General features: G+C 36.8%; 64 protein-coding genes, 1 pseudogene and 1 riboswitch (1 of these 66 cut by a window edge). Of the genes and pseudogenes, 49 read left to right on the plus strand and 16 right to left on the minus strand.

Features of this window, described 5'->3' with window-relative positions; all coding sequences use genetic code 11:
- On the plus strand, positions 1-252 hold a 252-nt coding region (locus ACUXEY_RS20740; protein ID WP_461301514.1), incomplete at its 5' end, for a transposase.
- A gap of 256 nt (positions 253-508) precedes the next feature.
- Positions 509-2,665: a SpaA isopeptide-forming pilin-related protein gene (locus tag ACUXEY_RS20745; protein WP_461301515.1), complete on the plus strand. Its 2,157-nt coding sequence runs from the start codon at positions 509-511 to the stop codon at positions 2,663-2,665.
- Between the two features lie 31 nt (positions 2,666-2,696).
- Here ACUXEY_RS20745 and ACUXEY_RS20750 read toward each other — a convergent pair whose 3' ends face one another.
- Positions 2,697-3,455, minus strand: coding sequence for a TrmB family transcriptional regulator (locus tag ACUXEY_RS20750; protein WP_166704747.1), 759 nt, complete (start codon positions 3,453-3,455; stop codon positions 2,697-2,699).
- Positions 3,456-3,790: 335 nt separating this feature from the next.
- Here ACUXEY_RS20750 and ACUXEY_RS20755 point away from each other — a divergent pair, with 335 nt between their 5' ends.
- The 4 genes from ACUXEY_RS20755 (at position 3,791) to ACUXEY_RS20770 (ending at position 7,692) form a co-directional block, all read left to right on the plus strand.
- Positions 3,791-5,791, plus strand: coding sequence for a methyl-accepting chemotaxis protein (locus ACUXEY_RS20755; protein ID WP_461301516.1), 2,001 nt, complete (start codon positions 3,791-3,793; stop codon positions 5,789-5,791).
- 77 nt (positions 5,792-5,868) lie between these two features.
- The gene (locus ACUXEY_RS20760) at positions 5,869-6,171 is read left to right on the plus strand and encodes an MTH1187 family thiamine-binding protein (RefSeq protein WP_001018860.1); all 303 of its coding nucleotides are present in this window, start codon (positions 5,869-5,871) and stop codon (positions 6,169-6,171) included.
- A 48-nt stretch (positions 6,172-6,219) separates the two neighbouring features.
- Complete coding sequence (locus ACUXEY_RS20765; RefSeq protein ID WP_001290594.1) at positions 6,220-6,465, plus strand: YusU family protein; 246 nt, start codon at positions 6,220-6,222, stop codon at positions 6,463-6,465.
- A 309-nt stretch (positions 6,466-6,774) separates the two neighbouring features.
- Positions 6,775-7,692, plus strand: a complete 918-nt coding sequence (locus ACUXEY_RS20770; RefSeq protein WP_048528283.1) for a proline dehydrogenase family protein — start codon at positions 6,775-6,777, stop codon at positions 7,690-7,692.
- 22 nt (positions 7,693-7,714) lie between these two features.
- On the opposite strand, the gene ACUXEY_RS20775 is transcribed toward ACUXEY_RS20770, so the two are convergent.
- Together ACUXEY_RS20775 and ACUXEY_RS20780 are read right to left on the minus strand one after the other, a co-directional pair.
- Positions 7,715-8,554 (minus strand): D-alanyl-D-alanine carboxypeptidase family protein, encoded by an 840-nt coding sequence (locus tag ACUXEY_RS20775; protein ID WP_429601920.1) that lies wholly within the window; start codon positions 8,552-8,554, stop codon positions 7,715-7,717.
- 97 nt (positions 8,555-8,651) lie between these two features.
- Positions 8,652-8,798: a YuzL family protein gene (locus ACUXEY_RS20780; RefSeq protein ID WP_001096344.1), complete on the minus strand. Its 147-nt coding sequence runs from the start codon at positions 8,796-8,798 to the stop codon at positions 8,652-8,654.
- A 237-nt stretch (positions 8,799-9,035) separates the two neighbouring features.
- Between ACUXEY_RS20780 and ACUXEY_RS20785 the strand changes: the two genes are divergently transcribed.
- The 10 genes from ACUXEY_RS20785 (at position 9,036) to ACUXEY_RS20830 (ending at position 19,963) form a co-directional block, all read left to right on the plus strand.
- Positions 9,036-11,417, plus strand: coding sequence for a 3-hydroxyacyl-CoA dehydrogenase/enoyl-CoA hydratase family protein (locus tag ACUXEY_RS20785; protein WP_461301517.1), 2,382 nt, complete (start codon positions 9,036-9,038; stop codon positions 11,415-11,417).
- A 21-nt stretch (positions 11,418-11,438) separates the two neighbouring features.
- On the plus strand, positions 11,439-12,611 hold the full coding sequence (locus ACUXEY_RS20790; protein ID WP_166704743.1) for an acetyl-CoA C-acetyltransferase: 1,173 nt from the start codon (positions 11,439-11,441) through the stop codon (positions 12,609-12,611).
- Between the two features lie 144 nt (positions 12,612-12,755).
- Positions 12,756-14,540, plus strand: a complete 1,785-nt coding sequence (locus tag ACUXEY_RS20795) for an acyl-CoA dehydrogenase family protein (protein ID WP_208326615.1) — start codon at positions 12,756-12,758, stop codon at positions 14,538-14,540.
- 139 nt (positions 14,541-14,679) lie between these two features.
- On the plus strand, positions 14,680-15,402 hold the full coding sequence (locus ACUXEY_RS20800; RefSeq protein ID WP_461301518.1) for an MBL fold metallo-hydrolase: 723 nt from the start codon (positions 14,680-14,682) through the stop codon (positions 15,400-15,402).
- Positions 15,403-15,405: 3 nt separating this feature from the next.
- The gene (locus ACUXEY_RS20805; RefSeq protein WP_461301519.1) at positions 15,406-15,963 is read left to right on the plus strand and encodes a TetR/AcrR family transcriptional regulator; all 558 of its coding nucleotides are present in this window, start codon (positions 15,406-15,408) and stop codon (positions 15,961-15,963) included.
- Positions 15,964-16,424: 461 nt separating this feature from the next.
- A complete protein-coding gene (locus ACUXEY_RS20810) occupies positions 16,425-17,138 on the plus strand; it encodes a CPBP family intramembrane glutamic endopeptidase (protein WP_166704739.1) in 714 nt (237 codons plus the stop codon).
- A 144-nt stretch (positions 17,139-17,282) separates the two neighbouring features.
- On the plus strand, positions 17,283-17,468 hold the full coding sequence (locus ACUXEY_RS20815; RefSeq protein ID WP_001180555.1) for a hypothetical protein: 186 nt from the start codon (positions 17,283-17,285) through the stop codon (positions 17,466-17,468).
- Positions 17,469-17,481: 13 nt separating this feature from the next.
- Positions 17,482-17,730 carry a spore coat protein gene (locus ACUXEY_RS20820; protein ID WP_001002985.1) on the plus strand — a complete coding sequence of 83 codons (249 nt, stop codon included), beginning with the start codon at positions 17,482-17,484 and terminating at the stop codon, positions 17,728-17,730.
- Positions 17,731-17,976: 246 nt separating this feature from the next.
- Positions 17,977-18,927, plus strand: coding sequence for an L-lactate dehydrogenase (locus ACUXEY_RS20825; RefSeq protein ID WP_461301520.1), 951 nt, complete (start codon positions 17,977-17,979; stop codon positions 18,925-18,927).
- A gap of 22 nt (positions 18,928-18,949) precedes the next feature.
- Entirely contained in the window at positions 18,950-19,963 is a 1,014-nt protein-coding gene (locus ACUXEY_RS20830; protein ID WP_461301521.1) for a PTS transporter subunit IIC, read from the plus strand.
- Positions 19,964-20,018: 55 nt separating this feature from the next.
- Here the strand turns inward: ACUXEY_RS20830 and ACUXEY_RS20835 are convergent, their stop codons facing one another.
- The gene (locus ACUXEY_RS20835; RefSeq protein ID WP_166704737.1) at positions 20,019-20,666 is read right to left on the minus strand and encodes a phosphatase PAP2 family protein; all 648 of its coding nucleotides are present in this window, start codon (positions 20,664-20,666) and stop codon (positions 20,019-20,021) included.
- Between the two features lie 143 nt (positions 20,667-20,809).
- On the opposite strand from ACUXEY_RS20835, the gene ACUXEY_RS20840 reads away from it, so the two are divergent.
- From ACUXEY_RS20840 to yunB, 19 genes are all read left to right on the plus strand, one after another.
- Positions 20,810-21,337, plus strand: coding sequence for a hypothetical protein (locus ACUXEY_RS20840; RefSeq protein WP_461301522.1), 528 nt, complete (start codon positions 20,810-20,812; stop codon positions 21,335-21,337).
- 241 nt (positions 21,338-21,578) lie between these two features.
- The gene (locus ACUXEY_RS20845; protein WP_461301523.1) at positions 21,579-21,821 is read left to right on the plus strand and encodes a DUF3937 family protein; all 243 of its coding nucleotides are present in this window, start codon (positions 21,579-21,581) and stop codon (positions 21,819-21,821) included.
- Positions 21,822-22,349: 528 nt separating this feature from the next.
- Complete coding sequence (locus tag ACUXEY_RS20850) at positions 22,350-22,715, plus strand: arsenate reductase family protein (RefSeq protein WP_000218968.1); 366 nt, start codon at positions 22,350-22,352, stop codon at positions 22,713-22,715.
- Positions 22,716-22,756: 41 nt separating this feature from the next.
- Entirely contained in the window at positions 22,757-23,140 is a 384-nt protein-coding gene (gene gcvH, locus ACUXEY_RS20855) for a glycine cleavage system protein GcvH (RefSeq protein WP_000026896.1), read from the plus strand.
- A 344-nt stretch (positions 23,141-23,484) separates the two neighbouring features.
- Complete coding sequence (locus tag ACUXEY_RS20860) at positions 23,485-23,829, plus strand: toprim domain-containing protein (protein ID WP_000640869.1); 345 nt, start codon at positions 23,485-23,487, stop codon at positions 23,827-23,829.
- 3 nt (positions 23,830-23,832) lie between these two features.
- Positions 23,833-24,141, plus strand: coding sequence for a thioredoxin family protein (locus ACUXEY_RS20865; RefSeq protein WP_002008881.1), 309 nt, complete (start codon positions 23,833-23,835; stop codon positions 24,139-24,141).
- A gap of 154 nt (positions 24,142-24,295) precedes the next feature.
- Positions 24,296-24,640, plus strand: coding sequence for a hypothetical protein (locus ACUXEY_RS20870; protein ID WP_000781217.1), 345 nt, complete (start codon positions 24,296-24,298; stop codon positions 24,638-24,640).
- Positions 24,641-24,765: 125 nt separating this feature from the next.
- Positions 24,766-24,873, plus strand: a riboswitch (SAM riboswitch).
- 300 nt (positions 24,874-25,173) lie between these two features.
- Positions 25,174-26,199: a methionine ABC transporter ATP-binding protein gene (locus tag ACUXEY_RS20875; protein WP_461301524.1), complete on the plus strand. Its 1,026-nt coding sequence runs from the start codon at positions 25,174-25,176 to the stop codon at positions 26,197-26,199.
- Positions 26,192-26,857 (plus strand): methionine ABC transporter permease, encoded by a 666-nt coding sequence (locus tag ACUXEY_RS20880; RefSeq protein ID WP_144615265.1) that lies wholly within the window; start codon positions 26,192-26,194, stop codon positions 26,855-26,857. Before ACUXEY_RS20875 ends, ACUXEY_RS20880 begins: the two co-directional genes overlap by 8 nt.
- A 23-nt stretch (positions 26,858-26,880) precedes the next feature.
- On the plus strand, positions 26,881-27,693 hold the full coding sequence (gene metQ / locus ACUXEY_RS20885; RefSeq protein WP_461301525.1) for a methionine ABC transporter substrate-binding lipoprotein MetQ: 813 nt from the start codon (positions 26,881-26,883) through the stop codon (positions 27,691-27,693).
- Between the two features lie 72 nt (positions 27,694-27,765).
- Positions 27,766-28,572, plus strand: a complete 807-nt coding sequence (metQ, locus tag ACUXEY_RS20890) for a methionine ABC transporter substrate-binding lipoprotein MetQ (protein WP_429601902.1) — start codon at positions 27,766-27,768, stop codon at positions 28,570-28,572.
- A gap of 238 nt (positions 28,573-28,810) precedes the next feature.
- Positions 28,811-29,596 carry a Fe-S cluster assembly ATPase SufC gene (gene sufC / locus ACUXEY_RS20895; RefSeq protein WP_000929163.1) on the plus strand — a complete coding sequence of 262 codons (786 nt, stop codon included), beginning with the start codon at positions 28,811-28,813 and terminating at the stop codon, positions 29,594-29,596.
- Between the two features lie 15 nt (positions 29,597-29,611).
- Positions 29,612-30,904, plus strand: a complete 1,293-nt coding sequence (gene sufD, locus ACUXEY_RS20900; protein ID WP_098655981.1) for a Fe-S cluster assembly protein SufD — start codon at positions 29,612-29,614, stop codon at positions 30,902-30,904.
- Entirely contained in the window at positions 30,904-32,124 is a 1,221-nt protein-coding gene (gene sufS, locus ACUXEY_RS20905; protein ID WP_001020769.1) for a cysteine desulfurase SufS, read from the plus strand. The genes sufD and sufS overlap by 1 nt, the downstream gene beginning before the upstream one ends.
- Positions 32,114-32,545: a Fe-S cluster assembly sulfur transfer protein SufU gene (gene sufU / locus ACUXEY_RS20910; RefSeq protein WP_000009525.1), complete on the plus strand. Its 432-nt coding sequence runs from the start codon at positions 32,114-32,116 to the stop codon at positions 32,543-32,545. The genes sufS and sufU overlap by 11 nt, the downstream gene beginning before the upstream one ends.
- A gap of 48 nt (positions 32,546-32,593) precedes the next feature.
- Positions 32,594-33,991, plus strand: coding sequence for a Fe-S cluster assembly protein SufB (sufB, locus tag ACUXEY_RS20915; RefSeq protein ID WP_001118827.1), 1,398 nt, complete (start codon positions 32,594-32,596; stop codon positions 33,989-33,991).
- A 642-nt stretch (positions 33,992-34,633) separates the two neighbouring features.
- Positions 34,634-36,025, plus strand: coding sequence for a bifunctional metallophosphatase/5'-nucleotidase (locus tag ACUXEY_RS20920; protein ID WP_461301548.1), 1,392 nt, complete (start codon positions 34,634-34,636; stop codon positions 36,023-36,025).
- Between the two features lie 65 nt (positions 36,026-36,090).
- Positions 36,091-36,393, plus strand: coding sequence for a YunC family protein (locus ACUXEY_RS20925; RefSeq protein ID WP_000248463.1), 303 nt, complete (start codon positions 36,091-36,093; stop codon positions 36,391-36,393).
- A 54-nt stretch (positions 36,394-36,447) separates the two neighbouring features.
- Entirely contained in the window at positions 36,448-37,179 is a 732-nt protein-coding gene (gene yunB / locus ACUXEY_RS20930) for a sporulation protein YunB (RefSeq protein WP_461301526.1), read from the plus strand.
- Positions 37,180-37,215: 36 nt separating this feature from the next.
- Here the strand turns inward: yunB and ACUXEY_RS20935 are convergent, their stop codons facing one another.
- Positions 37,216-38,199 (minus strand): M23 family metallopeptidase, encoded by a 984-nt coding sequence (locus ACUXEY_RS20935; RefSeq protein ID WP_461301527.1) that lies wholly within the window; start codon positions 38,197-38,199, stop codon positions 37,216-37,218.
- Positions 38,200-38,388: 189 nt separating this feature from the next.
- Between ACUXEY_RS20935 and lipA the strand changes: the two genes are divergently transcribed.
- Positions 38,389-39,285, plus strand: coding sequence for a lipoyl synthase (lipA, locus tag ACUXEY_RS20940; RefSeq protein WP_000166375.1), 897 nt, complete (start codon positions 38,389-38,391; stop codon positions 39,283-39,285).
- 20 nt (positions 39,286-39,305) lie between these two features.
- Here lipA and ACUXEY_RS20945 read toward each other — a convergent pair whose 3' ends face one another.
- Both ACUXEY_RS20945 and ACUXEY_RS20950 read right to left on the minus strand, forming a co-directional pair.
- Entirely contained in the window at positions 39,306-39,785 is a 480-nt protein-coding gene (locus tag ACUXEY_RS20945; protein WP_461301528.1) for a YbaK/EbsC family protein, read from the minus strand.
- 74 nt (positions 39,786-39,859) lie between these two features.
- On the minus strand, positions 39,860-40,414 hold the full coding sequence (locus ACUXEY_RS20950) for a histidine phosphatase family protein (protein ID WP_461301529.1): 555 nt from the start codon (positions 40,412-40,414) through the stop codon (positions 39,860-39,862).
- A gap of 133 nt (positions 40,415-40,547) precedes the next feature.
- Here ACUXEY_RS20950 and ACUXEY_RS20955 point away from each other — a divergent pair.
- A pseudogene (locus ACUXEY_RS20955) lies at positions 40,548-40,969 on the plus strand (hypothetical protein).
- A gap of 43 nt (positions 40,970-41,012) precedes the next feature.
- Here the strand turns inward: ACUXEY_RS20955 and ACUXEY_RS20960 are convergent.
- Positions 41,013-41,828 (minus strand): YhfC family intramembrane metalloprotease, encoded by an 816-nt coding sequence (locus ACUXEY_RS20960; protein WP_461301549.1) that lies wholly within the window; start codon positions 41,826-41,828, stop codon positions 41,013-41,015.
- A gap of 99 nt (positions 41,829-41,927) precedes the next feature.
- Between ACUXEY_RS20960 and ACUXEY_RS20965 the strand changes: the two genes are divergently transcribed.
- Entirely contained in the window at positions 41,928-42,659 is a 732-nt protein-coding gene (locus ACUXEY_RS20965) for a MerR family transcriptional regulator (protein WP_461301530.1), read from the plus strand.
- A 37-nt stretch (positions 42,660-42,696) separates the two neighbouring features.
- Here ACUXEY_RS20965 and ACUXEY_RS20970 read toward each other — a convergent pair whose 3' ends face one another.
- Complete coding sequence (locus ACUXEY_RS20970; RefSeq protein ID WP_461301531.1) at positions 42,697-43,275, minus strand: YhcN/YlaJ family sporulation lipoprotein; 579 nt, start codon at positions 43,273-43,275, stop codon at positions 42,697-42,699.
- A gap of 115 nt (positions 43,276-43,390) precedes the next feature.
- Between ACUXEY_RS20970 and ACUXEY_RS20975 the strand changes: the two genes are divergently transcribed.
- Positions 43,391-43,702, plus strand: coding sequence for a YutD family protein (locus ACUXEY_RS20975; RefSeq protein ID WP_002003766.1), 312 nt, complete (start codon positions 43,391-43,393; stop codon positions 43,700-43,702).
- Between the two features lie 297 nt (positions 43,703-43,999).
- On the opposite strand, the gene ACUXEY_RS20980 is transcribed toward ACUXEY_RS20975, so the two are convergent.
- From ACUXEY_RS20980 to glpX, 3 genes are all read right to left on the minus strand, one after another.
- Complete coding sequence (locus ACUXEY_RS20980) at positions 44,000-45,079, minus strand: RNA-guided endonuclease InsQ/TnpB family protein (protein ID WP_461301532.1); 1,080 nt, start codon at positions 45,077-45,079, stop codon at positions 44,000-44,002.
- A gap of 242 nt (positions 45,080-45,321) precedes the next feature.
- Complete coding sequence (locus tag ACUXEY_RS20985; RefSeq protein ID WP_000392615.1) at positions 45,322-45,588, minus strand: DUF3055 domain-containing protein; 267 nt, start codon at positions 45,586-45,588, stop codon at positions 45,322-45,324.
- 16 nt (positions 45,589-45,604) lie between these two features.
- Positions 45,605-46,576: a class II fructose-bisphosphatase gene (gene glpX / locus ACUXEY_RS20990; RefSeq protein ID WP_000439090.1), complete on the minus strand. Its 972-nt coding sequence runs from the start codon at positions 46,574-46,576 to the stop codon at positions 45,605-45,607.
- Between the two features lie 147 nt (positions 46,577-46,723).
- On the opposite strand from glpX, the gene ACUXEY_RS20995 reads away from it, so the two are divergent.
- From ACUXEY_RS20995 to ACUXEY_RS21010, 4 genes are all read left to right on the plus strand, one after another.
- Positions 46,724-47,164: a DUF86 domain-containing protein gene (locus ACUXEY_RS20995; RefSeq protein ID WP_000274007.1), complete on the plus strand. Its 441-nt coding sequence runs from the start codon at positions 46,724-46,726 to the stop codon at positions 47,162-47,164.
- A 79-nt stretch (positions 47,165-47,243) separates the two neighbouring features.
- A complete protein-coding gene (locus ACUXEY_RS21000; protein WP_461301533.1) occupies positions 47,244-47,876 on the plus strand; it encodes a helix-turn-helix transcriptional regulator in 633 nt (210 codons plus the stop codon).
- Between the two features lie 109 nt (positions 47,877-47,985).
- Positions 47,986-48,750, plus strand: coding sequence for a TIGR01457 family HAD-type hydrolase (locus ACUXEY_RS21005; protein ID WP_461301534.1), 765 nt, complete (start codon positions 47,986-47,988; stop codon positions 48,748-48,750).
- Between the two features lie 111 nt (positions 48,751-48,861).
- Positions 48,862-49,392: an iron ABC transporter substrate-binding protein gene (locus ACUXEY_RS21010; protein WP_128975259.1), complete on the plus strand. Its 531-nt coding sequence runs from the start codon at positions 48,862-48,864 to the stop codon at positions 49,390-49,392.
- 31 nt (positions 49,393-49,423) lie between these two features.
- Here the strand turns inward: ACUXEY_RS21010 and ACUXEY_RS21015 are convergent, their stop codons facing one another.
- A complete protein-coding gene (locus ACUXEY_RS21015) occupies positions 49,424-50,005 on the minus strand; it encodes an NAD(P)H-dependent oxidoreductase (RefSeq protein WP_048553513.1) in 582 nt (193 codons plus the stop codon).
- Between the two features lie 619 nt (positions 50,006-50,624).
- Between ACUXEY_RS21015 and ACUXEY_RS21020 the strand changes: the two genes are divergently transcribed.
- Entirely contained in the window at positions 50,625-51,104 is a 480-nt protein-coding gene (locus ACUXEY_RS21020; protein WP_461301535.1) for a GNAT family N-acetyltransferase, read from the plus strand.
- A gap of 23 nt (positions 51,105-51,127) precedes the next feature.
- Here ACUXEY_RS21020 and ACUXEY_RS21025 read toward each other — a convergent pair whose 3' ends face one another.
- The gene (locus ACUXEY_RS21025; protein ID WP_166704720.1) at positions 51,128-51,619 is read right to left on the minus strand and encodes a phosphatidylglycerophosphatase A family protein; all 492 of its coding nucleotides are present in this window, start codon (positions 51,617-51,619) and stop codon (positions 51,128-51,130) included.
- Between the two features lie 120 nt (positions 51,620-51,739).
- Between ACUXEY_RS21025 and yutH the strand changes: the two genes are divergently transcribed.
- Complete coding sequence (yutH, locus tag ACUXEY_RS21030) at positions 51,740-52,741, plus strand: spore coat putative kinase YutH (RefSeq protein ID WP_048528362.1); 1,002 nt, start codon at positions 51,740-51,742, stop codon at positions 52,739-52,741.
- Positions 52,742-52,802: 61 nt separating this feature from the next.
- Here yutH and ACUXEY_RS21035 read toward each other — a convergent pair whose 3' ends face one another.
- On the minus strand, positions 52,803-53,018 hold the full coding sequence (locus ACUXEY_RS21035; RefSeq protein ID WP_001125488.1) for a hypothetical protein: 216 nt from the start codon (positions 53,016-53,018) through the stop codon (positions 52,803-52,805).
- A gap of 311 nt (positions 53,019-53,329) precedes the next feature.
- On the minus strand, positions 53,330-53,566 hold the full coding sequence (locus ACUXEY_RS21040; RefSeq protein WP_000431159.1) for a NifU family protein: 237 nt from the start codon (positions 53,564-53,566) through the stop codon (positions 53,330-53,332).
- Between the two features lie 206 nt (positions 53,567-53,772).
- Between ACUXEY_RS21040 and ACUXEY_RS21045 the strand changes: the two genes are divergently transcribed.
- The 4 genes from ACUXEY_RS21045 to ACUXEY_RS21060 all read left to right on the plus strand — a co-directional run.
- On the plus strand, positions 53,773-54,081 hold the full coding sequence (locus ACUXEY_RS21045) for a YuzD family protein (protein ID WP_000248590.1): 309 nt from the start codon (positions 53,773-53,775) through the stop codon (positions 54,079-54,081).
- Between the two features lie 53 nt (positions 54,082-54,134).
- A complete protein-coding gene (locus tag ACUXEY_RS21050) occupies positions 54,135-54,929 on the plus strand; it encodes a nucleotidyltransferase domain-containing protein (protein WP_461301536.1) in 795 nt (264 codons plus the stop codon).
- A gap of 97 nt (positions 54,930-55,026) precedes the next feature.
- Positions 55,027-55,704 (plus strand): lysostaphin resistance A-like protein, encoded by a 678-nt coding sequence (locus ACUXEY_RS21055; RefSeq protein ID WP_461301537.1) that lies wholly within the window; start codon positions 55,027-55,029, stop codon positions 55,702-55,704.
- A 296-nt stretch (positions 55,705-56,000) separates the two neighbouring features.
- Positions 56,001-56,572, plus strand: the 5' portion of a protein-coding gene (locus ACUXEY_RS21060) for a DUF2628 domain-containing protein (RefSeq protein WP_461301538.1). 223 nt of this gene lie beyond the right edge of the window; the window shows 572 of its 795 coding nt (coding positions 1-572); the start codon lies at positions 56,001-56,003; its stop codon lies off the right edge, out of view.

Genomic DNA, 56,572 nt, shown 5'->3' on the forward strand with positions numbered 1-56,572 from the left:
GTACGTTGTTCAACTATAGAGCGAAGCTTTGCGGATGCCAAAGAGCTACATGGCTACCGCTATGCCCGGTTTCGAGGGCTGAAGTCTGTTCAAATGCAAGCTTACCTCACCGCTGCTTGTCAAAACATGAAAAAAATAGCCCTCCATCTAACCAAAAAGGGGTTAGTGGCGGGCTATTTTTATAAAGTTTATGATTTTATATGGTTTTCTTTCATTAAAATCATAAATATTCCAGAGTGTTGGGAACCCTAAAGGGTTTCCCAACACTCTGTAAAAAAGGCACTTATAAAGTGCCTTTTTATTATTTTTAAAAATTTTAAATATGTGACATTCATTTGTCAATAGCAGCAGGAGAACAAACAATTTTAATGTTGCTTATTACTTTGAAACTTTCTCAACAATTCGACAAGATAATACAAAAAAACCACCTATTCTCTTTTTTTCACTATAAGTACAATGAAACAGTAAGATTGCTTCATGTAGAAATTTATATATGGTGGTGGAGAGAATGAAACGAAAGATGGTAGGGAAATGGTTTAGTTTTTTAAGTGCTCTTATTATTTTATTAGGAATTGCAATGCCACAAGTAAAGGCAGAAGTAATGAACAGAGAAACATATAAAATGGATTGGAGTTATAGTAATTCGAAACATCGTGAAATAAAGACAGAAATAATTAAAACGGCTTCGGGGAGTATTGCGTATTGTTTAACGCCTGATTTGCGTTCTCCAAATGGAGAGGATTTGCCTGAAATGGGGAAAACATCTGATGCCGTATATCGTGTTTTATTAAATGGATATCCTCAAAAAAGCCCATCTGAATTAGGGGTAGCGACAGTAGAAGAAGCGCATTATGCTACACAATTAGCGGTATGGATTGCAGCAAATGAATTAACGGTAGAAGATTTAGTTGCAAAAAATGAACGAGTACATAATCTTATGAAGCGTTTAGTAGAGGCTTCAAAAAAAGAAACTGGATCACAAGATGTATTCTTTAAAGTTAATCCTGTAGACACACAAACTGCTACACAAAAAGGAGAGTATTTAGAAACAGGATTTTATGCGATTCAAACGAATTCAGTTTCTGGCTCTTATACAATTCTTCCTGAAGGTGCTCCTAAAGGGATACGAATTGTAAATGAACAAGGGGAAGAGAAAACTACATTATCAATTAACGAAAAATTCAAAATCTTAATCCCGAAAGATACGAGTAGTGGTAATTTTAAAATGAAAGTGAAGTCTACTTTAACAAATTTACAAGCAATAGCTTTTAAAGGATCGGAAAAAGTTCAAAATACAACAGTATTGTTACAAAGAAATAGTGAGAAAATCAGTACAGATTTAGTTGTAAATTGGGAATCAGTAGGCTCTTTAAAGATTGTGAAATTAGGAGAAAAAAAGCAATTATTAAAAGGAGCGGTGTTTGAAGTTTCTAATGAAAACTTTAAACAAAATGTCACGACTACTGATAAGGGGATTGCGGAGCTAGGGAATCTTCCAATCGGTATATATAGCGTCAAAGAAATTCAAGCGCCAGCTGGATATGTGTTAGACGGAAGTATTAAAAAAATTGAAGTGAAAACTGGTGAAACTGCTGTATTAGAGTTGAAAAATGAAAATATAAAAGGTGAGTTAGAAATAACGAAAGTAGATATAGCGGATGGGAATACGAAACTACCAAATGCAGAGTTTACAATCTACAACGAACAAGGGAAAGAAGTAGTAAAAGGGAAAACGGATGAAAAAGGTGTAGCGAAATTTAAACTACCATACGGAAAGTACACGTATAAAGAAATAATAGCGCCGAATGGCTATGTAATAAATGAAGAGACATTCGCATTTGAAATAAAAGAGGATGGAGAAATTATTAAACATATCGTTCAAGATAAGAAAGTAGAAGGTGAATTAGAAATAACGAAAGTAGATATAGCGGATGGAAATACGAAACTACCAAATGCAGAGTTTACAATCTACAACGAACAAGGGAAAGAAGTAGTAAAAGGGAAAACGGATGAAAAAGGTATAGCGAAATTCAAACTACCATACGGAAAGTACACGTATAAAGAAACAATAGCGCCGAATGGCTATGTAATAAATGAAGAGACATTCGCATTTGAAATAAAAGAGAATGGAGAAATTATTAAACATATCGTTCAAGATAAGAAAGTAGAAGGTGAATTAGAAATAACGAAAGTAGATATAGCGGATGGGAATACGAAACTGCCAAATGCAGAGTTTACAATCTACAACGAACAAGGGAAAGAAGTAGTAAAAGGGAAAACAGATGAAAAAGGTGTAGCGAAATTTAAATTATCATACGGAAAGTATACGTATAAAGAAACAATAGCGCCGAATGGCTATGTAATAAATGAAGAGACATTCGCGTTTGAAATCAAAGAGGATGGAGAAATTATTAAACATATTGTGAAAAATAAGAAAGAAGAAAAGACATCACTTCCTTCTAAGCCAAATAAGCCAACACCGAGTGGAGAAGTGAACCCCTCCGCTGATGTGAAGCCAATGCAACAACCTAATACTCATAATGAAGTGCGTTTACCAGCTACTGGCGGCGTTGGCAATGAATTTACGGTTTTATTCGTTTTAGGAATTGGTTTTATTATTGCTGGTGCTTATGTGTTAAGGATGAAAAATAGAAAAGAAATGTAGAAAAAAACGCCTTGTAATAGAGGCGTTTTTTTTAGTATCTCAACTTCCTCAACAAACTCTTAATTTCCTCATCTTGCATAAAGAGATCCAGATGCTTCTCTGTAATTTTTGCAAGTGCAACGTCGTGATAGAAAAATTCTGTAAAGAACTTTACGAAAGGTTGCGACATTGTTTTCATTGCTTGCCATGAATCTTGCTCTACACCAGCAAATAAAATTTCACGGTCGTCAACGATGAGCAACAAGTAGCGCTCTAATGCATTAGGTTCTTCTGTTGGGATTAGAAAATGCATGTTGTCTAACTCTGTTTCTACTTTTCCAACTATAAGCGATTCAAGTTTGACGCCTTGTTTCGCCTTTTCTTCTAATGAAGGAAGATATTCTAAAAGAGTATCGTTCCAAGCTGAAATGCGAATCGATTCTTTTGCACTTTCGATAAGTTCTTTACTTTGAACGCGAATAGAAGATTGCATTTTTAAGCTCCATACACGGTCATCTGTAAATGATTTTTGCGATATAGTTGTCTCTAATTCTTTAATATTGGATTGAAATTCTGTCGTTAATTTTTCAATTGCTAGCTTGAGTGGTAATGCTGTATACAGCTTTTTCTTTTCTGAAACAGAATCCATTACCATTCCTTTATCGATCAGGCGTGCTAGCACTTCATATATTTTTGCTTTTGGAACACCAGAGTGCTTCACAATTGTTGTAGCATCTAGTGGTTCGTTGCTTGATACGACAACTTCATAAGCTTGGCTTTCATATTGTGAGAAACCGAATTTTTGTAACATAGTTCCCTCCGAACGAATGAGATTATCCCACATTAACGGGCAGTAAGACTCCCGCCTCAAAATTTGGCTGGAGCAAAGGGGTTAGGTGGGAGGCGGGCTGCCCGTAAATGTCCGATTGGTGAAGGCTAACAATCAGTGGGAAGAACAAAACCCCACTGATTAAAGTTTCACTTTATATAGCTTAAGGATAATGAACTATTTGTTTTTACACAAGTAGTAGGTTTTCTAATGAGATTGAGTTGAGAATTAATTTCAATTTTTTAATTTTATCCATTATACTTAATATAGTGATTAATACGATTACAATACAACGAGAAGGGGATGCTTGGGGGAAGATGTTGAGAAGTTTACGTTTAAAAATTGCGGTAGTATTTTCGGTGCTTATTTCTATGATGTTCGTAATATTAGGTACAGCTATGTATCAATTACAGAAAGAGAAGGAAGTGCGCTCCTTAGACCAGTATTCTCAAAATACGATGGATCTTGTGACAGAGCAGTTAACTGCATTTATGCAGCGAATTGAAGAAGATATGGGGCATTATGGAAGTCATGATGATATTCAAAATATGCTACAAGATGGAGTTACTCTAGAAGAAGAGAGCTTTATTTTAAAAGAGTTTTCAAGATTTAAAAAGAACCATCCTGATATTTTAGATGTATACATTGGAACGAAAGATAAAAAAACGTTGAGTGCAAATCTTGCTGACGGAGGAAAAGTACCAGAAGGGTATGATCCAACGAGTCGTCAGTGGTATAAAGCATCAGAATCTGATACAAAATCGATTATTTGGGGGCAACCACAATATGAAATCGCGACAGGTAAGTTAAGTATTGGGGTTTCAAAAGCTATTGTCGGACAGGATGGTTCAGTATTAGGGGTAGTAGCAATGGATGTATCATTAGGAACAATTCAAAAGCTACTCCATAATATTCAATATAATAATGGCGGAGAAATGTTTATCGTAAATGATAAAAATATTGCCATTGTATATCCAAAGCAAGTAGGAAAAGATGTTTCAAAAGAATCACTTGTAAAAAGTTTAAATAAAGATGAAACAAAATTTGCGGTGACGACATTAGGCGGGAACGATGTAGTAGCCTATAGTCAACTGTTTGATAAGATGAAATGGAAAATTGGGATTGTTTATCCGAAGGACACGATTGATGGGCTATTAAATAGTACGAGAAATACAGTCCTTATAATGGCATGTATTAGCTTATTAGTTGGAATCGTAGCTTCATACTTGTTCTCAAGAAGATTAGCAAGACCACTGCAACTATTAACGAATCACGTTCAAAAAGTAGCAGAAGGTGATTTAACGTTGCAAATGAAAGTGACAAGTAAGGATGAAGTTGGAGAACTGACGAACCATTTTAATCATATGGTTGAGCAAATGAATGAAATGGTAAGCAAAATTAAAAATAGTGTATCAACCGTGCAACAATCAACGAATAATCTACATTATTTAACGAATGAAACTGTAGCAGCTAGTAGAGAAGTGTCAGGCGCAATGGATGATGTGAGCGGAGGAGCGTCTACTCTTGCTAATAGTGTCGATGAAGTTTCAGAGCAGCTCGAGAATATGGCAGAGTCAGTGGAACAAATGAATAACTCTGTTGGGGAAATAAAAGGTGTGGCTGGCAAAGCTGAAGAGGCATCTAAGCAAGGGTTAAATACGATGCGCAATTTAGTTCGTACGAGGAGCCAATCCTCTTCGATTGTTGTTCATACAGAGGAAGCATCCGGAAAGTTAGAGCAAAGAGTTGGGTCGATTCAAAATGTTGTAGAGCTTATAAAAGGTATTTCGGATCAAACGAATTTACTTGCTTTAAATGCTTCAATCGAGGCGGCACGTGCGGGTGAACAAGGTAAAGGCTTTGCTGTTGTTGCGGAAGAAGTTCGGAAATTAGCGGAACAATCAAAAGAAGCAACAGTAGAAATTGCGACGATGATTGGTGATGTACAAGTAGAGGTAAGAAGAGTTGTAGAAGTTGTAAGTAAATTGAAAGACATTGCGGATATACAAAATAAAGTTACGACAGAGGCAGAAACGGAATTCCGCACAATTATGTCAGTTGTAAATACGATTAGTACGTCAGTGGAACAAATTGTAGCAGAGGTACATAACATCGGTCACGAGCAAGGAGAAATTACAGCGGTAATGCATACAATTGCTGGTACGAGTCAAGAAAGCGCAGCTGTTTCGGAAGAGGTAAATGCTGCAACTGAATCTCAAGTGAATCATCTAGAGAAGGTAGCTCATACGATGGAAAGTTTGACGGAGCATATGAGAGACTTAGAAAGATTAGTTGAGCAGTTTAAAATAGAGGAATAACAAATTAGTAAAATGATGAGTATTTCGGTAAAATAGACAATGGATATATAAGAAGCAATTATAGGAGGAAGACTACTATGGCAATTGTTGATGTATCGATTATTCCAGTTGGAACGGGTAATCCAAGTGTTAGTGAATATGTAGCAGAAGTACAAAAGGTGTTAGAGAAAAATGCAGATCGCGTGAAATATCAATTAACACCAATGAATACAATTATTGAAGGAGATCTTCCTGTCATTCTAGAAGTAATTCAACAAATGCATGAAGTTCCATATACGAAAGGTGCGCAGCGCGTTGCGACAACAATTCGTATCGATGATCGTCGTGATAAAGTAAGCACAATGGAGAAGAAATTAAACTCTGTTCGATCAAAATTATAAAGAAAAGCAGCGATTTTCGCTGCTTTTTTCATATAGGAGGTAGATAAGATGAGTGAAAAGTTTAACGAACAATTTGACGGGTTGTTAGAGAAATACACGGAACTATTACTTGGAGAGAGCAATGAAGAGAGAAAAGAACAGGTGCAGAAGTGGGCACTGTATTCTTACATAGCCAAGACAATGCCGGCTTTAGTGAAGCATTGGAATGAAACATATCCTGATGCGAAAGAAGAGATGGTACAGTTAATTACAGATATTAAAAGGCTGAATGAAGAGAAGAGAAATGAGCAATAAAAAAATCGAGGTAAATATAATCTCAAGTTTTCTGTATTAATATCCTTATATAATTTACATGGAATATAAAGGGTTTTATAAGCATGTCGAATATTTTCGACATGCTTATTTTGTGCCTAGTAAACTCCATTTTTCTAAATGTCGAAAAATATTTCAGGCATATTTATAAGCGAGAATATAGGGTTTTAAATGTTTTTATAGTATTTTATAAATTATCTAAATAATTATTTGTATCCAATAATTTTAAACAATGATATAATTTTGAAGAGGGGTAAAAAACAGATAAATTAAGTCATAGGGGTGAATTACATGGAACAATTAATGCGAAATTCGTTTCTTTTCTTATCTAAAAATAAAGCGCTAACAAAACTGGCTAAAAAGTACGGTTTACGCTTTGGTGCAGGTCGCTTTGTCGCAGGGGAGACGATTGAATTAGCGACAGCAGCTATTAAACAATTGAACAAGCAAGGACTTTGTGTAACAATCGATTATTTAGGGGAATTCGTTGATAATGAAGCGGAAGCAAATGAAATGGCTAACCAATCGATTGAAGCGATCCGTGCTATTGGAAGAGAAGGTCTTGATTCGCAACTTTCTTTAAAAATGACTTCTATGGGATTAGATATCTCTGATGAAATCGTAATGAACAATATGCGCCGTATTTTGGAAGCTGCAAAAGAAAATGGTGTGTTTGTTACTATTGATATGGAAGACTATACACGCTGCGGAAAGACAATTGATATCTTTAAACAGTTAAAATCTGAGTATGATAATATTGGTACAGTTATTCAAGCTTACCTATATCGTACAGAAAAAGATATGGAAGAATTAAATGCTTATAGTCCTAATTTACGTCTTGTAAAAGGAGCTTATAAAGAGCCTGAAGAGGTAGCGTTCCCTGATAAGAAAGATGTAGATGATAACTATAAAAAAATTATTAAAATGCACTTATTAAATGGAAATTATACTGCAATTGCTTCACATGACGAAGCGATTATTGAATATACGAAAAAACTTGCCGAAGAACACAACATTCCAAGAGACCAATTTGAATTCCAGATGTTATATGGTATTCGTAATGAGCGTCAACTTGAGCTAGTAAAAGAAGGTTACAAAATGCGTGTTTATGTACCTTATGGAAACGACTGGTATGGCTACTTCATGCGTCGTCTAGCAGAGCGTCCAGCAAACGTTGCGTTCGTATTAAAAGGTATGGTTAAAAAATAACCAAGGAGACAATACTCCTTGGTTATTTTAATTGCTGAAATGCGTAATGTGCCATTTTCTTCGTATCAGGATATAGCTGGGTGCGAGTAGAAGATAATACAACATTAATGACGCGTTTACCGTCTTTCTCATCCACTGTTACGACCGTATATTTTCCGAGTGCTGACAGACCGCTTTTACTTCCAATTGCATATGGATCGTCATATAGTTCTTCTCGTCCATAGTTTGCGATGTTTGGAGATCGTTCTGAAGTATGTAGAGTTGTACGTGTTGAATTCATATATTCTAAAACAACTGGGTACTTTAATGCTTCTTTCGTAATCATAGCAATGTCATATGGTGATACTTTATTTCCGAGTGCATCAGCACCACTTGCGTTTTTAAAAGTTGCATGCTTTGTACCAAGTTCCTTCGCTCTAGCATTCATCATTTTTACAAATTCATTTTTTGATCCTGCAATATGTTCTGCGATAGATTCAGCTATTGGGTCTGCACTAATGATAAGCATAAGTTTTAATGCCTCATCACGCTTTAACTTTTCCCCAACACGAAGTTTAATTTTCTTACTTTGACTTTCTGTTTTAATTGCATTCGCTGTAACTGTAATTTCTTCATCTTCTTTTACATTCTCTAGTAAAAGAAGGGTTGTCATCATTTTGGCTATACTAGCCGGATAAGAGCGTTCGTCTTCTCGTTTTCCATACAAAATTTCACCTGTGTCTGCATCGATTGTAATGGCGTATTGCCCAGTGATACTAGGTTGATCGGCTCTTACAGTTTGCTGTCTTTGTGCGTAAGAGAAGAAAATCATCCCTGTAAATAGTGTAGCAATCATTACAATCATAACTATCGTTCGTTTCATCATCGTTCCCTCTTTTGTTTTCCATATGTACAAATAAATTGGGCAGAAAAAGCAGCCATTACCCATTATGCCACGTTTTCTGCCCAAAAATATACCGTTATTTTTCGCCCATATTATGCTTCTTATATTGTTGGTTATTACCTTGACGGCCCTTTTCCACACCGTGATTATGCGGACCTGCATTTCCAGTTACGCTTGCTGCACTAATTCCAGCCTTTGAAGGGTTCTTCTTAAGTTTTGCCATATTTATTCCTCCAGTTTCGTCAGATTATAAAAAGGAAAAGTGTATTTGAGTGAAGAAAATACATACATATAGCATGGGCAAATAAAAGAAATATATTTATTTCAGAAAATTTTATCAATAAATATATTGCGAAAATTCAAACTGTATCATATATTTATTAGTAGAGGCTCACTCATTGATTGCGACTTATGTCGAAAAATTGAATGAGCATTCATTCAAGAATAGGGGGAGAATTGGATGTTCCAAATTAAAAAGGCTGCTGTTCTAGGTTCAGGCGTAATGGGTTCAGGGATTGCGGCACACTTAGCTAATATTGGTATTCCGACATTATTGCTTGATATTGTACCACCTGCGCTAACAAAAGAAGAGGAAGCGAAGGGACTTACATTAGAACATAAAAGTGTGAGAAATCGTTTTAGTAATACGGCACTGCAAAAACTATTAAAGCAAAAACCAGCTCCTCTGACAGTGAAAGGAAACCTAGCACTGATTGAAGCAGGTAACTTAGAAGATGATCTTGAGCGTCTAGCTGATGTAGATTGGATTATTGAAGTAGTAGTTGAAAACTTAGATATTAAAAAGAAACTATTTGAAAAAGTAGATGCTGTTCGTAAACCGGGTTCTATTGTAAGCTCGAATACGTCAGGCATTTCAGTTGAAAAAATGGCAGAAGGTCGTTCAGACGACTTCCAGAAACACTTCTTAGGCACACACTTTTTTAACCCACCACGATATTTAAAACTTCTAGAGGTAATACCGACGAAAGAAACAGATCCACAAGTATTAAGCTTCATGAAACTATTTGGCGAAGACGTTCTTGGAAAAGGCGTTGTTATCGCAAAAGACACACCAAACTTTATTGGAAACCGCATCGGTACGTACGGTTTATTAGTAACTCTTCAAGAGATGATAAAACGCGGTTATAGCATTGGGGAAGTTGATTCTGTAACAGGCCCGCTTATTGGTCGTCCGAAGAGCGCAACGTTCCGTACATTAGATGTTGTTGGTTTAGATACATTTGTACACGTTGCAAATAACGTATATGAAAACGTACAAGAAGAAGAGCGTGATGTATTTAAAGTACCAGCTTTCATGCATGACATGCTTGATAAAAAATGGCTTGGAAGCAAAACAGGTCAAGGCTTCTTCTTAAAACAAGGAAAAGAAATTTTAGAACTAAATCCTGAAACGATGGAATACGAAGCTCGTAAAAAATTAAAAGCTGCATCTATCGAGTTAAGTAAACAAGAAAAAGGTTTATCGAATAAATTGAAAGCGCTTGTATATGCGAAAGACCGCGCAGGAGAGTTGTTATGGAACATCATCACACCGACTCTTTTATACTCTGCAAAGCTTCATAAAGAAATTGCTGACGATATCGTTGCAATTGACCAAGCGATGAAGTGGGGCTTCGGCTGGGAGCAAGGACCATTTGAAGTTTGGGATGCAATCGGCGTTGAAAAATCCGTTCAAAAGATGGAAGAAAACGGCGTAGTTGTTCCGACTTGGGTGAAAGAAATGTTAGAGAAAGGTTTCACTACTTTCTACAAACATGATAACGGAGATAGCTACTATTACGATAATGGCGAATATAAGCTAATTGAGCGTAATAAAAAGGCGATTTCTCTTAAACAATTAAAAGCAAAAAATGGTGTATTAAAGAAAAATAGCGGAGCGAGCTTAATCGATTTAGGCGACGGTATCCTTTGCTTAGAATTCCATTCGAAGAGCAATGCAATCGGTATGGATATTACGCAAATGATTAACTACGCTGTTGATGAAGTAGAAAAGAATTATAAAGGTCTTGTTATCGGTAACCAATCGAAGAACTTCTGCGTTGGTGCAAACCTAGCAATGATCTTAATGGAAGCGCAAGATGACAACTACTTTGAAATTGAGTTGGTTGTGAAAAACTTCCAAGATGCAATGACGAAAATTAAGTACTCTTCTAAGCCAGTTGTAGCAGCACCATACGGTATGACGCTTGGCGGAGGTACAGAAGTTTGCTTACCAGCAGCTAGCATTCAAGCTTCTAGTGAAACGTATATGGGCTTAGTAGAAGTTGGTGTTGGCTTAATCCCTGGCGGAGGCGGTAATAAAGAGCTATACATTAAACACTTAAATAAAATGCCAAACGGTGTAGAGTTTGATCTGCAAAAAGTTGCGAATAAAGTATTCGAATCTGTAGCGATGGCGAAAGTTTCTACATCAGCACAAGAAGCTGTATCGAACAACTTCTTAGGCGATAAAGACGGTATTAGTGTGAATGGTGATCACTTACTATATGATGCGAAACAGAAAGCACTTGCTTTATATGAAGCTGGCTATAAAGCGCCAATCCGTAAAAAGATACCAGTTGTTGGTGAAACAGGATATGCAACTCTTGTACTTGGTGCAGAAGCAATGCATTTATCAGGTTACATTTCTGAACATGATCTTCACATTGCGAAGAAACTTGCATATGTCATCGCAGGCGGAAAAGTGCCGTACGGAACAGAAGTTGATGAGCAGTATTTATTAGATGTAGAACGTGAAGCATTTATTAGCTTAGTAAGTGAGATGAAATCACAAGCAAGAATGCAGCACATGCTTGTAAAAGGAAAGCCATTACGTAACTAATAACGAGGGGAGATATCGTTCATGAGAGAAGCTGTCATTGTTGCGGGAGCAAGAACACCAATTGGAAAAGCAAAGAGGGGTTCATTAAAAACAGTTCGTCCTGACGATCTAGGGGCGTTAGTAGTAAAGGAAACGTTAAAGCGTGCGAATTATGAAGGACCAATCGATGATTTAATTTTCGGTTGTGCGATGCCAGAAGCAGAGCAAGGTTTAAATATGGCTCGTAATATCGGCGGATTAGCAGGACTTTCTTATGATGTTCCAGCTATTACAATTAACCGTTACTGTTCTTCAGGGTTACAAAGTATCGCTTACGGAGCAGAGCGTATTATGCTTGGTCATTCGGAAGCTGTATTATCAGGCGGAGCGGAATCAATGAGTTTAGTTCCGATGATGGGACACGTTGTTCGTCCGAATAGTCGCCTTGTAGAAGCGGCTCCAGAATATTATATGGGTATGGGACATACAGCAGAGCAAGTTGCTGTGAAATATGGAATTTCTCGTGAAGAGCAAGATGCATTTGCAGTAAGAAGTCATCAACGCGCTGCGAAAGCATTAGCTGCAGGTAACTTCGCTGATGAAACAGTATCTGTAGATGTAACGTTACGTACTGTTGGATCAAACAATAAACTGCAAGAAGAAACAATCATTTTCGCACAAGACGAAGGTGTAAGAGCAGAAACGACGCTAGACATTTTAGGTAAACTACGTCCAGCATTTAACGTTCGCGGTTCTGTAACAGCTGGTAACTCTTCACAAATGAGTGACGGTGCAGCATCTGTACTATTAATGGATCGTGAAAAAGCAGTGAGCGATGGCATGAAACCACTTGCGAAATTCCGTTCATTTGCAGTAGCTGGCGTACCACCAGAAGTAATGGGAATCGGACCAATCGCAGCAATTCCAAAGGCGTTAAAATTAGCTGGTTTAGAGCTATCGGATATTGGCCTATTCGAACTAAATGAAGCATTCGCTTCTCAATCGATTCAAGTTATTCGTGAACTTGGTTTAGATGAAGAAAGAGTAAACGTAAACGGCGGTGCAATCGCACTTGGACACCCACTTGGCTGTACAGGAGCAAAACTAACACTATCTCTTATTCACGAAATGAAACGCCGCAACGAACAATTCGGTATCGTAACAATGTGTATCGGCGGCGGAATGGGAGCAGCAGGAGTGTTTGAATTACTATAAAAAAAGTGGAGGCGGCTCGCTCAGAATGAGACGTCACCAATGCAAAGAATGGAAGCAACCAAGGTTTATAAAAAATAAAATTGAGAGCCAGCTTCTTTCAAAACGGAAGAAGCGGCTCATGAAAATATGAAGGAGGAAATTTTCATGGAAAAAACAGTAGGAAGTGCGGTTAAAGGCGGTAGCTTTTTAGTTGATGAGATTACGATTGATCAAGTGTTTACGCCAGAAGATTTTTCATCTGAGCATAAAATGATTGCAAAAACGACAGAGGACTTTATCGTAAATGAAGTTCTTCCAGAGCTTGAATATTTAGAGCAACATGAGTTTGATCGTTCTGTTCGTCTTTTAAAAGAAGCTGGGGAACTTGGTTTATTAGGCGCTGACGTACCAGAAGAGTACGGTGGAATTGGTCTTGATAAAGTAAGTTCAGCGTTAATCGCAGAGAAATTCTCGCGCGCTGGTGGTTTTGCAATTACTCACGGTGCTCACGTAGGTATTGGATCTTTACCAATCGTGTTATTCGGTAACGAAGAGCAAAAGAAAAAGTATTTACCACTACTTGCAACTGGTGAGAAATTAGCTGCATACGCATTAACTGAGCCAGGTTCAGGGTCTGACGCATTAGGTGCAAAAACAACTGCACGTTTAAATGCAGAAGGTACACATTACGTATTAAATGGTGAAAAACAATGGATTACAAACTCTGCATTTGCTGACGTATTTATCGTGTACGCAAAAATTGATGGAGAGCACTTCTCAGCATTTATCGTAGAGAAAGAATATGCTGGCGTATCTACAAGCCCAGAAGAGAAGAAAATGGGTATTAAATGTTCTTCAACTCGTACGTTAATTTTAGAAGATGCATTAGTACCGAAAGAAAACTTACTTGGTGAAATCGGTAAAGGCCATATTATCGCGTTCAACATTTTAAATATCGGCCGTTATAAATTAGGTGTTGGTACAGTTGGATCTGCGAAACGTGCAGTAGAAATTTCAGCACAATATGCAAACCAACGTCAACAGTTCAAACAACCAATCGCTCGCTTCCCATTAATTCAAGAGAAACTTGCGAATATGGCAGCGAAAACATATGCAGCTGAAAGCTCTGTATATCGTACAGTAGGTTTATTCGAAAGCCGCATGAGCACATTATCTGAAGAAGAAGTGAAGGATGGTAAAGCAGTAGCAGCTTCTATCGCTGAATATGCAATCGAGTGCTCTTTAAACAAAGTATTCGGTTCTGAAGTACTAGATTACACAGTAGATGAAGGTGTTCAAATTCACGGTGGTTACGGATTTATGGCAGAGTACGAGATTGAAAGAATGTACCGTGATTCTCGTATTAACCGTATTTTCGAAGGAACGAACGAAATTAACCGCCTAATCGTACCAGGTACGTTCTTACGTAAAGCGATGAAAGGTGAATTACCACTTCTTCAAAAGGCACAAAAATTACAAGAAGAGTTAATGATGATGATGCCAGAAGAAGTAGGCGATGAGCCATTAGCACTTCAAAAATATTTAGTAAGTAACGCGAAGAAAATCGGCTTAATGGTAGCTGGATTAGCTGCTCAAAAATACGGTAAAGCATTAGATAAAGAGCAGGAAATTCTTGTGAATATCGCTGATATCGTAAGCAACTTATACGCAATGGAGTCAGCTGTTCTTCGTACAGAGAAAGCGATTAAAACAACTGGTCTTGAAAAGAATAAACAAAAAGTGTTATACACTGAAGTATTCTGCCAAGAAGCATTCAACGAAATCGAAGCAGATGCGAAAGAAACACTTATCGCAGTTGAAAACGGCGACATGCTGCGCATGATGTTATCATCATTACGTAAATTAACTCGCCACACACCAATTAACGTAATTCCGAAGAAACGTGAAATTGCTGCGAAAATTTTAGAAGATGAGCGTTACACAGTTTAATATTTTTAAATAACAGTAGTCGTTTATACGACTACTGTTATTTTTTTCTGAAAAAAATAAATTTTTAGTGACATAAAACTAATACCATTAGTATAATAAAACTAATGGTATTAGTTTTCGTGAAAAGGGAGATGGAAATATGAGAATGATACATGAAAAAACGGTATATCAATTGTCATTTTTGCCAAGAGTGTTTCCAGTGAATTGTTACTTTGTGGAGGAAGAAGATGGTTTAACTTTAATTGATGCGGCTTTGCCGTATAGCGCAAAAGGTATTTTACAGGCGGCTGAGAAAATAGGGAAACCAATTACTAACATTGTATTAACACATGCGCATGATGATCACATCGGTGCATTAGACGCATTAAAGGAAGTACTCCCTAATGTTCCAGTCTATATTTCTAAGCGGGACGCAAAGCTGTTAGAAGGAGATACGACGTTACAAAAGGATGAACCGAATATACCGATAAAAGGCGGTGTACCTAAAAAGGTAAAAACGGTACCTGATGTTTTATTAGAAGATGGCGACCGAGTTGGATCGCTTCTTGCAATTATGACACCTGGACATACACCAGGCTCCATGTCATTTCTTGATGTGCGAAATAAAGCTCTTATTGTCGGGGATGCATTTCAAACAAGAGGCGGTATGGCTGTTTCGGGACAAATGAAATTTTGGTTTCCGTTTCCTGCGATGGCAACGTGGAGCAAAGAAATATCATTACAAAGTGCAGAGAAGCTAAGCGAATATGAGCCTTCCTTGCTTGCGGCAGGACATGGGAAAATGATAAAGAATCCAGACACTGTCATAAAACTTGCTATTAAGGAAGCTAAGCGGAATATAGAAAGTAGAAAAGAGGATTAATTTATGTCACCAAGAATCGGACTTACATTACAGAAAATTGTAGAAACAGCGGCAGAAATTGCAGATACAAATGGAATACAAGAAGTAACGTTAGCTTCATTAGCGCAAACATTAGGGGTACGTTCACCCTCGCTATACAATCATGTGAAAGGTTTACAAGATGTACGGAAAAATCTTGGTATTCACGGAATAAAACAGCTGCATAACAGATTGGAAGAAGCTGCTGAGGGTAAATGTATGGATGAAGCAATTCACGCTTTAGGAGAAGCGTATGTAGCATTCGTACGTAAACATCCTGGACTGTATGAAGCAACTTTTTTACGAGATGAAGAAGTAAGAAAAGCAGGTGACGGGATTGTAAAGCTTTGTCTGCAGGTGTTACAACAGTACGGCTTAGAAGGGGAAAATGCACTTCACGCGACACGTGGATTCAGAAGTATTTGTCATGGATTTGCGTCTATTGAACAGCAAGGTGGATTTGGTCTACCATTAGATTTAGATACAAGTTTACATGTATTATTAAAAACGTTTATTAAAGGATTACATGTGATGCGAAAGTGAATAGGAAGCGAGACAACCAAAAACCTTAGAAGCAATTCTAAGGTTTTTTTGTGCATATGATTCGAAAAGAATGGTAGGCTTTTTCTCATGAAATGATATCATTTTACAGGTTTGAAAAATGTATATATCGCTAAGAAAAAGCAAACGAAACTGAATACGATGGGATCTTGATAGGGACTAGGTTCAGAGCCCTTCTGGATTTCTGTAAGGAAGTCGTGGGTTTTCATGTTTATTGCTCCTTTAACTAATAATTTTTATAGGATGTGAGGGTTACGGTGGATAGGAATTGTTTTTTGAAATTTCATATAATAATTATTGCATAGCAATCCTATTCCTAAAACTATAAAATTTTCATAATATGTAAAATTGCATATTATTCTTTTTGAAATTTTTGTTATATTATCTTTATATTTAAATTAAAGGATTTTATTGAGATAAATGAGAATAACTGGAGGGATACTGTGAGTAAAACAGTGTTAGAAGCGTATAGTGCGGAAAGAAAAATAGAGAATATAACATATAAAAATCTATTTGTAATGATAGCAATGATTATAGGGATTTCACTCCTAGGAGGATTATTCCTTGGTTTAGCCTTTGAGATTTATGGAGAAGAAGCATTAAGTACTAAATTAGAAGGATATTATTTGCTCTTATTCGATGCATCTGTTGTTGCGATCGTTTTATTAGCTTATAAACCGGTTTTTCATTTTATTAAATCTATTTGGGATTTATCCGTTTTGAAGAGTGGGCAGACATATTTATATCTATTAATTGGTTTTATTGTCATTGCAGTATCACAATATTTAATGTTACATGTGTTTAGTTTTGAAAGTGCAGCAGAACAAAAGGAACAATTAGGGAGTTTAGGGCTTCAAAATAGCATACAAAGTATTATATATGTGTTAAGTGTTGCTATCATTACACCGGTTAAAGAAGAAATTTTATTTCGAGGTATTTTATATCGATTTTTAGAAAAGAGATATAATTTTTTAGTTAGTATCATTATTTCTTCCTTCATTTTTGGAATTCTTCATGAAGGTCTTCTAATTACGGCAACGATTATGGGAATGGTATTTGCAATGTTATACAAAAAGACGCAATCTATTATACCTAGTATTATGTTACACATTGTATGGAACTTACTTGTGAGTATAAGTATGATTGTATCTCTATAAAAATAAATACATACAAAATAAAAGATGAATGGCTCAGCTATTCATCTTTTATTTTGTATGCACGTGAAAAAATTAATTCATGTATACAATCAAAAAATAGCTAAATACTAACAGTGAACGAATAAAGAAAGGTAGGAGTATTCTATGCAAAATTTAACAGAGCTTGAAGTAGAAAATTTACGTCATTTAATTGGTGGACACGCAACAATTATTAACAAGTTGGAGCAGTATGCACAGACGTGTACGGATCCACAACTGAAACAAATGCTACAAAAAGATGCGCAAGATGCGCGAAATACGAAACAGCAATTAATGACTTTCCTAGGATAGGAGGAAGCGGAACATGAATGAAAAAGATATGGTAAATGATTATTTAGCAGGATTAAATGCAAGTTTAACAAGTTATGCAAATTATATTGCTCAGTCTGATAATGAACAGTTACATCAAACGTTAATTCAAATTCGTAATCAAGATGAGATGCGTCAACGTAATATGTATGAGTACGCAAAGCAAAAGAGTTATTACAAACCGGCAGCACCTGCTAACCCAATGATTGTACAGCAATTAAAAGGCCAATTAAGTGCAGAATAATGGGATGAAAAAACGGGCGAATGAAGTCGCTCGTTTTTTTCTTTTGTGTATGTCAATAAATATATAATAAATATTTTTCCAGTTGTAACAAATATGACGAAAATGGAATATAACAATTCACAAAAAGGACAAAAACTTTGTTCAATATTTCACAAAGTATCCATGGTTTCTATCGTGGGAACCTCTATAATTAGGAGTGTAAAGAACAAAAGAAATAGATTATATGATCAATTAGGAGAGATTGCCATGAAACGAAATACAAGAAAAATTGCAATTATCGGTACTGGATTAGTTGGATCAAGTTGTGCATATTCCATTGTAAATCAAGGCATTTGCGAAGAACTATTATTAATTGATATAAATCATGAACGTGCAGTTGGGGAAGCAATGGATTTATCACACTGCATTAACTTTACAAATACAAGAACAAAAGTATATGCAGGAAGCTATGAAGACTGTAAAGATATGGACATCGTTATTATTACAGCAGGACCAGCACCAAAGCCTGGGCAAAGTCGCTTAGATACTTTAGGAGCGAGTGCGAAAATTATGGAAAGTGTTGTTGGCGGTGTAATGGAAAGTGGATTTGACGGTATTTTCTTACTTGCATCGAACCCAGTTGATATTATTACATATGAAGTGTGGAAATTATCTGGATTACCTAGGAATCGTGTAATCGGTACTGGTACATCACTAGATTCTTCTCGCTTACGAACAATTTTATCTGAAATGTTACATGTAGATCCTCGTAGTATCCATGGGTATTCATTAGGAGAACATGGTGATTCTCAAATGGTTGCTTGGTCTCACGTAACTGTTGGTGGAAAGCCAATTCTACAAATTTTAGAAGAGAAAAAAGACAAATTTGGTGAAATAGATTTAGATGAAATTGTTGAGAAGACTGCAAAAGCTGGATGGGAAATTTATAAGCGTAAAGGAACTACTTATTACGGAATTGGAAACTCTCTAGCATATATTGCGAGTTCAATCTTTAACGATGATCACCGTGTCATTGCTGTATCAGCTATTTTAGATGGTGAGTACGGTGAATATGATATTTGCACAGGAGTACCAGCTATTATTACTAGAGATGGTATAAGAGAAATTGTAGAACTAAATTTAACAGAGGATGAAGAATCTCGATTCGCAAAATCAAACGATATTTTACGTGATTATATGAAAACAATTGGTTACTAACTTATAGGAGAAGGTGAAACAAATGAAGGAATATATAATGTCTCGTGTATTTAAAGCATCAGCTGGAATCGCACAAGGTATTTTCGTATCCCTTGGAATTGGTTTACTAATCGAAAATATAGGAAGAATTGTTGATATTCCGTTGCTTATTACAATCGGAGTTGTTGCAAAATCACTTATGGCACCAGCCATTGGTGCCGGAATTGCTTTTATGCTCGGTGCAAATGGACTTGTAATCTTCTCGGCTATGGTAGCTGGAGCGATTGGTGCCGGATCCATTTCAATTACTGAAGCAGGTCTAATTATTAAAACAGGTGAGCCAATCGGTGCATTATTAACAGCGACTTTAGCTGTATATATTGGTAAACGTTTAAGTGGAAAAACTGCGTTAGATATGATGCTCGTTCCATTTGCGGCAATATTAGGTTCTGGTTTAGTAGGTATTTGGTTATCTCATAATATTACTCCTGTTTTAAATACAGTTGGAGCGTTTATTAAAGATAGCTCAGCTGGTAGCCCGTTCATCGCATCTATCGTCATTGCAGTCGTTTGGGGACTATTACTTATCTCTCCAGCTTCATCAGCTGCGTTAGCGATCGCACTTAGCTTAGACGGTGTTGCAGGTGGTGCTGCTCTTGCCGGATGCGTCGCTCAGTTTATCGGATTCTCTGTTATCTCAGCGAAAGAAAACAATTTAGGTGGCATATTAGCTCAAGCACTTTGTACTCCGAAAGTACAGTTGCCAAATATCACTAAAAATCCAATGATTCTCGTTCCAACTGTCGTCGCCAGTGCTATAGTCGGTCCAGTATCCGCATTAATTTTCCAACTGGAAGCAGGAAAGGAAATTGCAGGTCTTGGATTAAGTTCTCTTATCGCACCAATTAATTTAATTTCCAGCCAAGGATGGGAAGTTCTCCCGGCGATGGTAATTACTTATATCGTCATTCCAGTAGCTGTTGCTTATATACTTTACATTGTTCTTAAAAAAGCAGGTCGTATTCATTCTGGTGATATGACTGTACCGCAATCTTAAATTGAAAATCTCCTTTTATATAGAGAAAAGCAGACTGGAAGCCACAGTCTGCTTTTTACATTTTGTGATTTTGTTTTACTGGAACACGTACTGTTTCTTTTGCTAGTAACAGCTGAACGCCGAAGTACAGTATGCTTGCAAGCGTCATTCCAGAAATGGCGTCTACAAATGCATGTTGCTTCGTAAATAGCGTTGATAAAATAATAAGCGTACCGAAGAAGGTAAGAATGTAATATTCAAAAGCATGTTGTTCTCTACGTCTAAAGGCAGCTAACATAATGATAAAGGTAGTAAGAACGTGAATGCTAGGGAAACAGTTTACCGGTTGATCGATACTATAAATATAGCGGACTAGTTCGGAAAATACGTCTGATCCAACGACTGTTGGACGTGGTACAGTTGTCTGCCAAAAATAATAAATAGAAAAACAAGCAAGTTTTCCAAGAATGATACTACTTAAAGTGACATAATATTGTTTTCGATCCGCAAAGCAGTAATAAATAAGTGCGCCGTATAAGTAAGGAAACCAAAGTAAATAAGGAATAATAAATGCTTTCACAAATGGAATCCAATCATCTACTACAGTTGTGACATCTACTGCGTGTACAGTAGATTTATTTAATACATCGTAAAGGGGACTTACGAGTACGAGTAGAAGTATATAACTTAACGGAAGAAAAGATGAAAGTTTAAATTTCTTCATGATAATCTCCTATGTTTAGTAATGTAAGTAAATTCAATTGATTATAATATAGAAACGTAATTTGGGCTATCGATTTTACTTACATTTTCTTGAATTAACCTTACGTTTTTGTCACTTGACTGAAAAGAAGGGGAGGGTGCTATATGAAGCGTTTATCGTATTTCTTATTTTTTATATTGATATGCCTAGTGGGTGCTGGGTGTGCAAAGGATAAAGAAGGAGATAAATTAGAATATAACGGAAGAGCACTCGTAATTGGAGTTGTTGGAGAAAAACCGAAAGATACGTTTAGGAATATAAAGTTTGAGGAAATGAAGTTAGAGGACCTGGAAAAGAAATCTAAGGAAGTGGATGGTTTTCTTGTCATGAAAAATCACTTTCAAGAAGCCTCAACAGAGCAGTATAAAGATGTATTTTCATCGCTAAAGAAACCAGTGTTTTTTATCGGTTTACAAGATAAATCATATTCAACGTTTATTACAAAAGGGATAGAGTATAACAGTGCCCGAAAAGATGTAAATGCTATGTATACGCAAGGGTTTGCAAATATCGGAAGTGGTGAAGGACAACAATGGGCAGTTGGTTTATCGAATGGTGGAAATACTGAAGAAAGTATTCATAATATGTATATCGTCGTATTTCAAACAATTGCAGATTATTTGAATAGATGAGGAAGGAGCCTGTATAAGAGGCTTTCCTTTATTTCGCATGCAGGAATCGGTTACATAGTGGGTTCAACTGATGCCATTGTTTATGAGGTTACTAATCGAAATTATGGAATACTGTAAATACAATATGCAAAAATGCATATTGTATTTATTTGGATATTACGTATGTTAAAATTAAATATAGAGATTTTTATATGTAATGAACTGAAATCAGAAATATCCAATGAATTTTGAGAGGTGTTACATGTTTACAAACAAGAAATTAATTCGATTTGGTCTAACATTACTTGTATGTTTATTTGTAATTGATTTTACAATCAGTTATTTTCAAGCATATCTTGAATCAGCGGCAGGTATTAAATGGGTAATATCAGAAACTTGGAGAACTATTTTGTTAGATGCCCCTGAAAGTATATTAGTTATTTTAGGCGCAATTGCTTTATATGATTTCACAAAAGAAACATCTCCAAAAGACGCATCCATTTAAATGCGTCTTTTTTCTTTGCAGTAATTTCTTCAACATCACGGAATACTCTCATTCTTACGGCCAAAATCGTTAGTTCCTTTTATATGTACGTCTTTGTCATTTAAAGTGTTTCCGGGTTTTGTGACTATAGGCTGAAATGGTTAAATAAACGTTTGTTTAAGATGTATGTTCGGTAGGAATAAATTGATGCAGCTCAAGGGTTAACAAAGAAAAATGAGGAGTTAATCAAACGTTTGTTTAAGATGTATGTTCGGTAGGAAGAAGTCGATGCAGATCAAGGGCTAATGAAGAAAAATAGGGATTTAATCAAACGTTTGTTTAAGATATATGTTCGGCGAGTGATAAGAGAAGAATCTAAAAAAATTATATATTTATTTTTTCTTAACAAATGGCGGAAAAATAAGAAAAATCAGCAGGATTATTAAAAATTATCACGAAATAAGTAAAAGTTTAGCGAATAATCGTTTGAAATAATAAAACGTTTTCTATATGATAAAGGTAAAGGTTAGTAAAAAAGTAGGTGAATTTATGACAGTAACATTTTATTCATATCCAAAGTGTGGCACATGTCAAAAAGCAAAGAAATGGTTTGAGGCAAACGATGTAGCATATGAGATGATTCATATTGTTGAAAATCCACCATCAAAAGAAGATTTACGTAATTTACATGAAAAAAGTGAATTACCATTAAAAAAATTCTTTAATACAAGTGGAATGCGTTACCGTGAACTTGGTCTGAAAGATAAGTTAAAGGATGCAAGTGAAGACGAAATGTACGAGCTTTTAGCATCTGATGGCATGTTGATTAAACGTCCAATTGTAACAGATGGAACGAATGTAACACTTGGTTTTAACGAAGAGCAGTTTGAAAGTGTGTGGAAAAAGTACCAATAAGGTATTTTTACATAATTAATACATTCACTGGAGGTACAGTCATGAGCATTCCAAATAATTTACGTTACTCTGAAGAACACGAATGGGTAAAAACTGAAGGTAATGAAGTTGTTATCGGTATTACTCACTTTGCACAAGGTGAGCTAGGCGATATCGTATTCGTTGAACTTCCTGAAGTAGGTGCAACAATCGAAGCTGACGAGCCATTCGGAAGCGTAGAATCTGTTAAAACGGTTTCTGAGTTATACGCACCTGTAAGTGGTAAAGTTGTAGCAGTAAACGAAGAATTAAGTGACCAACCAGAACTTGTTAACGAATCTCCATACGAGGGTGCATGGATGGTTAAAGTTGAACTTTCTGATGCAAGCCAAGTTGAGAAGTTATTAACTGCAGAAAAATATGCAGAAATGACAAACCAAGACTAATTATAGTCGACTAAAGGACAGCCTTTGTGCTGTCCTTTTTTATTTTGTGAAAAATAATGAACGTGGAATCATATACTAATTATCGTGTAGGAGAACGTTTTTTGGGAAAACTTTTTTGTTTAAGTTTTTATGATCTAGCTCCAGCGGCTAGAACAGTCGGTCATTTCACTCCTTCACTTGAGGCAAAAGGCGCCTCTAGTTCAGGGGTTCGGGTGCCCTCCTGTTCTGAACGAGCCGCCTCCGCTTTTCTTTTGCAAAAATAAACAGGAAACAACATGAAAATAACGAATATACTATATACTAAGTTAAAGGTTGTATAGTATATGGTGATCGGGTGATGACATATGATTTATGTGGAAAAAGTCATTATTGTAGAAGGTACATCAGATAGAAGAAAGATTGAATCTATTATTCGTGAACCGGTGGAAATTGTTTGTACAAATGGTACAATTGGTTTGTCGAAAATGGATGAGCTCGTTGATCAGTTTTTTGATAAGGAAGTGTATGTGCTAGTGGATGCTGATGATGCTGGAGAAAAGTTAAGGAAACAATTTCGAAAAGAATTTCCGCAAGCAGAGCATATTTATATTGATCGCTCGTACCGAGAAGTGGCAACTGCGCCATCTTCACACTTAGCAAATGTATTATGGGGAGCTGACATTGACGTTTATACAGAATATTTACGGTAAGGAATGATAGAAGTGATTGACTGGACAGGAGCCGAAGCAACAGCCCTAATAGAGAACGAAGAAAAAACAGTGTTATATGTATATACTCCAATGTGTGGAACATGCCAATTAGCAAAAAAGATGTTAACTGTCGTTGAGATGACAATTGAAGATTTGAAAATTGGAATGTTAGATTTAAATTATGCTCCGCATTTAGCGAAAGAGTATGGAATCGAAAGTGTACCGTGTTTACTTGTTTTTGAAAATGGGACACTCATGAAGAAGATATATGCATTTCATTCGGTTGAATATTTATATACGGAATTAAAGTAGGCGGCAAAGTTTTTGCCGCCTCGACATATTTCTCGGGAAATATGTCGAGATGCAGGGTGGTTACAGTATTTGTCGAGCGAAAATAACAGGATTGCTCTTTAGTGAGAGGGAATGGTATGTGTAATAGAAAGTGATATGAAGGATGTGATTTAGGGTGAAATTATATTCTTTGCTGCAATCATTTGTAAATTACGCTAATGGTCAATATCATTTAGAGCCGCTTTTAAGACAAGGAGAAAAAACTGTTAATTTCCGCTTTGGAGATGAGAGTTGTTCGTTACAAATTTCAAGAGATTATATAGAGTTGCTACATGAAGAAAGAGGAACGGAGCAAATCGTTTGTGTAGATGAAGAAGATGTAAAACAATTGGTGAACGGCAATGTAAGGTTGCAAATGTTAATGAACGATGGACGTGTACAATATTCGGGAACTTATCGAACGATGCTATTAGTTGAATCGATGTTTCACATATGTAAACCGATGTCAGTAGGTGCTTAAAATTCTGAAGTTTCATTTTTTGCTAAAATTTCTGTTGACATGGTGTGTGTATGTTGATACAATTCAATTCATAAAATATAGACAATTTCATAAATTACAAATCAGACGAAAATGTAATCTGATTTCTCTTATCAAGAGAGGTGGAGGGACTGTGCCCTGTGAAGCCCGGCAACCGTCAACTTATGTTGAAATGGTGCCAATTCCTGCAAAGCAAATGCTTTGAGAGATGAGAGAGAGGGATAATGTTGTTATATACGCACATAAACCTTTCTGCTTCTCTAAAGCAGAAAGGTTTTTTTATTGTTTGAATGTGGAGGACATTCAAATAATAAAAGTAGTGATAACGGTGGACTACACGCATTAAACATAAAAAATTGCGGAGTCGATCCAAAAATCTAGCTTAAGCGGCTAGAACAGTCGGTCGTTTCATCCCTTCCTATGAGGCAAAAAGCGCCTCTACGTCAGGGATTCGGGCGTCCTCTTGTTCTAAACGAGCCGCTTACGCTTTTTAAACAAAAAAGGGGTGATACACCATGATTCTATTAGAGAATGTAAAGAAAATATATAAAGCAAAAAGCGGTGATGTCACTGCTGTAGATAACGCCAATTTAAAAATAGACAAAGGTGAAATCTTTGGTGTTATCGGATATAGTGGCGCTGGGAAAAGTTCTTTAATCAGATTGTTCAATCAATTAGAGAAACCAACTTCTGGCCAAATTACAATTGCAAATCGCGTGATTTCAGCAATTACAGGAAGTGAACTTCGTAAGGCAAGGCAAGAAATCGGAATGATTTTTCAACACTTCAACTTACTTTGGTCACGAACTGTACGCGAAAATATCGAGTTCCCACTTGAGATTGCAGGTGTTGATAAGGCGAAGAGAAGAAAACGTGTGGATAAGTTAATTCATCTTGTTGGATTAGAGGGAAGAGGAGACGCGTATCCATCTCAGCTGAGCGGAGGACAAAAGCAACGCGTCGGTATTGCAAGAGCATTAGCTAACAATCCACAAGTGCTTTTATGTGATGAAGCAACATCAGCTCTTGATCCAGAAACGACAGATCAAATTTTAGATTTATTATTAGATATTAATAAGCGTCTCGGTTTAACAATTGTACTTATTACACATGAGATGCATGTGATTCGAAAGATTTGTAATCGAGTAGCGGTAATGGAGAAAGGAAAGATTGTAGAAACGGGTCCAGTACTTGATGTATTCCGTAATCCGCAGAAAGACATTACGAAACGATTTGTACAGCAGTTAACGGATTCTGAAGATACAAATGAAACGATTGAAAGTTTAATTGAAAAATATCCAGATGGTAAAGTAGTTCGTTTGCAGTTTATCGGTGAGGCTGTAGAAAGACCAGTACTTCAAAGGTTGATGCAACGCAGTGATATAGAAGTTAGCATTTTGCAAGGGAATATCGCACAAACGAATAACGGTTCTTACGGTAGTTTAGTTGTTCATTTAAATGGTGAGGAAACAGCGATTCAGCAAGCAATAGAGGGAATACATCAAGATCAAGTAGAGCTGGAGGTGATTGCACATGGATAAGTTACTCACAAATGTTGATTGGAATCAAATGTTAGAAGCAACTGGTGAAACGTTATATATGACGGCAATCGCAGCTCTTGCCACATTTGTTTTAGGACTAATTTTAGGATTGTTACTTTTCATGACGGCGAAAGATAATTTATGGGAAAACAAAACGGTTAATACAGCGATTGGAGCGTTCGTAAACATTTTCCGTTCGATACCGTTCATCATTTTAATTATTTTATTAATCCCATTCACAAAGATCTTGCTTGGAACAATTCTTGGAGCAAGTGCAGCGTTGCCAGCTCTAATTATTGGAGCGGCACCATTTTACGCAAGAATGGTTGAAATTGCACTTCGTGAAATTGATAAAGGTGTAATCGAAGCTTCAAAAGCGATGGGAGCAAAAACAAGCACAATTATTTTGAAAGTGTTAATTCCAGAATCATTACCAGCGTTAGTATCTGGTATTACGGTTACGACAATTGCTTTAGTAGGCTATACAGCGATGGCGGGAGTTGTTGGTGCTGGTGGCCTTGGAACACTTGCTTATTTAGAAGGATTCCAACGAGGAAATAACGATGTAACAATCGTCGCGACAATTTGTGTATTACTAGTTGTATTTTTCATTCAGTGGATTGGTGATAGTTTAACGACTCGAATAGATAAACGATAATAAAAAACGGGAGGATGCTTCAAATGAAAAAATTATTACTTACAGCACTTATTTCAACTTCAATTTTTGGGTTAGCTGCTTGTGGCGGGAAAGATAAAGATGAAAAGAAACTTGTTGTTGGTGCTTCTAACGTACCGCACGCTGAAATTTTAGAAAAGGCAAAACCGTTACTTGAGAAAAAAGGAATTGAATTAGAAGTGAAAAAGTTCCAAGATTACGTGTTGCCAAATAAATCGTTAGCGGATAAGGATTTGGATGCAAACTACTTCCAGCACATTCCGTATTTAGAAAAAGAAATGAAAGATAAAAAATATGACTTTGAAATAGCAGGGAAAATTCATTTAGAACCAATTGGTGTATACTCTCAAAAATATAAGACTTTAAAAGAACTTCCGGACGGAGCGACAATTATTATGAGTAATTCCGTTACTGACCATGGACGTGGTTTAGCAATTTTACAAAAAGAAGGAATTTTAAAAATTAAAGACGGAGTAGATCCAGTTAGTGCAACTCCAAAAGATATTGCAGATAATCCAAAAAACTTAAAATTCAAAACAGATATCGAGCCAGGTCTATTGCCACAAGTGTATAACAATAAAGAAGGCGATGCTGTTTTAATTAACTCTAACTATGCAATTGATGCGAAATTAAACCCAGAAAAAGATGCAATTGCAATTGAAGGCGATGATTCTCCATACGCAAACGTAGTAGCTGTTCGTAAAGGTGATAAAGATAAAAAAGCGATTAAAGAGCTTGTAGAAGTATTGCACTCTAAAGAAATCGAAGACTTTATTAATAAAGAATATAAAGGAGCGGTTGTTCCTGTAAAAGAATAATTGCTGAAAAGGGCTGGTGTATGCCGGCCCTTTTTTCTAACTACATAACTTTAAGGGAGAAGGGGACATCATATGAAAAAGATTCTATTGTCAGTTGTTACAGCGCTGTCTGTATTTACATTAGCGGCTTGTGGTGGGAAAGAAGAGAATAAGCTTGTTGTGGGAGCTTCTAACGTGCCGCACGCTGTTATTTTAGAGAAGGCACAGCCGATATTAGAGAAAAAGGGTATTAAATTAGAAATTAAAAAGTTCCAAGATTATGTGCTGCCGAATAAAGCATTGGCGGATAAGGAAATTGATGCAAACTACTTCCAACACATTCCTTACTTAGATAAAGAAATTCAAGAAAAAGGATATAAAATTGTAAACGCAGGAAAAATCCATTTAGAGCCAATGGGCATTTATTCTAAGAAATACAAAAGCTTAAAAGACTTGCCAGATGGCGGGACAGTTATTATGAGTAACAACGTAGCAGAGCGTGGACGTATGCTAGCACTTTTACAAAAAGGTGGCGTTATTAAATTAAAAGACGGTGTAGATGTTGTTAAGGCAACAGTAAAAGATGTTGTAGAAAACCCGAAAAACTTAAAGTTTAAAACAGATGTTGAACCTGGATTGTCACCGAAGTTATATGAAAATAATGAAGGTGACGCTTTATTCATTAATTCAAACTATGCAATTGATGCGAATTTAAATCCAACAAAGGATGCAATTGCAATTGAAGGATCAGACTCTCCATACGCAAATATTATTGCAGTTCGTAAAGGTGACGAGAAGAAAAAAGAAATTAAAGAATTAGTAGAAGTATTGCATTCAAAAGAAATTCAAGAATTTATTAATAAAGAATATAAAGGTGCTGTACTTCCGGTAAGTGAATAAACACAAGGAAAGGATTGGAAAATTACCAGTCCTTTTTTCTTTATATAAATAAGAAGAAAGGTGTATCATATAAGGATGCAAGGGAAATACTTATATACATTTGTGAAAAAATTGTTACTTTTTTTCGTCGTTTGCGATATCATTTTATTTGATATAAGATTAGAATGAGAATAAAATGAGAATATGAACGTTTTAGGAATTTTTAAAATGTATATATAGGATTAATGGAGGTATTGAGATGGCTGGTTCTACATTAACGGTTAAAGACTTACACGTATCAATTGATGGCAAAGAAATTTTAAAAGGTGTAAACCTTGAAGTAAAAGGTGGAGAAATCCACGCAATTATGGGACCTAACGGAACAGGTAAATCAACTTTATCTTCTGCAATTATGGGTCACCCAAAATATGAAGTAACAGAAGGTAGCATCATCATCGACGGTGAAGATGTATTAGAAATGGAAGTAGATGAGCGCGCACAAGCAGGTCTATTCCTAGCAATGCAATATCCAAGTGAAATTAGCGGAGTAACAAACGCTGACTTCTTACGTTCTGCAATTAATGCACGTCGTGAAGAGGGCGATGAAATTTCTCTTATGAAATTTATCCGTACATTAGATAAAAACATGGAATTCCTAGAAATGGATCCAGAAATGGCACAACGTTACTTAAACGAAGGTTTCTCTGGTGGAGAGAAAAAACGTAACGAAATTCTTCAATTAATGATGATTGAGCCAAAAATCGCAATCTTAGACGAAATCGACTCAGGTCTTGATATCGATGCATTAAAAGTTGTATCTAAAGGTATTAACCAAATGCGCGGCGAAGAGTTCGGTTGCCTAATGATTACGCATTACCAACGTTTATTAAACTACATCACTCCAGACTTCGTTCACGTTATGATGAACGGTCGTATCGTTAAATCTGGTGGCCCTGAGCTTGCACAACGTCTAGAAGCTGAAGGTTATGACTGGATTAAAAAAGAATTAGGTATTGAAGACGAAACAACAGAGCAAGAAGCGTAAGAGAGGAGCATAAACATGACAATCGGTACATTACCTTTCGATCAAGAAACAATCCGTCAACGCGCAAGCGAAGTAAACGAAGCTGCTTGGTTGACTGAGTTCCGCTTACAAGCTCTTGCACAAGCAACTGAACTTCCAATGCCAACGCCTGATAAAACGAAAATTGAAAAATGGGACTTTATCGGAAAAGGCGACGCTGCTAAGCAAGAGCCTGTAAGTTCTTTAACAGAGCTTCCAGAAGCAGTGAAAAACTTAATCGATGAAAACAACAGCGTATTAGTACAACGTACTGGTACAACAGCGTTCGTTTCTTTAGCAGAAGAAGCAAAAGAAAAAGGTGTTATTTTTACAGACATCGTAACAGCTGCAACTGAGCACGCTGAGCTAGTACAAAAGTATTTAATGAAAGACGGCGTGAAGGTAGACGAGCATCGTTTAACTGCACTTCATGCTGCATTAATCAACGGCGGTGCATTCGTATATGTTCCGAAAAACGTTGTTCTTGAAACTCCACTTCAAGCTGTATTCTTAGTAGACGGCGAAGAAGCTAACGTATATAACCACGTATTATTCGTAGCTGATGCGAACAGTACTGCAACTTATGTAGAAAACTACGTTGCAAATGAAAATGCTAAAGGTATTGCAAATATCGTAGCAGAAGTAATCGTGGAACAAGGCGCACAAGTGAAATTCGGTGCGGTTGATCTATTAGCAAAAGACGTAACAACTTACGTTAACCGCCGCGGCACAGTAGGACGCGACGGCCGCATTGATTGGGCTCTAGGCCTTATGAATGACGGAAACACAATTTCAGAGAACGTTACAAACTTAATGGGCGACGGTTCATATGCTGATACGAAAACAGTAACAATTGGCCGTGGTAACCAAACGCAAAACTTTACAACTAAAGTTGTTCACTTCGGTAAACACTCTGAAGGTTGGATTTTAAAACACGGTGTACAAAAAGATAGTGCAACATCTATCTTTAACGGAATTGGTAAGATTGAACACGGTGCATCTAAATCGAATGCACAACAATCTTCTCGCGTTCTTATGTTAGATGAAAAAGCACGCGGTGATGCAAACCCAATTCTTTTAATCGACGAAGATGATGTAATGGCAGGTCACGCAGCTTCAGTAGGCCGCGTAGATCCGTACCAATTATACTACTTGATGAGCCGTGGTATTCCAAAACGCGAAGCAGAACGTTTAGTCATCCATGGATTCTTAGCACCTGTAGTTAATGAGCTTCCAATTGAAGGAGTAAAGGCACAGCTTGTTGAGGTAATTGAAAGGAAAGTTCGCTAATGAATATTCATGAAATACGCAAACAGTTTCCAATTCTTGATCAAAAAGTGAACGGCAAACAACTTGTTTATTTCGATAGTGCAGCAACTTCTCAAAAACCAATTCAAGTCATTGAAACGTTAGAACGTTACTATAAAGAATATAATTCTAACGTGCATCGCGGTGTTCATACGCTCGGTACGAAAGCTACCGACGCGTATGAAGGTGCACGCGAGAAAGTTCGTAAGTTTATTAATGCGAAATCAATGGAAGAGATTATTTTCACACGCGGAACGACAACTGCATTAAATACAGTAGCGGCTAGCTATGGTCTTGAAAATGTAAAAGAAGGCGATGAAATCGTTATTTCTTACATGGAGCACCATAGTAACATCATTCCGTGGCAACAAGTTGCGAAGAAAACTGGTGCAACTTTAAAATACCTTCCGCTTCAACCAGACGGTACAATTTCTTTAGAAGATGTTCGTCAAACAGTTACACCGAATACAAAAATCGTTTCTATTATGCAAGTTTCAAACGTGCTTGGAACGATTAACCCTGTAAAAGAAATCGGAGCAATCGCACACGAAAATGGCGCAATTATGGTCGTTGACGGTGCACAAAGTACACCTCATATGAAAGTGGATGTACAAGATTTGAATTGTGATTTCTACGCATTATCTGCTCATAAGATGTGCGGACCTACAGGTATCGGGGTATTATATGGTAAAAAAGAATTGCTAAACAATATGGAGCCAATTGAATTTGGCGGTGAAATGATTGATTTCGTAGATTTACAAGAATCTACGTGGAAAGAGCTTCCGTGGAAGTTCGAAGCAGGTACACCGATTATCGGTAATGCAATCGGACTTGGTGCGGCAATTGATTTCCTAGAAGAAATCGGTCTTCATAATATTGAAAAGCATGAACATGAATTAGCGCAATACGCTTTAGAAAGACTATCAGAAGTAGATGGCGTTACAATTTATGGTCCAAAGCATCGCGCTGGTCTTGTTACATTTAATATTGAAGACGTACATCCTCACGATGTAGCGACAGTATTAGATGTAGAAGGCATTGCGGTTCGCGCAGGACACCACTGTGCACAACCGCTTATGAAGTGGCTGAAAGCTTCTTCAACAGCACGTGCGAGCTTCTATTTATATAATACAAAAGAAGAAATTGATACATTTGTTGAATCGCTAATCAAGACAAAGGAGTATTTCACAAATGTCATTTAATAATTTAGATACGTTATATCGTCAAGTTATTATGGATCATTATAAGAATCCTCGTAACAATGGCGTGTTAGAAGATAGTGTTACCGTTAACTTGAACAACCCAACTTGCGGCGATCGTATTCAACTTACGATGAAAGTAGAAGAGGGTATTGTGCAAGAGGCGAAGTTTGAAGGAGAAGGATGTTCTATCTCAATGTCTTCAGCTTCAATGATGACACAAGCAGTAAAAGGTAAGAAAATTGAAGAGGCACTTCAGCTGTCTAAAATTTTCTCTGACATGATGCTAGGAAAAGAGTACGATGACAGCATCGATTTAGGAGATATTGAAGCATTACAAGGCGTATGCAAGTTCCCGGCACGTATTAAATGTGCAACATTAGCGTGGAAAGCGTTAGAAAAGGGCTTAAACGAAGATAAGTAATGTTAAAGGTTCCTAAAAACGAGGTTATCTAAGGAGGGACACACCAACATGGCGAAGCAACTGCCAGATATCGGCGATTATAAATATGGTTTCAAAGACAAAGACGTTTCGATTTTCCGTGCTGGACGCGGTTTAACAAAAGAGATCGTTGAAGAGATTTCACGTATGAAAGAAGAACCACAGTGGATGTTAGACTTCCGTTTAAAATCACTGGATAAGTTCTATGAAATGCCAATGCCACAATGGGGCGGCGACTTAAACGACTTAGATTTCGATGAAATTACGTACTACGTAAAACCATCTGAGAAATCTGAGAAGTCTTGGGATGAAGTACCTGATGAAATTAAAGCAACATTTGATAAATTAGGTATTCCAGAAGCTGAGCAAAAATATTTAGCTGGTGTATCTGCACAGTACGAATCTGAAGTTGTATACCACAACATGAAAGAAGACCTAGAAGCTCTAGGAATCGTCTTCAAAGATACAGATAGCGCATTAAAAGAGAACGAAGATATTTTCCGTGAGCATTTCGGAAAAGTAATCCCACCAACAGACAACAAATTCTCTGCATTAAACTCTGCAGTTTGGTCTGGTGGATCATTCATCTACGTTCCAAAAGGTGTAAAAGTTGATACACCACTTCAAGCGTATTTCCGTATTAACTCTGAAAATATGGGACAATTCGAGCGTACGCTTATCATCGTAGACGAAGGCGCACACGTACACTACGTAGAAGGTTGTACAGCACCTGTTTACACTACTAACTCACTTCACAGTGCGGTAGTAGAAATCATCATTAAAAAAGATGCATATTGCCGTTATACAACAATCCAAAACTGGGCGAACAACGTATACAACCTAGTTACAAAACGTGCGGTTTGTGAAGAAAACGCAACGATGGAATGGATTGACGGTAACATCGGATCTAAATTAACGATGAAATACCCAGCAGTTATCTTAAAAGGCGAAGGCGCTCGTGGTTTAACATTATCTATCGCGATTGCTGGTAAAGGCCAACACCAAGATGCTGGTGCGAAAATGATTCACTTAGCACCAAACACGTCTTCAACAATCGTTTCTAAATCGATTGCGAAGCATGGTGGTAAAGTAACTTACCGTGGTATCGTACACTTCGGACCAAAAGCGAAAAACTCTCGCTCTAACATCGAGTGTGACACGTTAATCATGGATAACCAATCTACATCTGATACAATTCCTTATAACGAAATCAAAAACGATTACGTTTCACTTGAGCATGAAGCGAAAGTATCGAAAGTATCAGAAGAACAATTATTCTACCTAATGAGCCGCGGTATTTCTGAGCAAGAAGCTACAGAAATGATCGTAATGGGCTTCATCGAGCCATTCACTCGCGAACTTCCAATGGAATACGCAGTTGAAATGAACCGCCTAATCAAGTTTGAGATGGAAGGTTCTATCGGTTAAATAGAAATGCGGAGCCGACTGTTCAGACCCGTTGGCTAAGGTTCTTAGACATGAGGGTCTAGGAGGCGAAGCTGGACAATATATAAAGTGGAAGCGCCCTGCTATGCAGGGCGTTTTTTTATGTTGTGTGAGCTGGGCTTGGAGTTAGCTGAGATACCCAGGTAGGTTTCAAACTAAATATATCAGCGATTTTTCAAATATATCGACCACAACTCGGAATATATCAGCGATTATTTCAATATATCGACTTATCAACAAATTACGACAAAAGAAATTCTTCATATACCCCTCACCCTTTTATATGAAAAGAGACCGACTGGAAGTAAGGCAAAGATACTGACAAATCCACTGGTGAATCCAATTGAAAAACGACCTACGAGCCTTTTGTTAAAGTTTTTGACAAATCTAACACTACCTGAATCCCACACAAAACCATCTAAAATCCTTTCACACCAACTAGAAAAAACAAAAGTTTTTCATATTAAAAAGGGCAATCTTTTGCTTTTTCTCTCAATGCGAGTACAATGTAAAATAGCAAGAAAAGACGAAAAGTATTTACAGGATTATTGCGTACGTGTAGCGTAAATGGCAGTAAGGAACTGAGAGGAGGTTTTTTCTCTGAATATAAATAAAGAAACAATCATCCACCTTTATCATACAAACGATATACATAGTCATTTTGAAAATTGGCCGCAAATTTCTCGGTTTGTACAAGGAGAGAAAAAGCGAAGACAAGAAGCGGGAGAGACCGTTTTGACGGTTGATATCGGCGATCATGTGGATCGTTTTCATAGTATTTCGGAAGCGACGAATGGACTTGGTAATACGAAGCTTTTGAATGAGGCGTTATATGATTATGTAACGATCGGAAATAATGAAGGAATTACGTTAGCGAAGGAGCATTTGAATCGTCTATATGATGATGCTGGATTTGAGGTGCTCGTCGCGAATTTATTTGAAAAAGAAGGTGTACGTCCAGCATGGGCAAAGCCTTATAAATTACATACAACGACAGAGGGGATTACAATTGCTTTTATCGGGTTAACGGTAGCTTATCCAGAGTTTTATCATATGCTCGATTGGCATATTGAAGATCCGCTTATCCATTTAGAGTCTATTTTAGAAGAAATGCGAGATGAGGCTCATATTACAGTTGTCCTTTCTCACCTTGGAAAAAGCATGGATGAGTATATGGCGGAGCATTATGATATAGATGTTATTTTAGGTGCACATACGCACCATTTATTTGAGCGTGGCGTTCTTATGAATAATACTTTACTTTGTTGTTGTGAAAAGTGGGGACGTTACGTTGGGCACGTCCAGCTTACTGTGGATAAAAAGACGAAGAAGCTGTTGAAAAAGGACGGTAGAGCGATTAAGACAGAACGTTTAGGTGCTTATAGCAAACCGTTATCCACAATTGAATTGCTGCAAGAAGAAAGTAAACAGATTATGGAAGATCCTGTCGTTCATTTAAAGGAATCATTACCAGTTGATTGGTTTCATGAGACAGCATTTTCGCACATGTTAGCAAATGCGCTGAAAACGTGGTGTGGTGCAGAGATTGGCATGGTGAACGCTGGTGTACTCCTTGAAGGATTAGATGAAGGTGTTGTGACGCGCGGAGATATTCACAGAATTTGTCCACATCCAATTAATCCATGTTTATTAAAGGTGCCGGGGAAAACGCTAAGAGAAGTTATTTTAAAAGCGCGTCGCCCGAATATGGAGAACCTTGAGGTAAAAGGATTCGGATTTCGCGGGAAAGTGATGGGGAAAATGATTTACGCTGGTGTCGACGTCATTCCAGATACGATTCCTGGAAATAAAATTTTACTAGAAGATGTATTGATTAACGGGGAATCGCTGGAATTAGATCGTATATATACAGTAGGAACGATTGATATGTTTACATTCGGCTACTTATACCCAGAGCTATCCACACTTTCTGACAAACAATATTATATGCCAGAACTACTTAGAGATGTGTTAACAGACATGTTAATAACTCATACATCTTCCGTCAAACTATAGGCTAGTTAACTTGTAACACTCATTTTTCTCTCGTCATACAGATAAGAAAGAGAGGAGTGTGAACTATGGTTAATGTGGAGCCAATTATAATCGATAATTATACGTTTATTGCGGTTAGCGTCAAACTTCCAAAGACAAATTTGCTAGCGGTAATGAGCGATAAAGGATATATTATGTGTGGTGCATTAGATGTAGGTCTTTTAAATGAGAAGTTAGGGGATCGAGGAATTATTGCTGGCCGCGCGGTTGGTGTAAGAACGATTGAACAACTTCTTGAAGCGCCGCTAGAATCAGTAACGATTGAAGCCGAAGCGTTAGGTATTACGGCTGGTACAATCGGAAAAGAAGCATTATTAAAAATGAGATAAGCATATATCGTCCCTCCTTCTTGCATAGAAATGATATAAGAAGGAGGGTTTTTTATGAGTATATTTCGTTCGAAAAATTCGCGGTTTGGAAGGGGACCTATTTCCTTTCGGCACATACTGCTTATGTCGTTTATTCTTTTTATCATATTACTCGTGCAAGGATTATGGATTGTAAATAGTAGCATTCAGCCGACATTAATTAAATATGGAGAAGTAGAGACGCATAAAATGGCGACAGCGGTTATGACAAAGGCGGTAAAAGATAGAATTAATGAAGGGTTCGATGTCGATTCATTAATGAAAGTACAAAATGATAAAAACGGGAAAGTATCCACAATTAATTTAAATACGAAGCAAGTAAATGAAATCGTAACTTCAACGACCATGTACATAGAAAAATATTTACAGCAAGTAGAACAAGGTGATTTGAAAGAGTTAGGTATTTCTGAAAAAAATGGAGCAACGATGGCAGTTCCTTTTGGTCGCGTAACGGATAATGCGCTTCTTGGAAATATAGGACCCGACATTCCAATTGATTTCACGACGATTGGTCATGTAAATACAGATATTAAACAAAAAATTGAACCGCACGGAATTAATACGACAGCGATTCAAATTATTATGGAGATGGAAGTCACGTTGCAAGTGATTATTCCATTTCATACGAAAGAAATAAAAGTGAAGCAAGACGTTCCGATTGCAACGCGCATTGTTCAAGGAGAAGTGCCTACGTATTATGGAAGCGGAAGTGTTGTTGTACCTGATAAAAAGAAAACGGATAGTTAGTCGAATATAAAAAATAACCGTAGCAATGTGCTACGGTTATCGTTTTGTATTCGCTCGTTCTTTTCGCTCCCAAAGACTTAAATGCATGTATGGATCGAAAGCCCATTCTGTATAACCATTGTCTTTATACATGCCGAAATGTAAGTGGGGCGGGAATTTTCCAGCTGTGCCGGGAGGGCCGTAACCGGTGCTACCAACAAATCCGATTACTTTTCCAGGCTCAACAATTTGTCCGAGCTGTATTTCTTTTGAGAATCCGCCTAAATGAGCGTAATAATGGTAATTATTATGAAGGTCGCGAATACCGATGCGCCATCCGCCAAGACGGTTCCAACCTTTTGTTTCAATAATGCCATAGCAAGTAGACCTTACTGGTACGCCATAGCCTGCAAAAATATCTGTTCCTTCATGAACTCTTCTTCCCCCAAAACTTCTTCCAGCGCCAAAAGTACTACGGTAGCTATGGTCGCTACGAATCGGAAGAGGGAAAGCATTTCCTTCTAAATTAATACGTCCATAATGTTTATAAATTTGGGCGTATTCGGTAATTAATTCAACTGTTTTCGCACGTCTATAATATTCCCAAAGCATAATGTGAATACGGTCTTCGGACAATCCTTGTTTCTTTAAAATCGTTGCTGCTGTATGCAAAAGATCACGATCGTTATTTGCATTTGCAAATCCATCTTTGTCACCGTCTAAACCCATCCCGCCAAATAGAGAAATTGTATGGGGGAGAGTGTCGTTACCATTAACGGGTCCGGCCCATACTTCTCGTTTGAAATAAAGGGAAATGATGGCATCTGGTTTTTTCGGAATATCTTTTCTTACGCTCCGTATATTTCTTTCATATTGATCCATTGCAGCTAAGTAATACCACGGAATGCCTGAAGATTGCTCGGTTTCTTTATATAGTGCCATGCGCTTTTCGTATATGCTTTGCTGATTATCTTCACCGTAAGCGATGTTTTGGTGGAGAAGAAAGCAAATCGAAAGCAAAAGAGAAATTTTTCGAAGCATGAAATAGACTCCTTTCACAACATCACTCTTTTTAGTGTGGGATATACGGAGTATTTCATTATAGGGAACGATTGGAAAAAATCTTAGAATCTTCATTTGAGCAAATCGCTTTCATACGTTAGAATAGATATGTTACATTGAAAGAAGCGAACACGGTAAACTATTTCATATTGTGCGGAGTTGATAACCATGACAAAACAAACAGAATATAAGCGCAAGCCCGAATGGTTGAAAATTAAGTTAAACACGAATGAAAACTATACAGGCTTAAAGAAAATGATGCGTTCTAAGAATCTTCATACAGTTTGTGAAGAAGCAAAATGTCCGAATATTCATGAATGCTGGGCTGTAAGAAAAACAGCAACATTCATGATTTTAGGTGCAGTATGTACACGTGCTTGTCGTTTCTGTGCGGTTAAAACAGGCTTACCAACTGAGCTTGATTTACAAGAGCCAGAACGCGTAGCAGATTCTGTAGTACAAATGGGCTTAAAGCACGTTGTTATAACAGCGGTTGCACGTGATGATTTAAAAGACGGCGGAGCAGCTGTTTTTGCTGAAACAGTACGCGCTGTACGTCGTAAAAATCCATTTACGTCAATCGAAGTATTACCATCTGATATGGGTGGAGTAGAAGAAAACTTAAAAATGTTAATGGATGCAAAACCAGATATTTTAAACCATAACATTGAAACAGTACGTCGATTATCTAACCGAGTTCGCGCTAGAGCAAAATATGACCGTTCATTAGAGTTTTTACGTCGAGCGAAAGAAATGCAGCCTGATATTCCAACTAAATCGAGCATTATGGTGGGGTTAGGTGAAACGAGAGAAGATTTAATTGAAGCAATGGATGACTTACGTGCAAACAATGTGGATATTTTAACTCTTGGACAATACCTACAACCATCTAAGAAGCATTTACCAGTTCTTAAATATTACCCACCAGCAGAATTTGCAGAGCTTAAAGAAATTGCACTTAGCAAAGGATTTAGCCACTGTGAAGCTGGTCCACTTGTGCGTTCTTCTTACCATGCGGACGAGCAAGTTCGTTCTGCAAAAGAAAAAACAGCAGAAGCAAAATAATGAAAGAAGAGAGCTAACAATTAGCTCTCTTTTTGTTCGTACTCTAAAACGGTATTTGGACATGTTAATAAAATCTTTTTTAATTCCTCTGTGGATAATTCAATTGTAAATTCAGGTACACCAGGTGTAATTAAAATTTTGTCGTAAGTATAAATCGTACAATCCACAATAATTGTTACATCTTGTGAATAACCGAAAGGAGCGACACATCCTGGCGTACAACCAGTTTTGTCTCGCAGTTCATCAGGAGAACAGAGAGATAAGCGTTCTCCTGTTATTTCTTTCATCTCTCCTCGGTTGAGTCTTGTGCCCTCTAACGTGAAAAATACGTAATAATCTCCAGACTTTGATTTTAAAAATAAGCTTTTACTTGGAGTACCTTGTAAGCCAAGCCTTTCACGTACGATACGATCTGTTTCATAATCGAGTACGGGTTCGTGCTCAAACTTTTCGTAAGAAGCATTTGTTTTATGTAGTAAAGCAAGTACATCTTCGTACATATGGAGTGATACCCCTTTCTATTGTTCGTACAGTTTCTTCTCGTGGCGTCAACTGAATGTGTTGGAAAGAGATATTACTTGGACGATGCTTCCCATAGTCGTTTTATAGTACATTGTTCATCGATTATAATTTCATAAACATCAGGATTCGTTAAAGCTCTCCATTCATTAAAGCCGATCGTGTGATCAAAGTGCTTTAAAATGAGCGTAAGTAAGTTTCCATGTGTAACGAGTAGTGTTGTAGTATGGTTTAATTTTAAAACGTCTTGGATAAGCGATATAGCACGGTCCGTTGCTTGTTTTGTCGACTCTCCGCCTGAAAAGGCAATTTCTATATTTGTAAAAGTAGATTCTAGTTTTTGCAACCAATCGTCCATTGGAACGTCGTTTAATATGCGTTCAGCTAATCGTTCATCTTCCTGGATAGACAAATTAGCTTGGAGCGCATAGGGCCGAATAGAATTGATAGCTCGCACAAATGGGCTTGAGATAATATGATCTATTTGTGGTTGGGTTTCTAAGAGGAATGTAGCAAGAGTGTTTGCTTCATTTTTTCCTGCAATCGTTAATTCGGCATCACGTTCTTGGCCATTTGCTGAACAATGTCGTATTACAATCAATTTCTTCATAATTCATCCCCATCTTTCAAGTTGACGCTATATACTTCGACAAATGTGAAAAAAATTCCTTTTTATTGGAAACGGCATATTGATTGAAATGTGTGGAAAAGTAATGTGGATAACGAATATTTGAGGTGCACTTATGAAAAAAATGATATGTATTATATTCAGTCTTTGTTTTTTTCTGTACTTGTCCACAACATATGCAGAATCGAATACAAAATTTAATTATCCAAGCAACCGAAATAAATCGTTTGTGAGTGAAGATATGTTTTATGAACAGTTAGATGAAAAGGTGTATAAAGAATATAAAAATGCAGCATATAGCGTTCGAAAAAAAATCTCATTTAAAGAAGTGCCTGATGAAGAATTTTCTTTCCTAAAAAAACAGCTGCGGGTTGTCGGAGTAGTGTGGTGTTTCAAGATTCTTTTATTCATCCTGATCGCCAAGTTTATTTTTTCGCTTCCTTTTCTCAAAATGAAGTAGAAGAGCTTCATAAGTATATTGTTATAGATGCAGAAACGAAGAGGGAGTTGCAAGAGGGAAAAAGCTATCGTCATTAGGATAATCTATATAAAAAATAACCCACCAATAGGTGGGTTATTTTTACTCCGGTACACTCATTAATTTCTCTTTCATTTTACGAATAAGAATGACAGCACCAATTGTGAAGAGAAGGGTAATTCCTTCTGCAACAAAGATGTTGATTGTTTTTGTTTGGTAAAGTGCGGCGAAAAAGTCTACAAATGCATGGAATAATATAGCGTAAACAAGGAAGATATATTTCTTCTGTTTTACTGCGTATAAGACAAGCATCGTAAAGGCAATTTGCAACACAAGAGCCATAATTCTTTCCAAGCTGCCAAGGAAGTATAAATAAGCAGGCTGCTCTATTAACATATCCTTTACAACATTTAATTGTGGTAGTTTTTCTGCCATTTGTGCGAAGCTACCGTTGTTAATAGCATTTGCGAATATAAGTGTCTGCAATGCAGAGAATCCACCAACTAAAATGGATTCAATCCCGCCGTGACCTATTCCGTAAGCAAAACCATCTTTATATTCTTGATATTTTTTTAGTAGGAAGAAGAAGGCAACGAAACGTCCTAATTCTTCAAAAATACCAGCGGTTAGTCCGCCATAAAGTGCAAAGACAAATGGATTTTCTAAAATTGGAGCGATTGCCGGATTTCCGCGCATAAATAGGTGGAATGGTGTCTCAAGAATTTGAGTAAACCCAATAAAAATAAGAGCACCAACGCCCACTACTTTCCAATTAATATGGTATTTTTTACGAAAATAAACAAACGCAATAATAGGTACCAGAATCGAAAGCACAAGTTGAATTGTGATACTGGCAATTACCGTACTTGAAATCATACTTTCACCGCTTTCTAATATATGTACATATCTATTATGCATGAAATATAGTGGAGATGAAACTTTTAACAAAAAATGAATTTACTTATTGACTCTAACGTTGCGTCATACTTTATCGTATGTATTAAGGGGGAGATACACATGACAATGAGGGTAAAAGAAGTAGCTAATTTAGTTGGAATTAGTGTGCGCACACTGCATCATTATGATGAAATTGGGTTGTTAACCCCAGACGAGACGACAGAGTCTGGATATCGTCTGTATTCCAATGAAAATTTAGAGACATTGCAGCAAATTTTATTTTTTAAAGAGCTAGGCTTCCCTTTGAAGAAAATTAAAGAAATTATCATGAGTCCATCATTTGACCGGGAAGAAGCATTACAGCTTCATAAGAAAATGCTTCTTGAAAAGCGTGCTAGGTTAGATAAGGTGATTGCGACGATTGATAAAACCATTCAGCATACAAAAGGAGAGATTGAAATGACGAACAAAGAGAAATTTGAAGGCTTCGATTTCAGCCATAATCCGTACGAAGAAGAAGCGCGTGAACGATGGGGAGACGCAGCTGTAGACAAAGCGAATGAATATGCGAAAGGTATGTCAAAAGACAATCAAGAAGAGTTCAATACGATTTATAGAAATTTAGCAGCGCTTAGACACGGTGCACCAGATTCTAAAGAGGCACAGGAAGCAATTGGAGTATGGTACGATTACTTGCAAAACTTCGGTGAATATTCACTAGATGCTTTTAAAGGGCTCGGTCAAATGTACGTCGCTGATGAGCGCTTCATGAAAAATATCGATAAGTTTGGCGAAGGATTAGCGCAGTTTATGTGTGATGCGATGGAGGTTTATGCGGATCGTAAGAAATAGTTAAAAATAAAGAAGGTGGAGGTTTTCTCCACCTTCTTTATTTTTTTATCATATGATTTAAAGACTGATCTCCCGTATTGTTCAAATGAGGATTTTTACTCATTTCACGCTTTAACATATCAAGGCTTTGCGTATATTCTGTATCATTTAAAGCACCAGATTGTAGCCCTTGAATTTGAGAAATCAACTTTTGGTCTGTTGAGACATATGCTTTATAATAGCGAGGGACGATGGACAAAGCAGCTCTATATACTTGATCCGTTACGAGTTTTGGATTTGTTGTGTTTGCACGGTATACAACAAATACTTCATCATCGGTAACGAGCGTAGCAGCGTTTGTAACGTCAGGAAGTTTGACTGTCATGCTTGTAATCATTTCAGCGACTTTCTCACGGTTAATGGCCCCTACTTGTTTGTTAGACACTTCATCCTTTTGTTTAGATGAATAACCGACTCTCGTTAATCGTGTATTTGTATTTTCCGTATGATACATGTCGTTTTTGTTGGAAACAAGAACACGGCTTCCTTCTTCACGTTCCATTTCGGCTTTATTTGCTGGCTGGCAGCCTGCAAATAAGGAAAGAGTGAGGAGAGAGAGCATAATTTGTTTTTTCACGATGTATCACCTCCTTCTCCATAGCATGCACTAATTTTCAATTTTTTGTATTTGAAATTGTTGGTTGGTATGCTTTGTGATACGATAAAAAGAAGAATGCTTAGAGAGGAAGTTAATGATGGAGCAAAAGCAAGAGCAAGAGATGCATGCTACGGTGAGCATTAATAATGTTCAGTACGAAGTAATTAAAAACTTTCGTGATGGTTTTAGTGAAGAAGCATTTAAAGAGCGTTATGCAGAAATTTTAAATAAATATGATTACATCGTTGGAGACTGGGGTTATGAGCAACTTAGATTGCGCGGTTTCTTTGATGATAGTAATCAACGTTCGACATATGATACGAAAATTAGTACGTTATCAGAGTATTTATACGAGTACTGTAACTTCGGTTGTGCACACTTCGTATTACGAAAAGTGAAGAAATAAAAAAATCCTCTTACGATTGTAAGAGGATTTTTTTACTTGCTCACAAACATATTGAAATTGAATCGCCTTCAGAAAGTATTGTATTGGGTTTCATTTGTTGTTCGGAAAACATCATCATACTACAGATGCGTTACGCTCCTTTTTGAGATTCCCAGGATTAAAGTCGTAAGCCTGAACCCTTGCAGAATGAAGGATGGGATTCTTGAATGACTAAACGTTCGCAGTCCATTTCTGTTTTGAACAGTCTTCAAGATGAGGGCATCTCATTGCCCCTCCTAAACCAGACCATATAGGTGTTTAGGCTGATTGACTGTTACCATCAATCACAGTTGCGTAGCGAATGTTCATCGCCCCAACGATATCACGATGTGTCTCAAACCCACATTGACACTTGTATTTTCTATCTCGCGCTTTGTTCTTTTCAGCACATTGCGGACAACTTTGACTTGTATAAACTGGATTCACATATTCAATCTGAATACCAGCTAACATTGCTTTATACGCAATAAATCGTGATAAACGATAGAATGACCAAGTGTGTAGGTTTTTTTCGTTTTTACGGCTTGTTCTTGCCGTCTGTCTTATACTCGTTAGTTTTTCTAATCGAATGACAGAAATATGATTATCAACCGCAAAATTAATAATTTTACGACTTATTTTATGATCTTTGTCCTGCATCCATCTTTGCTCTTTATTATCTAATCGCTGAATGGCATTCAATTTTTTGTCTTTTCCTAACTTCTTACGAACACTACGAAACTGACGCTTCTTATATTTGTTTTGTCTACCATTCCCAAAGAAACGAACCTTATCATCATCTGTGATTGCTACCGCAGGGACCTTGAGGCCTAGGTCTATCCCTAAAATTTTCGTTCCTACTCTTTCACTTGTAGGAAGTGTGACAGATATTTGGGCTATCCACTTATTCGATTTCTTTGTGATACGAAGTGTGCCTAACTTATGTTTTAACGAATTTAAATTGCGATTGTTTTTATCGACTAATAAAGCGCGTACCTTTAAACGAGTTGACTTTCCATTTATCATTAACGGGATAGAAATATGATTGTAATCGAAGGAATAATTTTGATTGTTCCATACGCAAATAGGCTTCTTTAGAATCGGAATAGTTTTATAATTGCTCTTCTTTACTTTTGTAGCAAACAAACTTTTCGCATCTTTAATCGCTTGATTCTTCACCGCACTTGGGATATTCGCTTTAATATCTTTTGTGCTTTTCTTTGTACTTCTCTTTGCTTCAACCATTTCTGATACAAGTGTATTTATAACTTTGATATATTCATGGCTACTTTGTTCCAATAAACGAATTTGTACTTTTGTTGGAATCAATTTCACTTTCACTGTTAGGGTCTGTGACATACGTTTTATCCCCTTGTTTTTGGATTTCCGGCATCGGTTATTTGATAAGTTTTTAGCAACATGTTGAAATGTTCTTCTATCAATTACTTATTTACGGAAAACTACAACAGGAAAAAGACCGAAGAAACTACCTACACTTTGGAGTTCCTTCTATTTATTTTTAATTATAATACGGGAGATTGAAAATTAAAAATATTTATATTGAAAAAACACCAGCTAAAATAGCTGGTGCATACGATAAATTATATAAGTTCAAATAAAAATGAGCGTAGTTCTTCTGCAATTTCTTCAGTCATAGAAAATGCATGCTCTAAGTAGCCTGGTTCGTTTAAATCGTCAGGACCGATGATTGCAAATTTATTGCGCTGCATATCAAGGACAATTGTTTTACCGTAATGACGATCGGAGTATAAAAGCGCTAAATCATGACGCTCATTTTCTCCCATAAAGCTAACGAAACGAGTTCTTGTAGCGACTGTATCGTCGTACAGAAAGAAACGTTCTTCCATACACATGGCTCCTTTATTAAATATCTAAGTTTAAGTGTGGTTTATGATCTAAATGGTGATGCGTTTTAATGAATCGTACCGTTCTTGTTTTGTAGCGCATAACGATAGAATATGTTTCAGCTAAATCTCCGCCAAGGAATTTCACGCCGTCTAATAACTCACCAGCAGATACACCAGTTGCTGAGAAGATTGCATCATCCCCAGATACTAAGTCATCTAACATAAGAAGTTGACGAGGATCTTCTAATCCCATTTCACGACAACGAGCTTCTTCTTCTTCGTTCATTGGAACTAAGCGAGCTTGCATTTCACCTTCAAGGCATTTTAATGCTGCTGCAGAAATAACGCCTTCTGGAGCTCCGCCAATACCTACGAATAAGTCAATACCTGTTCCAGGTAGTGCTGTTGCGATTGACGCACCAACATCACCATCACCAAATAATTTTACGCGTGCACCTTTTGCACGAACACGGTCAATAATATCTTGATGACGTTCACGTTCTTGAACGATAACTGTTAGATCGCGAATCTTTTTATTGTTAGCTTCTGCTACAATTTCAATTGTTTTTTCAATTGGATCATCTAAGCTAATTTTACCAGCTGCTTTTGGACCAACCGCGATTTTTTCCATGTACATATCAGGAGCATGAAGAAGGTTTCCTTTATCTGCGATTGCGATAACTGCCATTGCATTTGCAAGACCTTTTGCAACAATGTTCGTACCTTCTAATGGGTCAACGGCGATGTCTACTTCTGGACCGTTACCTGTTCCTAGTTCTTCACCAATATATAACATTGGTGCTTCATCAAGTTCTCCTTCACCAATTACAACTGTACCTGCCATGTTTACTGAATCAAACATATCACGCATTGCTGTAGTTGCTGCATCATCTGCTTCGTTCTTCTTTCCGCGGCCCATCCACTGTGCGGATGCTAATGCTGCTGCTTCTGTTACACGGACAATTTCTAGTGCGAGTTCACGTTCCAAGATTTCATTCCTCCAATTTCAAAAATCATACAAATATAACTATAACAAATAACGGAGAAAAGGTGAATTCGAAAAATTGTCGATTTTTTCAGAAGAAAGCGTTACAATTAAAATGTAAATGCTTTAATTTCCAGGTAGGTGACATTCATGTATTTTGTAGACAGAAAGAAAATAGAACAAATGCTAGTATGTTTAGAACGAGCAACAAGTACATTTCAAGAGAAAAAGATATATGAAACCGAGTTTGAATTTTACGCATTAGAACGCATAGCGCATCTAATTATTGATTCTGTATTAGATGTAGGGAATGCGATGATTGATGGATTTATTATGCGCGATCCAGGAAGCTATGAAGATATTATTGATATTTTAATGGACGAGCGAGTGATAAGTGCAGAAGATGGACAAGGGATGAAAGAAATTATCCTTCTTCGAAAAATGCTTACGCAAGATTATATTCAAATGAATCATGATGAATTATATAAGACGATTCAAAAACATATTGCAGTGGTAGAGAAATACCCAGCAAATATTCGCAGTTATTTAGAGAAGGAATTAGGACCTGTATCTGCATTTGTACCAGAATAATTATGCTTATAAGATCCCCAAGGTACCTTTTTGGGGATCTTATATTGTATGTGAGAAAGAAAAGGGAGAAGGTTGAAACATGGGGGAAGCACGTACGACGAAAGATGAAATTGTACAATTGTTGAAAGTAAAGGGAGAGCACACGGTAGCAGAACTAGCTGACGTTTTAGAGATTACAGAAATGGCGATCCGAAGACATTTAAGTAATCTTGAGAAAGACGGTTTCATTTATTCCAAGATGGTAAGGCAACATATCGGAAGACCAACTTATTTGTATGGATTAAGTGAAAAGGGAGAAGATACATTCCCGAAGGAGTATAAGCAATTTGCGATTGATATGCTAGAAGATTTAGCTCGAATGGGTGATGAAAAAATACTTCGTTACGTTTTAAAAGAGAGAACGAAGCGAATGGAAGAACAGTTGCAAAAGCGAGTGAGTAATCAAAAGAATTTAGCATATAAAGTGCAAGAGATAGCGGCTATGCAAGAGAAAAATGGTTATATGGTTCAAATAAAGAGAGATGGAGAAAACTCTTTCGTAATTGAAAAACAAAACTGTCCGTTAAAGGAAATTGCAGAGAGATTCCCGCAAGTATGCGAAGATGAAAAAGAGATGTATAATCGTTTATTTGCAGGAGCAGATGTGAAGACGTTAGCAAACATGTGTGAGGGCGATTGTAGTTGTTCTTACCAAGTAAAAGAGAAAAAATGAACGTTATGGGGCGCTTTAAGGTAAAGCGTTTTTTTCTTTGGAAAAAGCGGGTAATATAAGAGTGGTATGATAGGTGAGAACGTTAGCATAAAAAGGAGAGACATAATCGATGTATAAAGGTTACTTAATTGACTTAGACGGTACGATGTATCGCGGAGAAGAACAAATTGAAGAAGCGAGCGACTTCGTAAAAGCATTAGGAGAGCGCGGCATTCCTTATTTATTCGTTACGAATAACTCAACGCGTAAACCAGAACAAGTGGCAGAAAAACTTGTTCGTTTCGATATTCCAGCGAAAGCAGATCAAGTATTCACAACGAGTATGGCGACAGCGAACTTTATTTATGAACGAAAACAAGACGCAACTGTATATATGATTGGTGAAGAAGGCTTGCATGATGCGCTTGTGGAAAAAGGATTTGAACTTGTGGATGAAAATCCTGATTTCGTTGTTGTTGGTTTAGATCGTGACATCACATATGAAAAATTAGCAAAAGCTTGTCTTGCTGTGCGTAACGGCGCAACGTTTATTTCTACAAATGGGGACATTGCTATTCCGACTGAGCGCGGTTTATTACCAGGTAACGGTTCATTAACATCAGTTGTAGCAGTATCAACAGGTGTGGATCCAATCTTTATCGGAAAACCAGAATCAATCATTATGGAACAAGCTTTAAAAGTGCTTGGCATAGAAAAGAATGAAGCCTTAATGGTTGGGGATAACTACGATACAGATATTTTAGCAGGAATAAATGCCGGTATGCATACGCTTCTTGTCCACACTGGAGTAACAACTGTGGAGAAGTTAACAGAATATGAAGTACAACCAACGCAAGTTGTGCATAACTTGACGGAGTGGATTGAGAAAATGTAATGAAATGCAGGTAACCGGAGAAGGTTACCTGTTTTTTTATGCATAATTGCATATTCGCTGTTGTTATATAAAATGTAAAATTTATATGTAATGATACAAGGAGGAGTCAGAGTGTACTGGATGTCATGTATTATGTTTATTTTTACATTATGTGTTTTGTTTTTTGTTCTATGGAAGATATATAAAATAAATGAAATGAAAAAAAGCGCAGGAAAACGCATTGCAATGTATCCTCGGGTGAAAAGACGTTGGATTGTATTACTTGGACCAGCATATTTCATTGGACAATGTATGTATATATATGCTCAGTACATAAGTGGCGATATTGAAACTGTTGAACAGTTTCTCATTCAGCTAGGTATTCATGCTGTAGCAAGTTGTTTTATGACTTTAATAGCTATCCATCTTATTAAAAGTGTACAAATATATGAAAAAGGTGTAGTAGACGGATTAAACTTTTATTCATACGAAGAATTAAAAGGCTATAAAACATCAACATGGGCAAATCCAAAAGAAAATATATTTTTATATCGCGGGCGAGAAAAAATGAATGACAATGTAAATTTACTTATTAGACAGGAAGATATGAATGAATTAGAAAGCGTTCTTCAAAGATATATTCCGAAATTAATGATGAAATAAAAAAACTCCGGTTAACAACCGGAGTTTTTTATTAGAATGCACGATTTACAACATCTTTAACCTCTTCAAGATATTGTTTACGCACACTATCATCCACAGAAGGGACACTTGTATAGAATGTGTGCTCAATTGTTTCAATGCCTGTAAATTCAAAAATACCAACATCTGCTGTTTTCTTCATTGCGTCAAACATACCGCCTGCTGTGTATGCTTCTTTCGTATTTCCCATTGTAGATAATAATAAGCCTTTTTTACCGCTTAATAACTTCTCGATACCATTTTCACCGTAAGCATAAGCGAAGCCGTGGCTAAATACACGGTCAACGTATCCTTTTAAAATAGCAGGAAGTCCCGCCCACCAAACTGGATAAATGAATGTAATGCTATCCGCCCAAGAGATATGCTCTTGCTCTTCTTTAATATCTTCTGGTGTGTTGCCTTGAGAAAATGAGATGAAATCGGAAGCGCCTAATACTGGATTGAAGTTTAACTCGTATAGATCGCGAACGCGTACTTCATGACCTTTTTCTTCTAATTCACTTTTTACTGTTTCTAAAATCGCATGATTGAAGCTTTCTGTATTTGGGTGTGCATAAACGATTACATGTTTCATTGTTCTTCCTCCTATTTTTGGATATGTGAATAGTTTTTTTATTTATGTAACTATTATGGTTACTTCCTTTGCAGAAGTCAAATGATACATATGTATGTATAAAAAGACGGCTAAAATCGTCTTTCTATACCCCGCTCATACAAAGAACAAAGAAGACGAATAAAATGATAACAATACCAATGCCGAAGTTAAATACGAGGGTACTATCCATATATGTAGCCTCCTTATTTGAAAGTAAAAAGCACTCTAGTTAAGAGTGCTTTTTTATTTTGAATCTACTTTATAACTTTTAGAAAGTGATTCATGCGTGTAATGATTTAAATTATTTTATGTATTTATGCTTTGAAATGAGTAAGTCCTTGTGAGATATAGAAAAAAAGACACTCGTTCGAGTGTCTTTTAAGATGACAAAATGTGCCAATTGCTTGAGGTTGATAAGACGCTAATTTCCGTGTTAACGCCTTTTCTCTAATCAAGAAGTGTAACAACAGCGATTCAAATAAATTGTACCATTTGTTTTATAGGTGTGCGTATGTAATTATGCATATTCCAATTAGAGGGAAATGAGGCGCGAAAAATGAATGAGTATATATAGAACATTTGATTAGGGGAGAGAATGATGGATATACATAAGTTAACGGTAGAAGAAGCAAATGAGGTAAATACGTGGACGTACGAAGAACCTTATAATTTGTATAGTTTTTCAGGAGAGGAAGAAGTAATAGAAGAATTATTAGATGGGACGTATTACGGCTGTTGTGACGATAATGGGGAGTTTATCGGCTATTTTTGTTTTGGGGAAAATGCACAAGTGCCAGGGGGAAGAGATGCTCATTTATATGGTGGAGAAGATGTAATTGATATCGGACTTGGCATGAAGCCAGCGTTAACAGGGAAGCGAATGGGGCAAGAATTTTTTCAAGCTGGCATAGCGTTTGCTGTTAAAGCATTTAGGCCGAAAACGTTTCGACTTAGTGTAGCGACGTTTAATACAAGAGCGATTACGCTATATAAAAACATAGGTTTTCAGCAAGGTCCTATTTTTTTGAGTCGCGGAAGAAAATTTATGCTCATGGAATATGAAAGACCGTCAGTATGAAACTGACGGTCTTTCATATTTTATTATTCCGAATGCTCAGCTCTGTGTGCTAAACGGCTTGAAGCAGCGGCAGCAATTCCGCCAACGATATCATCAAGGAATGTATGCACCTTTCCAGTTGATTTATCATTTAAGTATTCTAAAATACCAGGTTTTAATTTATCGATATATCCAAAGTTCGTGAATCCGATAGAACCGTACACATTAACGATAGAAAGTGCAATCACTTCATCAATTCCGTATAAGCCTTCATCACGTTTTACGATATCTTGTAATGGCTGACTTAACATTCCTTTTTCAGTAAGGACATCGAGTTCGATACCTGTAATCAATGCATTTTGTACTTCACGTTTTGATAATACACGCTCAACGTTATAACGGCATTCTGACATCTCTAAATTTGGATGATATTTTTTTTGAAGAAAATGAACAAGCTCAGCAATATCGTCAATTGTTACACCGCGCTCTTGTAATAGTTGTAATGCTCTTTCTTGTAGTTGATTTGATTCTTTCATGTTTATCACCTTTTTTTCTTTTTAGTATTTGTATACGTTTCGTTGCTTTATCACGTGCATAGGAATGAAAGGCGAGCACAAGCTCATATATATAAAGAAAAACCATAGGTGGCGAATGCGATGATTCATCATATTTATGAGCATTATCATATGCATGTTAAAGAATTAATCCCCCTTGGCCCCTATAAAAGCTTTTGGATTCGCAACAAAATTTATGTACTTGTTCCAATTGGAGAAATGGAGGAAGAAGTACTTGTAGAGATGAAAAAGCTCAGTGACTATATGAACCAGCAAGGGGATATAACTGTAGCGACTTTCGTTCCGACTATACACGGCTACTATGTAAGTGAGATAGAAGAACAAAATTACTGCTTATTAAAAGGTATGCGTGCGTTAGAACGACATGCTACATCATTAGGAAGTGAGCTTTCGATATTCCATAAACGAGGTGCTTTTTTTCCGGAAGAGATCGAACAATTAAGCCGCATTGGTGAATGGAAAGCGTTATGGGAAAAAAGGCTCGACCAATTAGAAAAATTTTGGCAATCACAAGTGATGAACCACCCTACAGACGTATTCGATCAATTGTTTATTGAATCCTTCCCGTATTACTTAGGAGTTGCAGAAAATGCAATTCAATATGTTGTCGATACAGAGATGGATGATACACCGCAACTAACTGATGCAGCAACCATTTGCCAAGAACGATTCACACCCTTATTATGGCATCAAACGAAGCGTCTCAAACTTCCTTTTGATTGGGTGTATGATCACCCAACTCGAGATATGGCAGAATTAATCCGCTATATGATGATAGAAAAAAAGAAAGACTGGGAGCAAACAATTGTTCAATTTGTTACAGATTACGAACGAAATTATTCGCTATCCTCATTTGGTTGGCGCCTATTATTTGCAAGGCTCCTGTTCCCACTTCACTATTTTGAAACAGTCGAACGATATTACCAAACAGGAAACGAAGAACAAAAAAGCATATATAGAGATCGCTTAGAAGCCATTTTACACGATGTGAACCGCTCAGAGCAATTTATGAAGCACTTTTATGGATCACTTCGTTTACCAGTTGATAAGCTCGGGATTAGAAAATTAGATTGGCTGTCTTAAAAATATAAAAAAGAGACCGATTGAGGTCTCTTTTTTATATACCACAATTGTATGTAATACATTATGCCCCTACTTGTTGATCTGCACATATATTTAAAATGAATTGATGTTGTTCGATTTTTTCATTTACTTTACTCAATAATTCTTGCTGGATTTCTTTAAATAAAAATTGATAGCTTGCATTCCATGTTGGTATAACGGATGAAAGGTCTAATAAATACTCTTTTTTCTTTTCTAGTTCTTGAATTGTTAAAAAAGTGTTCCCCATTTTTGGCATGTGTCGTCCCCCTATGTTTTTACTTTATATGTGTGAACGATTCTATAGTATTAATTATCTCATTTTTTGAGAAGGATTTCCAATTTTGCTTTATGATGTTAAAGGAAAAGTGTGATTTGAATAAAAAAAGAGACCCATTTGGGTCTCTTTCTAGGAAGCGATTCTGAACGAGCCGCTTCTGCTTTTAATTAATATCCAGCTCCAGCGGCTAGAACAGTCGGCCATTTCGCACCTTCCTGCGAGGCAAAAAGCGCCTCTTCGTCAGGAGCTCCAATGACCTCCTGTTCTGAATGAGCCGCTTCTGCTTTTAATTAAAATACTTGTTCTACTTCAATAACGCCTGGTACTTCTTCAAGTAATGCGCGTTCGATACCAGCTTTTAGTGTGATTGTAGAACTTGGGCAGCTGCCGCATGCACCCATAAGGCGTAATTTTACGATACCTTCTTCAATGTCTACTAATTCAACGTCTCCGCCATCGCGAAGTAAGAATGGACGTAATTTATCTAATACTTCTAGTACTTGTTCTTGCATATGTGGGTTTTCCATTTTTATCGACTCCTTTCATCAGTTTTATTATAATCAAGATAGAGGGGAAAATCTATTTTTTCTGTTCTTGTTTTAATGTCGAAATTTTTTATCATGTTTACAACGTGTTTTTTCAGTATAGGGGTATGGAATAAGTTTGTAAAATGATGTGCTTATGTACTAAGACATCTGAATATACTGTTGAAACAAGAAGTGGGGGAGAAGAAATGGTTAATGTGCAAGTGTATGGGACGAAAGTAATTTGTGCGAGCTGCGTTGGAATGCCATCTTCAACAGAAACATTTGAGTGGTTACAAGCGGCGATTGGTCGTAAATATGAAGGACAAGAAAATAAATTTAATTTCGAGTATATTGATTTTCAAGAAGAACAAGAAGATGAAGATAAAAAAGCATTCGCAGAGCGCGTAGTGGAGGAAGATCTATTTTATCCGGTCGTTCTTGTAAATGGAGAAATTGTTGGAGAAGGAAATCCTCGTTTGAAGGATGTTTACGAAGAAATCGAGAAATATTTATAAAGCAGGAAGCCTTTGCGAATTCGCAAAGGCTCTTTTTTATTGGAGGGATAGATGTGAAAAATGGAGTGAAGCATGCGTTACCAACGGAAGTACGACAGTTAATGGAGCAGTACACAATAGAATTAAAAGAAATTTTTTTATATGAAAAAATAGTCGGGGTATACATTTACGGATCCATCGCACTCGGTGCATTTCATGTAGAAACGAGCGATGTTGATTTTGTTACGGTAATAAGTGATTCTGCGAATGAAGCTGAAAAACAGCAGCTTGTAGAACTTCATAAGAAACTTAGTGGTAGTACGTTAGGGAAAAGAATGGATGGTATGTATATTCCGTTTGCTGATTTAGGGAAATACAATGATGAACTGAATGAGTACGTGTATTGTGCAGATGGTAAAGCGAATGTAGGTCATTGGGATATTAATGCGGTCACATGGTGGACATTGAAAAATCAAGGTATTACAGTTACCGGGAAAGAAGCGGAAGATCTTCCGTTTCAAATAAGGTGGGATGATGTAGTCAATACGATGAAATACAACGTAGAACAGTACTGGAGTGGAAAGGCGAAGCAACCGTATTTATTTTTTATAGAAGAGTGGGTAGAATCAGCTGTCGTTACGATGGGCCGTATTTTATATACATTGGATTATAAAACAATCGTTTCAAAAGATAGAGGATTGCAATACTTGTCAGAACGTTCAGGGGAAGAATGGAAGATTTTATTAAAAGAAGTAGCGAGAATACGGCAAAATCCAAAAGAAAAGCGAATGCTCTCAAGGTGGAGAAGGGCAGATATGACGAGGAAGTACTTACTGTGTTTAATTGAAACGTGTAGAGAGAAATGGTAGGGAAAAAACAGACGATACAGTAGATTGTATCGTCTGTTTTTGTGTTAAAAATGGTATATAATGGTTTAAAAGGTTTAATTATACTGGAGGGGATAAGATGAATACAGAATTAGCTACATATGAAAAAAAGAATGTAGTAATGAGTATGCGCGAAGTAATTAGCATGATAATAATTATTTTTGGAGTAATGTATGGAATTGATTTTTTAAACATTATATATGACTCTTCCTTATATCCATGGTATGTAGATCATCTTATTCCGCCTTTAACATTTCTTACTATTATTTTTATATATTCACCAGCAAGAAATCACTGTGTACAGTTAGTAAAATCAATACAGTTCAATAATTTTAAACATTATGTAACGATAGTAATGACGATGATTGTACTGCTTATATATCTTGCAGTATTAAATTTAGTTTTACCACATGGGCTTCGTGTGGATGAACCTAATATAGTAATAGAGCCTACTAAAAATGAAATTATTTTATACGTAGTTGTACTTACGGTTTTTGCACCGATTTGGGAAGAACTTTTATTTCGGGGGATATTTTTCACGAAATTATCTCGGCGTTTCTCTACACTTAGTAGTGCCGTTATAAGTGCTTTTATATTTACTTTAGGTCATCCCCTTACAGTAGGGAGTGTTTTATATATTTTTGGTGGCGGTATATGTTTAGCTTATACGTATAAGAAAACAAATAACTTACTCGTCCCATGGGGGATTCATTTATTAAATAATGCATTTTTTATATTAGTAAATTTTCAATTGTAAAAAGACGCCTTTTTGAAAAGGGCGTCTTTTGTATTTTGTAGGGGAAGGTAATACGAAATATGGATAGTTTCATGTGAAACATTTTTATTATCAAATATCTAAAATGATTAACTTAGTGTATTGAACGTATCATTCATAAGTATTCTAATATATTTAAAAGTAAAATGGAATAATAAATGGGATATTGTCGGAATATATTCGATTTCCGTTCATTTTTATGAAATATATGCGCTTTTTGTTAGATTCCTTCTTTTTATTTCTATAAAATACACGTATGTAGAAATGAGAAAAGGATGATGTACGTGAAGGACACTGTTTTACAGGAAACAATTTCTCCGCAACAGTTACATACAGTCGTTCAAAAGAATACGGCGTATTATGACTTTAAGTGGGGCAAAGTAGAAAATCCAGCGCAAGGAAATACGTGGAATTGGGTAGCCTTTTTCTTCCCGACTTTTTGGTTAGCTTATCGTAAAATGTATAAGTTGTTTATTATACTTACGTTATTGGCGGTACCTAGTATATTCGTAACGCCTTTTATAGATGTTCCAGATGGAATGTATGTAACGTTTAGTTTAGTTCTTCAATTAGGAATGATGATATTTACTGGATGGCAAGGAAACCGTTTATACTATAAGCACGCTGTCCGTATTTTACATAAGGAAGAAAATATGCCAGATCATGAGAAGGCGTATTACTTACAATCAAAGGGTGGCGCTAGCTTTGCTGGTATGGTTGGTTTTCATGTTATAGTGGGGATAGTGTTTGGTGGAGCTATGTTTGGACTTTCTCTGTTGCCAACTGAGCCGAACATTAAAAATGTTGTTCGTTCAAGTGGTGAAGGTGTTACTTTAGAGATTATGACAGA

This window comes from Bacillus sp. F9_6S_D1_P_5, assembly GCF_054823925.1.

Coding starts and splice junctions, on each gene's coding strand:
- ACUXEY_RS20745 (WP_461301515.1), top strand. CDS start 509: ATGAAACGAAAGATGGTAGGGAAATGGTTTAGTTTTTTAAGTGCTCTT.
- ACUXEY_RS20750 (WP_166704747.1), bottom strand. CDS start 3,455: ATGTTACAAAAATTCGGTTTCTCACAATATGAAAGCCAAGCTTATGAA.
- ACUXEY_RS20755 (WP_461301516.1), top strand. CDS start 3,791: ATGTTGAGAAGTTTACGTTTAAAAATTGCGGTAGTATTTTCGGTGCTT.
- ACUXEY_RS20760 (WP_001018860.1), top strand. CDS start 5,869: ATGGCAATTGTTGATGTATCGATTATTCCAGTTGGAACGGGTAATCCA.
- ACUXEY_RS20765 (WP_001290594.1), top strand. CDS start 6,220: ATGAGTGAAAAGTTTAACGAACAATTTGACGGGTTGTTAGAGAAATAC.
- ACUXEY_RS20770 (WP_048528283.1), top strand. CDS start 6,775: ATGGAACAATTAATGCGAAATTCGTTTCTTTTCTTATCTAAAAATAAA.
- ACUXEY_RS20775 (WP_429601920.1), bottom strand. CDS start 8,554: ATGAAACGAACGATAGTTATGATTGTAATGATTGCTACACTATTTACA.
- ACUXEY_RS20780 (WP_001096344.1), bottom strand. CDS start 8,798: ATGGCAAAACTTAAGAAGAACCCTTCAAAGGCTGGAATTAGTGCAGCA.
- ACUXEY_RS20785 (WP_461301517.1), top strand. CDS start 9,036: ATGTTCCAAATTAAAAAGGCTGCTGTTCTAGGTTCAGGCGTAATGGGT.
- ACUXEY_RS20790 (WP_166704743.1), top strand. CDS start 11,439: ATGAGAGAAGCTGTCATTGTTGCGGGAGCAAGAACACCAATTGGAAAA.
- ACUXEY_RS20795 (WP_208326615.1), top strand. CDS start 12,756: ATGGAAAAAACAGTAGGAAGTGCGGTTAAAGGCGGTAGCTTTTTAGTT.
- ACUXEY_RS20800 (WP_461301518.1), top strand. CDS start 14,680: ATGAGAATGATACATGAAAAAACGGTATATCAATTGTCATTTTTGCCA.
- ACUXEY_RS20805 (WP_461301519.1), top strand. CDS start 15,406: ATGTCACCAAGAATCGGACTTACATTACAGAAAATTGTAGAAACAGCG.
- ACUXEY_RS20815 (WP_001180555.1), top strand. CDS start 17,283: ATGCAAAATTTAACAGAGCTTGAAGTAGAAAATTTACGTCATTTAATT.
- ACUXEY_RS20820 (WP_001002985.1), top strand. CDS start 17,482: ATGAATGAAAAAGATATGGTAAATGATTATTTAGCAGGATTAAATGCA.
- ACUXEY_RS20825 (WP_461301520.1), top strand. CDS start 17,977: ATGAAACGAAATACAAGAAAAATTGCAATTATCGGTACTGGATTAGTT.
- ACUXEY_RS20830 (WP_461301521.1), top strand. CDS start 18,950: ATGAAGGAATATATAATGTCTCGTGTATTTAAAGCATCAGCTGGAATC.
- ACUXEY_RS20835 (WP_166704737.1), bottom strand. CDS start 20,666: ATGAAGAAATTTAAACTTTCATCTTTTCTTCCGTTAAGTTATATACTT.
- ACUXEY_RS20840 (WP_461301522.1), top strand. CDS start 20,810: ATGAAGCGTTTATCGTATTTCTTATTTTTTATATTGATATGCCTAGTG.
- ACUXEY_RS20845 (WP_461301523.1), top strand. CDS start 21,579: ATGTTTACAAACAAGAAATTAATTCGATTTGGTCTAACATTACTTGTA.
- ACUXEY_RS20850 (WP_000218968.1), top strand. CDS start 22,350: ATGACAGTAACATTTTATTCATATCCAAAGTGTGGCACATGTCAAAAA.
- gcvH (WP_000026896.1), top strand. CDS start 22,757: ATGAGCATTCCAAATAATTTACGTTACTCTGAAGAACACGAATGGGTA.
- ACUXEY_RS20860 (WP_000640869.1), top strand. CDS start 23,485: ATGATTTATGTGGAAAAAGTCATTATTGTAGAAGGTACATCAGATAGA.
- ACUXEY_RS20865 (WP_002008881.1), top strand. CDS start 23,833: ATGATAGAAGTGATTGACTGGACAGGAGCCGAAGCAACAGCCCTAATA.
- ACUXEY_RS20875 (WP_461301524.1), top strand. CDS start 25,174: ATGATTCTATTAGAGAATGTAAAGAAAATATATAAAGCAAAAAGCGGT.
- ACUXEY_RS20880 (WP_144615265.1), top strand. CDS start 26,192: ATGGATAAGTTACTCACAAATGTTGATTGGAATCAAATGTTAGAAGCA.
- metQ (WP_461301525.1), top strand. CDS start 26,881: ATGAAAAAATTATTACTTACAGCACTTATTTCAACTTCAATTTTTGGG.
- metQ (WP_429601902.1), top strand. CDS start 27,766: ATGAAAAAGATTCTATTGTCAGTTGTTACAGCGCTGTCTGTATTTACA.
- sufC (WP_000929163.1), top strand. CDS start 28,811: ATGGCTGGTTCTACATTAACGGTTAAAGACTTACACGTATCAATTGAT.
- sufD (WP_098655981.1), top strand. CDS start 29,612: ATGACAATCGGTACATTACCTTTCGATCAAGAAACAATCCGTCAACGC.
- sufS (WP_001020769.1), top strand. CDS start 30,904: ATGAATATTCATGAAATACGCAAACAGTTTCCAATTCTTGATCAAAAA.
- sufU (WP_000009525.1), top strand. CDS start 32,114: ATGTCATTTAATAATTTAGATACGTTATATCGTCAAGTTATTATGGAT.
- sufB (WP_001118827.1), top strand. CDS start 32,594: ATGGCGAAGCAACTGCCAGATATCGGCGATTATAAATATGGTTTCAAA.
- ACUXEY_RS20925 (WP_000248463.1), top strand. CDS start 36,091: ATGGTTAATGTGGAGCCAATTATAATCGATAATTATACGTTTATTGCG.
- yunB (WP_461301526.1), top strand. CDS start 36,448: ATGAGTATATTTCGTTCGAAAAATTCGCGGTTTGGAAGGGGACCTATT.
- ACUXEY_RS20935 (WP_461301527.1), bottom strand. CDS start 38,199: ATGCTTCGAAAAATTTCTCTTTTGCTTTCGATTTGCTTTCTTCTCCAC.
- lipA (WP_000166375.1), top strand. CDS start 38,389: ATGACAAAACAAACAGAATATAAGCGCAAGCCCGAATGGTTGAAAATT.
- ACUXEY_RS20945 (WP_461301528.1), bottom strand. CDS start 39,785: ATGTACGAAGATGTACTTGCTTTACTACATAAAACAAATGCTTCTTAC.
- ACUXEY_RS20950 (WP_461301529.1), bottom strand. CDS start 40,414: ATGAAGAAATTGATTGTAATACGACATTGTTCAGCAAATGGCCAAGAA.
- ACUXEY_RS20960 (WP_461301549.1), bottom strand. CDS start 41,828: ATGCATAATAGATATGTACATATATTAGAAAGCGGTGAAAGTATGATT.
- ACUXEY_RS20965 (WP_461301530.1), top strand. CDS start 41,928: ATGACAATGAGGGTAAAAGAAGTAGCTAATTTAGTTGGAATTAGTGTG.
- ACUXEY_RS20975 (WP_002003766.1), top strand. CDS start 43,391: ATGATGGAGCAAAAGCAAGAGCAAGAGATGCATGCTACGGTGAGCATT.
- ACUXEY_RS20980 (WP_461301532.1), bottom strand. CDS start 45,079: ATGTCACAGACCCTAACAGTGAAAGTGAAATTGATTCCAACAAAAGTA.
- ACUXEY_RS20985 (WP_000392615.1), bottom strand. CDS start 45,588: ATGGAAGAACGTTTCTTTCTGTACGACGATACAGTCGCTACAAGAACT.
- ACUXEY_RS20995 (WP_000274007.1), top strand. CDS start 46,724: ATGTATTTTGTAGACAGAAAGAAAATAGAACAAATGCTAGTATGTTTA.
- ACUXEY_RS21000 (WP_461301533.1), top strand. CDS start 47,244: ATGGGGGAAGCACGTACGACGAAAGATGAAATTGTACAATTGTTGAAA.
- ACUXEY_RS21005 (WP_461301534.1), top strand. CDS start 47,986: ATGTATAAAGGTTACTTAATTGACTTAGACGGTACGATGTATCGCGGA.
- ACUXEY_RS21015 (WP_048553513.1), bottom strand. CDS start 50,005: ATGAAACATGTAATCGTTTATGCACACCCAAATACAGAAAGCTTCAAT.
- ACUXEY_RS21020 (WP_461301535.1), top strand. CDS start 50,625: ATGGATATACATAAGTTAACGGTAGAAGAAGCAAATGAGGTAAATACG.
- ACUXEY_RS21025 (WP_166704720.1), bottom strand. CDS start 51,619: ATGAAAGAATCAAATCAACTACAAGAAAGAGCATTACAACTATTACAA.
- yutH (WP_048528362.1), top strand. CDS start 51,740: ATGATTCATCATATTTATGAGCATTATCATATGCATGTTAAAGAATTA.
- ACUXEY_RS21035 (WP_001125488.1), bottom strand. CDS start 53,018: ATGCCAAAAATGGGGAACACTTTTTTAACAATTCAAGAACTAGAAAAG.
- ACUXEY_RS21040 (WP_000431159.1), bottom strand. CDS start 53,566: ATGGAAAACCCACATATGCAAGAACAAGTACTAGAAGTATTAGATAAA.
- ACUXEY_RS21045 (WP_000248590.1), top strand. CDS start 53,773: ATGGTTAATGTGCAAGTGTATGGGACGAAAGTAATTTGTGCGAGCTGC.
- ACUXEY_RS21055 (WP_461301537.1), top strand. CDS start 55,027: ATGAATACAGAATTAGCTACATATGAAAAAAAGAATGTAGTAATGAGT.